Annotated in this window: 53 protein-coding genes and 1 pseudogene; 17 read left to right on the forward strand and 37 right to left on the reverse strand. The window is 53.5% G+C overall.

From position 1 onward, the window contains the following. Nucleotides 1-395: 395 nt before the first annotated feature. From GOV85_RS20775 to GOV85_RS20805, 7 genes are all read right to left on the reverse strand, one after another. Nucleotides 396-1,301: a haloalkane dehalogenase gene (locus GOV85_RS20775; RefSeq protein WP_171181804.1), complete on the reverse strand. Its 906-nt coding sequence runs from the start codon at nt 1,299-1,301 to the stop codon at nt 396-398. Nucleotides 1,302-1,557: 256 nt separating this feature from the next. After that, nucleotides 1,558-3,447, reverse strand: coding sequence for an SLC13 family permease (locus GOV85_RS20780; protein WP_171181807.1), 1,890 nt, complete (start codon nt 3,445-3,447; stop codon nt 1,558-1,560). A gap of 597 nt (nt 3,448-4,044) precedes the next feature. Further along, nucleotides 4,045-4,590 (reverse strand): YdeI family protein, encoded by a 546-nt coding sequence (locus GOV85_RS20785; protein ID WP_171181809.1) that lies wholly within the window; start codon nt 4,588-4,590, stop codon nt 4,045-4,047. Nucleotides 4,591-4,611: 21 nt separating this feature from the next. Then, the gene (locus GOV85_RS20790) at nt 4,612-6,105 is read right to left on the reverse strand and encodes a cryptochrome/photolyase family protein (protein ID WP_171181811.1); all 1,494 of its coding nucleotides are present in this window, start codon (nt 6,103-6,105) and stop codon (nt 4,612-4,614) included. Between the two features lie 3 nt (nt 6,106-6,108). Then, complete coding sequence (locus GOV85_RS20795; RefSeq protein WP_348540156.1) at nt 6,109-7,410, reverse strand: FAD-binding domain-containing protein; 1,302 nt, start codon at nt 7,408-7,410, stop codon at nt 6,109-6,111. Beyond that, nucleotides 7,350-7,490 carry a DUF2256 domain-containing protein gene (locus tag GOV85_RS21825; protein ID WP_170575390.1) on the reverse strand — a complete coding sequence of 47 codons (141 nt, stop codon included), beginning with the start codon at nt 7,488-7,490 and terminating at the stop codon, nt 7,350-7,352. The genes GOV85_RS20795 and GOV85_RS21825 overlap by 61 nt, the downstream gene beginning before the upstream one ends. Beyond that, complete coding sequence (locus tag GOV85_RS20805) at nt 7,487-8,998, reverse strand: FAD-binding domain-containing protein (RefSeq protein ID WP_371810608.1); 1,512 nt, start codon at nt 8,996-8,998, stop codon at nt 7,487-7,489. Before GOV85_RS20805 ends, GOV85_RS21825 begins: the two co-directional genes overlap by 4 nt. Before the next feature lie 567 nt (nt 8,999-9,565). Between GOV85_RS20805 and GOV85_RS20810 the strand changes: the two genes are divergently transcribed. Further along, nucleotides 9,566-10,012 carry a thiol-disulfide oxidoreductase DCC family protein gene (locus GOV85_RS20810; RefSeq protein ID WP_171181817.1) on the forward strand — a complete coding sequence of 149 codons (447 nt, stop codon included), beginning with the start codon at nt 9,566-9,568 and terminating at the stop codon, nt 10,010-10,012. Nucleotides 10,013-10,186: 174 nt separating this feature from the next. Here GOV85_RS20810 and GOV85_RS20815 read toward each other — a convergent pair whose 3' ends face one another. From GOV85_RS20815 to GOV85_RS20825, 3 genes are all read right to left on the reverse strand, one after another. Beyond that, entirely contained in the window at nt 10,187-11,506 is a 1,320-nt protein-coding gene (locus GOV85_RS20815; protein ID WP_171181820.1) for an AarF/ABC1/UbiB kinase family protein, read from the reverse strand. Nucleotides 11,507-11,512: 6 nt separating this feature from the next. Further along, the gene (locus GOV85_RS20820) at nt 11,513-11,986 is read right to left on the reverse strand and encodes a DUF427 domain-containing protein (protein ID WP_171181821.1); all 474 of its coding nucleotides are present in this window, start codon (nt 11,984-11,986) and stop codon (nt 11,513-11,515) included. 188 nt (nt 11,987-12,174) lie between these two features. Continuing rightward, nucleotides 12,175-13,293, reverse strand: a complete 1,119-nt coding sequence (locus GOV85_RS20825) for a pyridoxal phosphate-dependent aminotransferase (RefSeq protein WP_171181823.1) — start codon at nt 13,291-13,293, stop codon at nt 12,175-12,177. A gap of 41 nt (nt 13,294-13,334) precedes the next feature. Here GOV85_RS20825 and GOV85_RS20830 point away from each other — a divergent pair, with 41 nt between their 5' ends. Next, nucleotides 13,335-14,090 carry an N-acyl homoserine lactonase family protein gene (locus tag GOV85_RS20830; protein WP_171181825.1) on the forward strand — a complete coding sequence of 252 codons (756 nt, stop codon included), beginning with the start codon at nt 13,335-13,337 and terminating at the stop codon, nt 14,088-14,090. 48 nt (nt 14,091-14,138) lie between these two features. Here the strand turns inward: GOV85_RS20830 and GOV85_RS20835 are convergent, their stop codons facing one another. Then, nucleotides 14,139-14,867 carry an SDR family NAD(P)-dependent oxidoreductase gene (locus GOV85_RS20835; RefSeq protein ID WP_171181827.1) on the reverse strand — a complete coding sequence of 243 codons (729 nt, stop codon included), beginning with the start codon at nt 14,865-14,867 and terminating at the stop codon, nt 14,139-14,141. 722 nt (nt 14,868-15,589) lie between these two features. On the opposite strand from GOV85_RS20835, the gene GOV85_RS20840 reads away from it, so the two are divergent. Beyond that, a complete protein-coding gene (locus GOV85_RS20840) occupies nt 15,590-16,396 on the forward strand; it encodes an MBL fold metallo-hydrolase (protein WP_245223326.1) in 807 nt (268 codons plus the stop codon). A gap of 2 nt (nt 16,397-16,398) precedes the next feature. Continuing rightward, nucleotides 16,399-17,340 (forward strand): MBL fold metallo-hydrolase, encoded by a 942-nt coding sequence (locus tag GOV85_RS20845; protein WP_171181831.1) that lies wholly within the window; start codon nt 16,399-16,401, stop codon nt 17,338-17,340. Between the two features lies 1 nt (nt 17,341). On the opposite strand, the gene GOV85_RS20850 is transcribed toward GOV85_RS20845, so the two are convergent. The 14 genes from GOV85_RS20850 to GOV85_RS20915 form a co-directional block, all read right to left on the reverse strand. Then, nucleotides 17,342-18,400: a YeeE/YedE family protein gene (locus GOV85_RS20850; RefSeq protein WP_348540158.1), complete on the reverse strand. Its 1,059-nt coding sequence runs from the start codon at nt 18,398-18,400 to the stop codon at nt 17,342-17,344. A 58-nt stretch (nt 18,401-18,458) separates the two neighbouring features. Next, a complete protein-coding gene (hemA, locus tag GOV85_RS20855; protein WP_171181835.1) occupies nt 18,459-19,682 on the reverse strand; it encodes a 5-aminolevulinate synthase in 1,224 nt (407 codons plus the stop codon). Nucleotide 19,683: 1 nt separating this feature from the next. Then, on the reverse strand, nt 19,684-20,118 hold the full coding sequence (locus tag GOV85_RS20860) for a DUF302 domain-containing protein (RefSeq protein ID WP_171181837.1): 435 nt from the start codon (nt 20,116-20,118) through the stop codon (nt 19,684-19,686). 80 nt (nt 20,119-20,198) lie between these two features. Then, entirely contained in the window at nt 20,199-21,461 is a 1,263-nt protein-coding gene (locus GOV85_RS20865; RefSeq protein ID WP_171181839.1) for an NAD(P)/FAD-dependent oxidoreductase, read from the reverse strand. A 24-nt stretch (nt 21,462-21,485) separates the two neighbouring features. After that, nucleotides 21,486-22,193 carry a c-type cytochrome gene (locus GOV85_RS20870; RefSeq protein ID WP_171181841.1) on the reverse strand — a complete coding sequence of 236 codons (708 nt, stop codon included), beginning with the start codon at nt 22,191-22,193 and terminating at the stop codon, nt 21,486-21,488. A 2-nt stretch (nt 22,194-22,195) separates the two neighbouring features. Next, nucleotides 22,196-23,521: a c-type cytochrome gene (locus tag GOV85_RS20875; protein ID WP_171181843.1), complete on the reverse strand. Its 1,326-nt coding sequence runs from the start codon at nt 23,519-23,521 to the stop codon at nt 22,196-22,198. After that, nucleotides 23,505-24,767 (reverse strand): sulfite dehydrogenase, encoded by a 1,263-nt coding sequence (soxC, locus tag GOV85_RS20880; RefSeq protein ID WP_171181845.1) that lies wholly within the window; start codon nt 24,765-24,767, stop codon nt 23,505-23,507. The genes GOV85_RS20875 and soxC overlap by 17 nt, the downstream gene beginning before the upstream one ends. 24 nt (nt 24,768-24,791) lie before the next feature. Continuing rightward, nucleotides 24,792-26,489, reverse strand: coding sequence for a thiosulfohydrolase SoxB (gene soxB / locus GOV85_RS20885; protein ID WP_171181847.1), 1,698 nt, complete (start codon nt 26,487-26,489; stop codon nt 24,792-24,794). An 87-nt stretch (nt 26,490-26,576) separates the two neighbouring features. After that, nucleotides 26,577-27,422 carry a sulfur oxidation c-type cytochrome SoxA gene (gene soxA, locus GOV85_RS20890; RefSeq protein ID WP_171181849.1) on the reverse strand — a complete coding sequence of 282 codons (846 nt, stop codon included), beginning with the start codon at nt 27,420-27,422 and terminating at the stop codon, nt 26,577-26,579. A gap of 70 nt (nt 27,423-27,492) precedes the next feature. Continuing rightward, the gene (gene soxZ, locus GOV85_RS20895) at nt 27,493-27,822 is read right to left on the reverse strand and encodes a thiosulfate oxidation carrier complex protein SoxZ (protein ID WP_170380046.1); all 330 of its coding nucleotides are present in this window, start codon (nt 27,820-27,822) and stop codon (nt 27,493-27,495) included. A 36-nt stretch (nt 27,823-27,858) separates the two neighbouring features. Further along, the gene (gene soxY, locus GOV85_RS20900; RefSeq protein WP_058275041.1) at nt 27,859-28,275 is read right to left on the reverse strand and encodes a thiosulfate oxidation carrier protein SoxY; all 417 of its coding nucleotides are present in this window, start codon (nt 28,273-28,275) and stop codon (nt 27,859-27,861) included. Nucleotides 28,276-28,321: 46 nt separating this feature from the next. Further along, nucleotides 28,322-28,798 carry a sulfur oxidation c-type cytochrome SoxX gene (soxX, locus tag GOV85_RS20905; RefSeq protein WP_171181851.1) on the reverse strand — a complete coding sequence of 159 codons (477 nt, stop codon included), beginning with the start codon at nt 28,796-28,798 and terminating at the stop codon, nt 28,322-28,324. A 130-nt stretch (nt 28,799-28,928) separates the two neighbouring features. Further along, nucleotides 28,929-29,507, reverse strand: a complete 579-nt coding sequence (locus GOV85_RS20910) for a thioredoxin family protein (RefSeq protein ID WP_171181886.1) — start codon at nt 29,505-29,507, stop codon at nt 28,929-28,931. A 14-nt stretch (nt 29,508-29,521) separates the two neighbouring features. Next, a complete protein-coding gene (locus tag GOV85_RS20915) occupies nt 29,522-30,262 on the reverse strand; it encodes a cytochrome c biogenesis CcdA family protein (protein ID WP_171181853.1) in 741 nt (246 codons plus the stop codon). Between the two features lie 80 nt (nt 30,263-30,342). Between GOV85_RS20915 and GOV85_RS20920 the strand changes: the two genes are divergently transcribed. The 4 genes from GOV85_RS20920 (at nt 30,343) to mgrA (ending at nt 33,487) form a co-directional block, all read left to right on the forward strand. Continuing rightward, on the forward strand, nt 30,343-30,717 hold the full coding sequence (locus GOV85_RS20920) for a hypothetical protein (protein ID WP_171181856.1): 375 nt from the start codon (nt 30,343-30,345) through the stop codon (nt 30,715-30,717). A 100-nt stretch (nt 30,718-30,817) separates the two neighbouring features. Next, nucleotides 30,818-31,126, forward strand: a complete 309-nt coding sequence (locus GOV85_RS20925; protein WP_170514663.1) for a metalloregulator ArsR/SmtB family transcription factor — start codon at nt 30,818-30,820, stop codon at nt 31,124-31,126. A gap of 41 nt (nt 31,127-31,167) precedes the next feature. After that, nucleotides 31,168-32,229: a YeeE/YedE family protein gene (locus GOV85_RS20930; protein ID WP_171181858.1), complete on the forward strand. Its 1,062-nt coding sequence runs from the start codon at nt 31,168-31,170 to the stop codon at nt 32,227-32,229. Nucleotides 32,230-32,455: 226 nt separating this feature from the next. Continuing rightward, nucleotides 32,456-33,487: an L-glyceraldehyde 3-phosphate reductase gene (gene mgrA / locus GOV85_RS20935; protein WP_371809127.1), complete on the forward strand. Its 1,032-nt coding sequence runs from the start codon at nt 32,456-32,458 to the stop codon at nt 33,485-33,487. Nucleotides 33,488-33,701: 214 nt separating this feature from the next. Here the strand turns inward: mgrA and GOV85_RS20940 are convergent, their stop codons facing one another. The 3 genes from GOV85_RS20940 to GOV85_RS20950 form a co-directional block, all read right to left on the reverse strand. Beyond that, nucleotides 33,702-34,472, reverse strand: a complete 771-nt coding sequence (locus GOV85_RS20940) for a VOC family protein (RefSeq protein WP_254443008.1) — start codon at nt 34,470-34,472, stop codon at nt 33,702-33,704. 4 nt (nt 34,473-34,476) lie between these two features. Next, the gene (gene rsgA / locus GOV85_RS20945) at nt 34,477-35,559 is read right to left on the reverse strand and encodes a ribosome small subunit-dependent GTPase A (RefSeq protein WP_171181864.1); all 1,083 of its coding nucleotides are present in this window, start codon (nt 35,557-35,559) and stop codon (nt 34,477-34,479) included. 390 nt (nt 35,560-35,949) lie between these two features. After that, a complete protein-coding gene (locus GOV85_RS20950; RefSeq protein ID WP_170459099.1) occupies nt 35,950-36,585 on the reverse strand; it encodes a cation transporter in 636 nt (211 codons plus the stop codon). Between the two features lie 72 nt (nt 36,586-36,657). Between GOV85_RS20950 and GOV85_RS20955 the strand changes: the two genes are divergently transcribed. Next, nucleotides 36,658-37,074, forward strand: a complete 417-nt coding sequence (locus GOV85_RS20955; protein WP_170459097.1) for a helix-turn-helix domain-containing protein — start codon at nt 36,658-36,660, stop codon at nt 37,072-37,074. A 187-nt stretch (nt 37,075-37,261) separates the two neighbouring features. Here the strand turns inward: GOV85_RS20955 and GOV85_RS20960 are convergent, their stop codons facing one another. Continuing rightward, a complete protein-coding gene (locus GOV85_RS20960) occupies nt 37,262-37,759 on the reverse strand; it encodes a lactoylglutathione lyase family protein (protein WP_170412909.1) in 498 nt (165 codons plus the stop codon). A 576-nt stretch (nt 37,760-38,335) separates the two neighbouring features. Here GOV85_RS20960 and GOV85_RS20965 point away from each other — a divergent pair. Together GOV85_RS20965 and GOV85_RS20970 are read left to right on the forward strand one after the other, a co-directional pair. Further along, nucleotides 38,336-38,857, forward strand: a complete 522-nt coding sequence (locus GOV85_RS20965) for a glutathione peroxidase (RefSeq protein ID WP_171181866.1) — start codon at nt 38,336-38,338, stop codon at nt 38,855-38,857. Between the two features lie 138 nt (nt 38,858-38,995). Continuing rightward, on the forward strand, nt 38,996-39,895 hold the full coding sequence (locus GOV85_RS20970) for a hypothetical protein (protein WP_253282851.1): 900 nt from the start codon (nt 38,996-38,998) through the stop codon (nt 39,893-39,895). A 160-nt stretch (nt 39,896-40,055) separates the two neighbouring features. Here the strand turns inward: GOV85_RS20970 and GOV85_RS20975 are convergent, their stop codons facing one another. Next, nucleotides 40,056-40,955, reverse strand: coding sequence for a LysR family transcriptional regulator (locus GOV85_RS20975; protein ID WP_171181868.1), 900 nt, complete (start codon nt 40,953-40,955; stop codon nt 40,056-40,058). A gap of 69 nt (nt 40,956-41,024) precedes the next feature. Between GOV85_RS20975 and GOV85_RS20980 the strand changes: the two genes are divergently transcribed. Continuing rightward, nucleotides 41,025-41,699: a class I SAM-dependent methyltransferase gene (locus GOV85_RS20980; RefSeq protein WP_371813624.1), complete on the forward strand. Its 675-nt coding sequence runs from the start codon at nt 41,025-41,027 to the stop codon at nt 41,697-41,699. A gap of 54 nt (nt 41,700-41,753) precedes the next feature. Beyond that, entirely contained in the window at nt 41,754-42,239 is a 486-nt protein-coding gene (locus GOV85_RS20985) for a GNAT family N-acetyltransferase (RefSeq protein ID WP_216598975.1), read from the forward strand. On the opposite strand, the gene GOV85_RS20990 is transcribed toward GOV85_RS20985, so the two are convergent. After that, nucleotides 42,206-43,213: an AraC family transcriptional regulator gene (locus GOV85_RS20990; protein ID WP_170620607.1), complete on the reverse strand. Its 1,008-nt coding sequence runs from the start codon at nt 43,211-43,213 to the stop codon at nt 42,206-42,208. The two genes, GOV85_RS20985 and GOV85_RS20990, sit on opposite strands and share 34 nt — an antisense overlap. Before the next feature lie 137 nt (nt 43,214-43,350). On the opposite strand from GOV85_RS20990, the gene GOV85_RS20995 reads away from it, so the two are divergent. From GOV85_RS20995 to GOV85_RS21005, 3 genes are all read left to right on the forward strand, one after another. After that, nucleotides 43,351-44,178: an NmrA family NAD(P)-binding protein gene (locus GOV85_RS20995; RefSeq protein WP_171181870.1), complete on the forward strand. Its 828-nt coding sequence runs from the start codon at nt 43,351-43,353 to the stop codon at nt 44,176-44,178. 28 nt (nt 44,179-44,206) lie between these two features. Beyond that, on the forward strand, nt 44,207-44,611 hold the full coding sequence (locus GOV85_RS21000; protein WP_171181872.1) for a DUF4345 domain-containing protein: 405 nt from the start codon (nt 44,207-44,209) through the stop codon (nt 44,609-44,611). A 377-nt stretch (nt 44,612-44,988) separates the two neighbouring features. After that, the gene (locus tag GOV85_RS21005; protein WP_245223071.1) at nt 44,989-46,332 is read left to right on the forward strand and encodes a phospholipase D family protein; all 1,344 of its coding nucleotides are present in this window, start codon (nt 44,989-44,991) and stop codon (nt 46,330-46,332) included. A 59-nt stretch (nt 46,333-46,391) separates the two neighbouring features. Here the strand turns inward: GOV85_RS21005 and GOV85_RS21010 are convergent, their stop codons facing one another. Then, a complete protein-coding gene (locus GOV85_RS21010) occupies nt 46,392-47,732 on the reverse strand; it encodes a serine hydrolase (RefSeq protein WP_171181876.1) in 1,341 nt (446 codons plus the stop codon). 363 nt (nt 47,733-48,095) lie between these two features. Between GOV85_RS21010 and GOV85_RS21015 the strand changes: the two genes are divergently transcribed. After that, entirely contained in the window at nt 48,096-50,057 is a 1,962-nt protein-coding gene (locus GOV85_RS21015; RefSeq protein WP_171181878.1) for an amidohydrolase, read from the forward strand. Here the strand turns inward: GOV85_RS21015 and GOV85_RS21660 are convergent. The 5 genes and pseudogenes from GOV85_RS21660 to GOV85_RS21035 form a co-directional block, all read right to left on the reverse strand. Then, on the reverse strand, nt 50,011-50,562 hold the full coding sequence (locus GOV85_RS21660; RefSeq protein ID WP_371813625.1) for an META domain-containing protein: 552 nt from the start codon (nt 50,560-50,562) through the stop codon (nt 50,011-50,013). The genes GOV85_RS21015 and GOV85_RS21660 overlap by 47 nt on opposite strands. Beyond that, nucleotides 50,554-50,798: pseudogene (locus tag GOV85_RS21020) on the reverse strand (YbaY family lipoprotein); the annotation flags it as partial. The gene GOV85_RS21660 and the pseudogene GOV85_RS21020, both read right to left, overlap by 9 nt. Before the next feature lie 117 nt (nt 50,799-50,915). Further along, entirely contained in the window at nt 50,916-51,773 is an 858-nt protein-coding gene (locus GOV85_RS21025; RefSeq protein WP_171181880.1) for a DUF302 domain-containing protein, read from the reverse strand. Continuing rightward, on the reverse strand, nt 51,767-52,165 hold the full coding sequence (locus GOV85_RS21030) for a DUF4345 domain-containing protein (RefSeq protein ID WP_171181882.1): 399 nt from the start codon (nt 52,163-52,165) through the stop codon (nt 51,767-51,769). The genes GOV85_RS21025 and GOV85_RS21030 overlap by 7 nt, the downstream gene beginning before the upstream one ends. Before the next feature lie 182 nt (nt 52,166-52,347). After that, on the reverse strand, nt 52,348-52,635 hold the full coding sequence (locus tag GOV85_RS21035; RefSeq protein ID WP_171181884.1) for a hypothetical protein: 288 nt from the start codon (nt 52,633-52,635) through the stop codon (nt 52,348-52,350). Nucleotides 52,636-52,637 lie beyond the last annotated feature (2 nt).

Here is a 52,637-nt window from a genome sequence, read left to right on the forward strand (position 1 = left end):
ACTTTTGGACGCCGATTACCCTAATACAGGGGTCAATTTTGCATGCCGGTTCACAATCTGGCAGACTTGTTTCTGTCTTGCGCGACTTCCTCCCGCCGCCGAAACCTTTGCAAATGATGTTCCCGCCTAGCCGAGCCCAACCACGTCGCGTAACGGCCTTAGCTGAGCATATGCGCCGCAAATTTGGTGTGAGTTGAGGCCGCAAGGGAAGACATAAAATCGCTTCTGCGATTGGCTGCGCTGTTCAAGCCTGTCCTATCAAATTATTCGAAGAGGAACCTCTAAGGCGTGGTTCAGAAGAACCATCAGCAGCAGCCTTTTTGGACGGGAACTGTTGCAAAGTCGAACATCTTTCAAAGGCGACCATTCCGACGGATTGCAGCAACTGATAGCCGCTAGGTTTGCTCAATGAATCTCAAGGTCGCGTGTGCTAGCTCTGTGCCAGCATCTTCTTGAATGAAATGCCCCGCTTTAGGCACAACGATATGATTTTGACCAGATGCCCCAGGGATCGACTTTTGGAACATTTTGTCTACTCCTGCCATGACCCTATCGTCTTCTCCAAAAACAGTCAGAAACGGAGTGTTCAGAGTCTTGAGGGTTTCCCATGCGGCTCGGTTGGCTTCAGAAGCTGGGTTGTCGGGTTTGTCGGGCACCAACATTGGAAACTGCCGAGCGCCTGCCAAATAGCGTGAATCCGGGAACGGTGCGTTGTAGGCTGCAACCTCTTCGTCGGAAATCTTGGATGTTGTGCCGCCGAATACGATCCGGCCCGAATTAAATTCAGGCACAGATTGTGAGTATTCCCGCCATGAAAGAAATGCCTCGCCCAAGGGTGTGTCACCAGTGGGCAAGGCCGTGTTCGCCACAACCACACGTGAGAACCGCTCGGGCATACGCGCAACCAACCGCAAGCCTATGAGGCCGCCCCAGTCCTGGCAAACCAATGTGATGCCCGTCAGGTCAACTTTCCGCAACCACTCGGACATCCAGTCTACGTGGCGTTGGTAGGTGTAATCGGATCGCTCAGTTGGCTTGTCCGACCGTCCAAACCCAATCAAATCAGGAGCCAGAACTCGATGGCCCGCATCTTTGAATAACGGAATCATGCGCCGATACAAGAAGCACCAGGTTGGCTCTCCATGCATCAACAATACTGGCGGTGCCTGTGTCGGCCCCTCGTCCAAATAGTGCATTCGGAGACGACCGTCTTCGGTATCATCCACATCAAGATAGTGTGGGCCAAATGTGAAATCTGGCAACCCGTCAAACCGATGGCCCGGTGTACGAAGGAACTTCATAGTGAACTCTCCAAGAATGTCGACGGTCTTGGCAAAGTAACAATGATCGATAAAACAAAATCGGTCCAGTTCCCGCGTATATCGACTTCATGATTGTATGAGTTCGACGCTTTTCTTCGCTCCATCGCAGCAAACGTACTCATTGCGAAGGTCTCGTATCTTCTGCTCCAACACTAAAGTTTGGTCTCAAAAACCTCATTTATGAGTTCGCCTGAGTTGAAGCAGAGCAGATCTGTTCGGACCGCCGAGAGGCGGCTCAGAAGAAAAGGGCAAGCCCGGTCATTGAGACAACCAAGAAAAGGAGAGTCATGATTCCACCTGAGCGAACGAAATCGACCACCCGGTAGCCTGCTGGACCCATGATCAACGCGTTCACTTGGTGTGTTGGGATCAAAAACGAGTTGGACGTTGAAATTGCCACGGTGAGAGCAAATACAGCCGGGTTACCACCCGCCGATACGGCAATAGAAACTGCTAGCGGCACCAGCAGAACAGTTGCACCTACGTTGGACATGACCAGCGTAAACGCCGTTGCCAAAACGGCGATTCCTGCTTGCAGCGACCATATCGGCCACCCTTGAAGGAGGGCCAACACATGCGCTGCAATCCAATCCGCTGTGCCGGTGTTTTGAACTGCCTGGCCCAACGGGATCAGCGAAGCGAGTAGAAAAACTGTACTCCAACTAATCGACTCGTAGGCTTCGTCAATCGAGAGCACCCGGCTCAATACCATCCCAATAGCGCCGATCAACAGGCACAATGACAAGCGCAGATCAGAGAACAGAATTAAGCTTAACGCTATTAGGAAGAAGGCGAGCGCCCATCCGACCTTGTGTGGCCGTAGCTCTTCCTGGGGAAAATCCGAAGTTACAACGACAAAATCCCTGTCCGACTTCAACCGTGTCAGGCGGTCCCACTGCACGTGAACCACACACGTATCACCGGACTGCAAAGGGACTTGCCCGATATGCGTTGCAGCATGATCTTCGGTTTCAACGTGGCTCAGTGTTTCTTCACCACGCTGAATGGCTAACAAAGACAAACCGTGTGTCTGACGCAGGCGCAGATCAATCGGAGTTTGGCCAATAACCGATGAACCGGGCGGGATAACAACCTCAGCCACGCCCGATTGGGTCGCGGCGAAATCATCCGCAAAGACATCTAGTTGGGGAAGTATCTCTAAGCCGTAAGGCTCAGCGAACTGTTGCGCAACCACCCGGCGCAGGCCAAGTACTGCAAGCCGCGCTGGCGCTTCGATCTTGGTATCAGCCATCGGCGCGATGACCTTGTGGCCGCGATAGGATGTGCCAAGAATGTACATGTTATGGGCGACCATTAAATCCGCAAGCGTTTGCCCGATGATGATCGAGCCTTCAGGGACACGTATTTCGAACATATCGGCCCTAAGCCCGTAGGTGTTTTCGACATAGGTCTGCATGGACCGAGCCGAGCTTGCGTCTTCTCCACGCTCCCGCTGCGCTGGAAGGACCCAACGACCAAAAAGCACAAAGTAAAGCACCCCCGTCAGCACCAGCATCACACCGATAGGCGTGACTGAAAACAACCCAAATGTCTCCATTTGTTGGTCAGCCGGAAGGGATGAATTTGCCGATACAATCAGGTCATTCAACAGGATAAGAGGCGACGACCCGACTAAGGTGATCGTACCACCCAGTATTGCGCAAAACCCCATGGGCATCAGCAACCTACTCATCGGGATTTCCGTACGTGCCGAGATGCGGCTAACAACAGGCAGAAAAAGCGCAGCAGCTCCAACGTTCTGCATGAAGGAGCTTATGACACCAACCGTTGTTGATGTTATGGGAATTATCCGAGCCTCAGTCGTGCCACCATTCTTGAGGATCAAGGCCGCGACCTTTGACATCAGTCCAGTCTTATCAAGCCCAGCCCCAATTACCATTACTGCGATGATGGACATCACGGCGTTCGAGGAAAAACCTTCAAAGAGCTTGGAGATATCGGCTAGATTACCTAGCCCCGGCAGATAGCTCAGTGCGCCAAGCAGTACCATTACAAGAATTGCTGCAACATCGATCCGTATAATCTCGGTAACAAAAAGAAAGACCGTAAAAGACAATAGACTCAGTACGGCTATCATTTCGTAGGTCAGTGTTGGTAATTCCATGTCGTACCCTCCAACCTGAAATTACCTGACTAGCAGTGAATACGAAGGACCAGCTCCGCGCAGCAGATAAGGCCAAAATCCATCAGGCCGGCTCACGCAGCTCGTTTTTTCGGACGTGGTATCTGGTGAAACCTGGATTTCGCCAACCAAAAGAGACGCTGATGACAAACTCATAAGCCTCTCTTAGACGTCGCAATGCGAAATGAACTTTCACTATTGCTCGATTGTAAACACATAAATTTGCCGTGTCGTCATCATTCATTTTCAATCAATTTTCTTGCTAAATCGGGTAGGCTTTGTGAAAGCCGCCACGAAAACGGGTGCTAGAACAAACGCTGCCAAGACTCAGAAAACATGACGCAAGCCGACGAACGCATCATCGCGACCAAGGTCCACTTCTATGATTGACATCTCCGCCAAGCCTCCAGGTGAGTAGGCTTCGAACTTGGACTGTGGTTCTGCAAATACGAAAGTACATTGCGTAAGCAAACGGCGACTTCCGAGGCGGCTGATCTAAACCATAATTTTGGCTGCATTGCTCCGTTTCGATACGAAAGCTCAAGCTCCGATTGGGAACCCAGAACAGACCTGACGGCGCTACATTTGCTGCATTCTTTCACCAGCGTGCGTGGTTGCGACCGTCTTATTGATCCGCCTTTGGCGCGTTGTTGGGTTCTTTGCGACCTTAATCCACCGCAGGACGTTGCGTCGGTAAGACGGGGGCAATTGCTCCCATTTATCTAGGTCCAATTCAACTGATAAATCATCTGGAACGATCAGGGCATCGACGTCGTCAAAAAAATTCCAAAGCCCGAACGCTTTACTGGCTTGTATAGAAGCCTCTCCCGCGGGGTGCATTAAGCCGTTTTGCCTGAGGCGCTCTGCTCTGTCCTTGTAACTTTTAGACCACGCTTGTTGTTTTCGCGGGCTGATAAGTTGCGCCGTCCGGTCTTTGTCGACTGTAAATCGTCTTCCATCAATCCAACCATGCGCAATAAGCGCATCCAGCACCTCGTCCCGACTGACATATTTCTGTGGATGTGCGGCCTTCCACGTGATCAGTCGGACGCTCTCACGCTGGGCAAAATGCGTGCTTAGCCAGTCCCAAAGCTGATCACTGGATGCGACCTCAATATCCGTCATGCGCCACTATAGAGTTCATGCTCATTCCATCCGTCCCAGAAAGGCTTCAGCCGTCGATACATGCTTGGTTTTGACCTCTGGCGACATGCGCTCAGCCGTACGGCACATCATCGCCCAGCGGGGATTGCCAGCCAGTATATCGCTGTGTTTCAGGATAAAGCGCCAATATAGACCGTCCCATATATCGGCCCAGGGCCCCTTGCCCCAATGGCTCATTTTGCGAACATAGTTTGAACCCGAAAAGTACGGCTTGGTGGTGATCAACCCGCCATCGGCATGCTGGCTCATCGCGTAGGCATTGGGAACCATAACCCAATCATAGCTGTCGACGAACATTTCCATGAACCAGCGATAGACATCGTTGGGATCAATCTCGCACAGAAACATGAAACCGCCCAGAACCATGAGACGTTCAATATGGTGGCAATACCCTGTCCTAAGCACCCTTTTGATTGTGTCGTCTAGCGGATCAATGCCAGTGGTTCCGTCGTAGAATGCGCGGGGTATGGCGCGGTGATGACCCCAATGATTTGTCGTACGCATCGGTACACCCAGGCTTTCATATGTCGCGCGCATAAACTCACGCCAGCCAATGATCTGGCGGATGAAACCTTCTACTGAATTCAGGGGAATGCCCTTGCGATCCGCATGCGCCAAGGCAGCATCCAAAACTTGTCTTGGTGTCAGCAATCCAATGTTCAAAGCAGGCGTGAGAACGGCATGCCACAGCCAGTTTTCGCCCTCAACAATGGCATCTTCATAGTCGCCAAAGTGATTGAACCGCCGTTCCAGAAACTGCGCCAGCCAATCGGACGCAGCTTTGTGCGATGTCGGATAATACAACTTATCCAAGCTGCCCAGTGCATCTGGAAACTCAGCAAGAACACTTGCTTTTGCGGCTTCATCAACGGCGTCATGGGCGGGCCAATCGATCCAAGGCAGGCTGCCCAACAGCGCCTTGGGCACTTTTTTGCGGTTTTCCTCGTCAAAGCTCCATTGTCCGCCAGTTGGTTGATCGCCGTCCATCAAAACATTCAAGCGGCGGCGTTGGCTTTCGTAGAACTCTGCCATGAACCAGCGTTTGCGACTGGCAGACCAATCCAGATTGTCGGCTTGAGTGTTCAAAAAGCCGGGCGATGGCAGGATATCGAGCGTGATATTGGTTTTGCCAGCCGCTGCCCGTAAGCGTTTTTCTGCAATGAAGTCTACCGGATCAGCCATGACTATTCTGCTGACACTGCGGTCACGCAGACTTTGAAACAGGCGCAGGCATGCTCCCGATTGCCGCTCAAAGGGCCAAATCGCTGCATCAAATCCTCTGGCGACCAAGCTATCGCGATAGCGCGCCATAGAGGCACGGTGCAACCACAGCTTTTGCTTGTGCATCTTGGCCGGATAACACGCATCGCCAAAAAACAGCGGGTCTTCAAAAAGAACAACAGTGTCTGGGCGGGCGACCAGACCCGGGTGTTGCGCAAACAATTGATTGGGAAGCAGAAGAGCGGCAGTGGACACGGGCTATGGCCTTAATTGGCTGGCCAGGTTCAATTGGCCCAGAATCGACGGGATCTTCTTTCGAAGACCAAAGAATCCGGCCTTTGCATGAGTCCATGTCACAGCGTCGTAAGGTCGTATTATCCGGTTCAAAGACAGACCAGCGTCCCTCAATAGGGGTTCCGCACGATCCAATCGTGACCGAGTGGGACCGACAGGCGCATAGGCTGTCGCAATGGTTTTGACACCGGCATTCCGTGCTGCCTCGATCAACGGACCACTCCAATCCTCGGCGGATTGCAGGCGCTTTCCGTGAGGTTCCAGGGCGCTGTTCATCGCGCCTTCGGCAAAATCCGTTACGGCGCCTGCAATCGGGTTCGGAGACCGGCCATGCGTCGCCAAAAGTCCAATCGCGGCAGCAGGCGATGCCGGCATTACGCATTCACCTGTCAGATCATCCTCGGTCAAAAGCATAAGGTAAGGGCCCTCTGGGGGCTTTTGCGGCATCAGAAGCGGAATGAACGGGTGTTCTGCTGTCTCGGTCAGAGGTTCCGCGAATTTGGCGAGGCCTTTTGGTTGAAACTGTCCGTCGGTGTATTTGGCAATATTGTCCGGACGCGCGAGGTAGGTTTTGCCTTTCGTGTGCAATCCGCCAACCCATCGCCAACTCAGCGTGTTCGACGCGGGATCGCCATCCAGCAAATGCCGCAAAAAGAAATCCGCGCCAAGCTGCCAGGGTATGCGGAGTGTAAAAATCCAGATGGATGCAAACCACATTCGCGCATGGTTATGAAGGTAGCCGGTCGTCACCAGTTCCCGTGCCCAATGATCGAAACAGTCGATGCCGGTATTGCCATTCACTGCATCGTTGAAACGGTTGTCCAGACCCGCATCATTTGCCAGCCTCTCACAAGCGTTCAACAGATCCCGCTGATACTGTGCCCAGACGCTGGGCCGCTGTTCCAGCCAGCCCTTGAAGTATGTGCGCCAGAACACTTCTTGTACGAACTTCTCCGCCGCGTCGGAATTACGGGACGCTAGTACAGTTGCCAGTAGCTCTTGTTCCGTTATCAAACGGTGGCGCAGCCAAGGTGACAAACCCGATACATTGCTGCGCTGATCGGTCCCAAAATCGTAGTTCCGCTTACCCGCATAATGGCGACCGGCGCGTCCCACGAACTGCTTCAACCTTTTAAGGCCATGGGTTCGTGTGGGCTTGAAACTGAACGTCTCTTTCGCTTCTGCAAGTTCGGGAAAAATCTCGGTCATGCGGCCGACCTGCATTTCTTCGAGCAGTATTTCACTTGATCCCAAACGTTTTCCCATTTCTTGCGCCAGGTGAAAGGGCGCTGGCAGACCGGGCAGATTTTCTGGGGCAAATCGGCTTTCTTCCGCATCCTCATCATTTGTCCCCCAAAGGCAGGCCGAGTTGCTCTTGATCTTGAGACGACCGCGCATCTTTGCGCGCAGTCCGTCTGGTCTTTCGGCTCGCGTGTTTTGTCGCGATGTCGCGCGCTTCCGAGCGAAACACCGCACTCCGGCGGACGCCCCACACCCGCTCGCGCGCGGCTTTGGCTGCTGCGAGATGGTCAAAAATACGCTCTGGATAATGCGCTCCGATGACGTGTTTCCCGTCCGGGGCTTTCCAGGGTTCGTGGATGTGCCGATCCGAAATATCGGCCAGTTCCGGCACCCATGTCCGAATGAACACCCCTTCTGGATCCTGATCATATCCCTGCTTAACTGGATTATAGATGCGCACGGTATTGATGCCGGTGGTGCCTGATTGCATTTGCACCTGGTTCCAGTGAATGCCCGGCTCATAGTCGGTAAACATGCGCGCCAAATGCTGACCAGGGGCTCTCCAATCCAGCCAAAGATGATAGCTCGCAGTCGCCATCACCATTGCGCGCATCCGAAAATTGAGCCACCCCGTTGCTTGCAACGACCGCATGCATGCGTCCAAAAACGGATATCCCGTTTCGCCTTTGGACCAAGCAGCCAAAAGCGCGCCATCTGGCGCTTTTGGTCGAAGCCCGTCGTAGAGCCGATGCAGATTTTCAAACTCAATTCGAGGCTCATCCTCGAGTTTCTGAATGAAATGGCAATGCCAATGCAATCGGCCCGAGAACGAGCGAAGCGATTTGCGCCAGTCCTTTGCTTGCGGCGGCAATCTGCGTCTTTGCCTTTCAGTCGCTTGCGATACCTCGCGCATCGAAAGCGCGCCCCAAGCCAAGTGGGGCGACAGCCGCGAACACGCGACGGCCCCCGCCAAGGGGCTGGACATTTGGCGTTGGTATCTTTTGCCACGGCGGGTCAGAAAACTGTTCAGCCGTTCCAAACCCGCAGCTCGTCCCCCGACCTGACGACCAACGCACAGATCATCCCGCAAGCCGAGATCGCGCGCCGTGGGAATATACCCCGGTTCTATGTCGATAGGCTCTAGCGCAACTGGTGACGAAACGGGCAATGCCATAAACTTGTCCCAACCTTCCGCCCAGCCGTCGCGAGACTTGAGCCTGCGAAAAACGCCGTGGTTCTGCACTTCGTGCCACTGCACACCATGATCCCTGCACCATGCCGCGACCTGACGGTCCCGCTGATACGTCCAGTTATTTCCTGTTTCCTCGTGTGACCAAAGTACGTCGACTAGACCACGATCCTTCAACTCGGATAGGACCGACACAATTTGCCCGGTGCGCACAACAAGAGGCTGGCCAAGTTCCCCAAGGTCTTTTCGCAGTCCCGCGATTGTCTCAGCAACAAAGTTCCAATGCCGTGTTGACGCGTCGGGTTGCTGCCAAAGCTCAGGCTCAACCACATAGAGTGGTAGAACTGTTCCGACCTCGGACGCTTGCGCCAGTGCCGGGTGATCATTTACCCGTAAATCCCGTTTGAACCAAACGACCTGCACGATACCTCCGTTTTTCAAATATTGTACGCATGGCCGCAAACAATGGATCTTTGTTCCAATCTCCTCCGCATTTCGCTGTTGACGTGGCATTTGCACAGACGCAATTGGCCTTAGGCACTTGAAGGTCGGAAGTTGCCGCGAACTCACTGATGAGAGCTTGGCCAGGAGTACGGGACCTAGGCAAACGTGAAATCGAATAGTGACGGCTCCGAGCTCTAAAACACCAAGCAAAGAAACGGGTTAGCCAAACTCTACTTTGTTCGAACGTCTGATTTCTGAGCACACGTTAAAGAGACCACCCCGACGAACTTTACGCTGCAAAGCAGCGTCGGCATTCTTGGCAGTGCACCCCAAACCATTCACCCCCAGATCACTGCAAACGAGAGAAAGCAATATTCAAACAGAACCATCTTGTTTGCGCGTCCAAAGCGTTAAGTTTGGCTGACAGCATCCTTAGTTGCGGCTTCATAACGCACCTGAGTGCAGCTGGTGACCCCTCGTTTCTTCGGTTTTTGCGCTAGCTCTTGCGAACGTATGGGCGAAACCCAAGAGACAAGGCCAAACAAAATGTACAATTCGGATAATGATGAGGTTGCGCTCACATCTGATGATGCCGGTCAATCTCTTACTACGGTGTACTACGACGGATCTTGCCCACTTTGCTCCGTTGAGATCAGGCACTATGCTTCTTGCGAGGGCGCTGAACGTGTGCGGTTCGTTGACGTTTCAAAATCCAATGCTCTTATTGATGCAAATCTAACGCGGCAAGAAGCAATGGATCGATTCACTGTGCGTCGACCAGATGGAGAACTTGTATCCGGTGCGCGCGGGTTCACGGAACTCTGGGGCACTTTACCCAAATGGCGTTGGCTAGCACGTGTGGCAAGCATTCCGGGGGTAACGCCTCTGCTAGAGCTTGCATACCGGATTTTCCTGCCCCTAAGGCCGACGTTTTCGAGGATCGCGTATCGGGTCGGAGCGGAGCCGGTTAACAGGACGGGTTCGTCGACGTGATCAACTTACACGATGGTCATTTCTAAAGCCGGGTTTGGTTCGTCAAAGGGGTTCTCGAACCCGAGCCTGGCAACATTCGCATCGCACTTGCGCATTGTTTTGGGTTGGTCGCGCATATCGGTGACACTGGTTTGTAATTGTTCGGCTTGCTGGTTTGGAGTAAATTGTGGTCGTTCAGATGACGTACTTTTCAAGAAGCGTCTTCACGGGAAGCGAGGCGTTTAATCGCGTGGCTAATAAGAACATACCCCCAATCTTTCGCTGAAGGTAAAGAATGTCCATTGGCAGCTGGGGCGGGATATACCCGGCCGCGGCCAGGGCCATACTTTCTTTGTTCAGGTGGTTGGAGAGCGTTCGATCAGAAAAATCAAATTCATTCTCGGATAGGATTGCGTCAAAAACGCTGCGGATCATTCCAAGGATTCGGTCGTCAAATGGGCCATCACCTTCAATAAGCTTCAGTTGTATAGCAGCCTTACGAAGCGCCGCACCGTCTTCAAGCAAACCGGCGCGCAACAGATCCACATATCCATCTATTGCAGATGGTTGCAGTGCGCGTGCCGCGCCAAAATCCAAGAGACTGATTTTTCCATTGGATGGGTTGTATCGGTAGTTGGCAAAATTCGGATCGCTTTGCATGATCCCGAACTCGAAAACCTCGCGCAGCGTGAGCTGGACCAAGGCTTCTGAGACTCGATTGCGGTCCTCGCTGGTCGCATCACCCACGGCTTCGATAGGGCGACCTTCCAGAAAGGACATCGTTAGAACTTCTGGCGTACTCCAATCTGGATAGAACTCCGGGATTTCAAACGCTTCATCATTCTGCAAGAGGTCAGCAAAGTGGCGCAGGTGCTGTCCCTCGCGTTCATAATCGGTTTCTTCATGCAGTTGACTTCGCGCCTCTTGGATATACGGATCCAGATCAAAGCTCTTGGGAAGCAAACCTGACATGCGAACCAGAGTCGCGACATTGGCCACATCGCTGTCGATACTACGAGCTATTCCCGGATACTGCACTTTGATCGCCACATCGCGCCCGTCTTTCAATGTCGCACGATGTACTTGCCCGATACTCGCTGCCGCCATGGGCCTTACATCGAAGGCTTGGAAGGATTTTCGCCAATCTGGACCCCAGGCTCGGTTCAGGACGTCACGCAATTGTTTCGGCGGCATGAAATGCGCCTGATCTCGCAGTCGCGCCATGATGTCAGCCAGTTCAGACGGCAAGACCTCACCTGCATCCATCGAAATCAACTGACCCACCTTCATCGCGGCCCCACGCATACGCGCAAGCTGATCCGCAACGCGTGTCACGTTGCCGGGTGTCATCAGCAAACCACGCATATCGGGTCGCGCACCGCGACCGATCTCTCTTAGCGCGCGGACTGCCACGTTCCCCGCAATGCCTGCCGTCATGCCGCTCAAACCGGCAACACGGACCAAACGGCTTGTAGGAACAGCCAAAGGGGAAGGCGAGGTTTTAGGGTCGGTCATCAATACTCACCAAAATTCCGTTCCCGGAGCACCTTTGATGCGACCCTTCAAGTTTTCGGTGACCCAGCCTCCATAGAAGTCCCCGGGTTGCGGGATCACCCGGTACTCACCAACAAAACAAGCGTCCATAAGTCCGGCGTAAAAGGCGAGATAGCCCTTAATCTGTTCAAATCTGGTGGTTGGTGCAGCATAACTCCACGCAGCTTTCTTTGCCGCGGCCGCCCCGCTCTGAACGTCCCAGTAGCTCGCAACACCCTTCCACTCGCAGTACGATTTACCCGAGGTCTTTGTCAGAACGGCATCAATGTCTTGCGGCGGGATATAATACGTAGGGGCGTGATGGGTTTCGAGAACCTGAAACGCCTGATCGGTCTCCACGATGGTTTGACCGCCGAGTTCGATCCGCATCCGATGGGGTACAGCCCGTAGCGCAGGTGGTCGCGGATAGTCTTGGACGTTTTCAGTTGTCCAACCTGTCATTTCGAACCTTGGTTATGAATCGGTTGTTCCATCTTCGAACTAGCGCGCGACCAACGCTATTCTAGCAGAAAAGCTGTCAGCACATGGCGGGTGAACTTGCACCACAATTGAGCTTAGTATCAGCTTTGAGCGGACGGCATTTTTTGACCGGCGTTGCAGACCGAGAAACCGAAATGTGTGTCTTATGTCTACCAGTTCGCCAACAGTTCGCCCATGCGCTCTAGGCCAAGGTCAAGGTTGGCAGCAGCCCCTCCCCCCACACCCAGTCGGATGTGGTTTTGCATCCCGTAAGACGAGCCCGGCAAAAGAAATGTCCGATAGGGATCGGCGAGCAAGCGTTTGGCAAAAACATCGCCATCAATCCCGTCGAGCCGTGCCAATCCAATCAATCCAGCCTGAGGTTTGACCCAATTCAGGCGGGGCTGATCGGCAACATACCGATCAAGGCTTTCCAGTGTCTCAATCCCTGCTGCCCGCGCAGTTTTAATAGCCTGATTGTATCGGTCAGGCCGCAGGGCAATTTCGGCAATAACTTCGCCGAGAATATTCATAATCTCGCTAGAGTTTTCCCGCAGAACAATAGCGTCCCAAATCAGATCAGGATCACGGCATATCATCCAGCCGGTGCGCAGCCCTTGAAGACCCAATGCCTTGGAAACGCTGCCCGTCGTGATACCCCTAGGATACAAACCGGCGATCGAAGGGGCGCGAGACCCGTCCCACTCCAATCCCGCGTAAACCTCGTCAACAACCAGCCAAGCGCCGACGCGATCTGCAATTTGGACAAGCCTTTCCAGCTCTGCTTGTGTCATCAACTGCCCGGTGGGGTTATTGGGGTTGGTTATAAAGATGAGCCGCGTGCGCGCTGTTACTGCGGACTCAACTTCGTCTAGCGGCAATACCCAACCAGAGCTTTCTTCTCGGTCGACAACTTTTAGCGTCGCGCCAACTGCCTCTGCCAATACGCCCGCTTGTGGCCAGCCCGGGCGTTCCGTTACGACTTCGTCGCCCGGTTGGACCAATTGCATGAATGCAAGATAATTGGCTTCTGCTGCGCCAGCGGTGATCAGGACGTCGTCTGGCTTGCAAACATCAGACAAGCCAGCGCGGTCCAAGACATGTCGTCGTAAAGCAGGCAGACCCCGAAAGCTCTTTTGGTTCCAATCCAACGGCAGCGCTGGATCCAGCGCATCCATGAACTCACCCAAAAGCGGCGACGCGGACAAGGAAAACCCAATGAAGGCATCTGGATCCGCTTCTGTGGTATCCAGTAGGTATTGAAAAAGTGTGTGTATCTTGACTTTCATGCTCTACTCAAAATCCTTTTAGTTAATCCGGGAGAGAGTCTGTGCAAGCAAAGGGATTTGTCAAAGGGCGACCGATTGACCTAGCAGTTTTGGACTACGGTCTGTTCAAGGTCCATTCCACTGGCCGTATCATAGGGATCTGCGGGTTTCTCGTTCGGACAGATTTGGGAGAAGCTATACTCATCGACACTGGATTTCCCGAAAAATACGCGACCGATACCGACGCCGCAGTCAAAGAAGATCGATTGTACGAGTTCGGCGAGGTCTTGAAGTGTGAACCAGACAACCTGCCAAGCGCACAACTGGCAAAACTCGGGCTTACTCCGTCAGACATTACACTACAGATTTGTACGCACACCCACATCGACCACATCGGCGCTTTGGGCGACTTTCCAAGCAGTCCAATTCTTATCTCTGCTGCGGAGCGAGCCTTACCCCGCCCGTTGTACTGGGGCGATATGCGGCCTTTGGAATGGCCCGATCAGGATTACCTGGTTGTTGATGACGACGTAGAGATTGCGCCAGGTATCTTCGTTTTGATGGCACCCGGTCATGCGCCTGGCCAGATCGCGGTAATGGTCGATCTTCCGTCAGGGACGGTTTTACTAACCAGTGATGCGATTTCCCGACCAACAGAAATCGACGAGAAGTTTGCCGGGTCTTGGGACGAGGATTCAGCGATTGCCAGCGCAGACAGGTTGATGCGTCTGGCATCCGAGCGAGATGCATTTGTAATTTACGGGCATTGTCCAAAGCAGTGGCCCGTTCTGAAGAAAGCTCCAGAAGTCTACCGTTGATCCCAAGCTGTGGACCATTTTCCCAAAAAGTGATGTCGCACCTCAGAGTTATCTGACGTCGCGCCCTTGGTTCAGAACAATCACATTTCCACTGGAAACGTCACCAGCCGGCGAAATGAGAAAACCAACCCAAGAGGCGATTTGCTCAGGTAGCATCGCGCGACCATGCGGCATGGCACTAACGGCTTTCTCCAAGACGTCCTTGGTTAAGACATTGAACAACGGTGTCTCAGTCATGGCAGGAGCCAGCGAATTTACGCAGATTTTTTCATGTGCATATCGACGGGCGAGGTCTTTCGTTAGGGTATCCATCGCAGCCTTTGACGCCCGGTAATGGGGAGGGTCGAACACATCGAAATTGTAAGCTCCATTCGATGAGATGTTTACAATCTTCTTGACGCCTTCGCGTTCCAACATCAACTGAACCGCCTGCTGGCAACAATTGAATGCAGAGTTAAAGTTGATTGCCATCTGCTGTTCGAGTTCTTCGGGCAGAATGTGCGGGAAGTCAGACATGAAGCAGGTGCCCGCGTTGTTTACCAAAGCATCTAGACCGCCATACTCTGACCTAATTCCATCAAACGTATGAGCGATAGCAATGGGATCCGTTAAGTCAACGCAGATAGGCGTGAAATCCGAACCTAACTCCGCTGCCATTTCACCTAGGCCCTCCTCGTTGAGGTCCAGTCCAAACACGTGGAACCCATCTGCCCGCAGTTGGCGGCAGATGGCCTGACCCATCCCTCCTGCAGCGCCGGTCACAACCGCTGTTTTCATAGTCAGCACTCCCACATTGGCATGATTTTGGGTACTTCGAATTAAAGAAGGAAACTCACAACCCTTTTATCCGAAAGCCGCAAAAGTCAATTGTACTTGAATTCAGTGCATTTCCGTTTTGGGCTCAAGCTAGACTTCGCAAAGTCCGCTTTCTACGCATCGCAGACCTTCGCGAGAATCCAAGGTTCCTTAAGGAGGCCCTTTGCGGCATCGAGCAACGCACAGGACCATAACCGCAACGACTACGCCAAAACTGATTCAATTCACCGCTAATGCACACAATCACGCAGCGCAAAACTATGGACAAACTACGCAAATTTTTGCGGTGCACGAAATGTTATGTGCAAACCCACAAGCGTGTAGGATGCCGCGTAGGTGTTCGCGTCGCTTCTCAAAATCATTTAGAAATTTTACGCGCAGCAGCCCAAAGAAATTCGCACCGATTGCCCAAAACAATTCGCGATCCAATCTCGCTTGTGAGCTCCTAAGGGAGAGACCAAAAGCTGATCTGCAAATCGCCCCCGCCCGCAGATAGCTTGGCGGAATTCCATCCATCTGCATCTTTACTCATTTACAAATCAAAACATTCATTTTATTGATTGTGTATGAATGGAGATGCATTTTCACGACGCAGATTCTTGTGTAGCGCCGCTTGTATCGCAGCGCTTGGAGTACAATCCAGGTTCGTGAGGGCAGAGTTACAACTCGGTGCTTCGGCTCGCATGACAACCATATCAGACGGGTACCTGTCCTTGCCTCCGGATATGGTCTTTGGCGCCATGCCGCAGGCAGAACTCAGGCAGCTTTTGGACAACTACAAGGTGGACGCGACCAAATACGAGCCAGAGTGCAACGTGGCGCTTTATCGAGATGATCAAAACACGGTGCTGTTCGATGTGGGAGCTGGGCCAGATTTCATGCCCACTTCTGGTAAGCTTCTGGAAGCTCTTGAAACAACCAACCTGTCGCCCGAAGACATCTCGCACGTGATCTTCACCCATGCGCACCCGGATCACATTTGGGGCGTTTTGGATGATTTCGACGACCTTCTGTTCCCGAACGCTACGCATCACTTTGGCCGTAATGAGTGGGATTATTGGTGGAACCCCTCAACAGTGGATACCATTGGAGAAGATCGCGCTGCGTTCGCAGTAGGCGCAAAGCGGCGTATGGCAGCAATTGAGGATCAGGTCGCGTTCTTTGACGACGGGCAAGAGATCCTTCCCGGTATCGCCGCGCGCGCAAGCTATGGACACACGCCCGGTCACATGGCGTTTGAAATTCGCAGCAGCAGTGAATCCGTGATGGTTGTCGGCGACGCGTTGGGAAATCCACACGTAGCTTTTGAACGCCCCGACTGGCCCAGCGGGACGGATCAGGATCCACAGGCGGCCGCAGCAACTCGGAATTCGTTGCTGGATCAGATTTCCCACGGGCAAATGAAAACAATTGGTTTCCACCTGCCGAATGGTGGAATCGGCCGGGTCGAGAAGACTGGGTCTGCCTATAAGTACATTGGAGAGCCATAAAGATGCGATCGCTGGCGATTGTCTTGGCCCTGGGCACACAAGCTTGGGCAAGCGAGGATATTGCAGACCAATACCCTCAAAGTGTGCTGTATTCCAAACCGGTCGAATACATCCCCGGCGTCTATTCCGCCATTGGTGCAACCGCACCGCCGACCTACGAGAACTCTGGTCATAACAACAATCTCAGTTTTATCGTAACCGGGGAGGGCGTGGTCGTTATAAACAGCGGCGCGGCCTATGGGCTTGCTGAAGCGCTTCACCAAGAAATTCAGGCAATCACGGATCAGCCGGTTAAGCTTGTCTTCAACGAGAATGGTCAGGGGCACGCGATGCTTGGCAACGCATACTGGTCAGAGCTCGGTATTCCGATCATCGCCCATTCGGATGCTGCGGCTGAATTCGAGGAATATGGCTCTCAGATCCTTGAAGGAATGCAACGGTACAATCAGGACAAGGCGGAAGGAACCGTCCTGGCAGGCCCAACCGAGACATTCGAGGATGAATACGTTGTTGAAATGGGTGATTTCCGGATTGAGGCCAAATATCTCGGGCCGGCCCATAGCCCCGGTGATATATCGGTTTGGCTGCCGAACCAAAGCCTTGTCATCGCGGGTGACATGGCGTTTCACGAGCGAATGCTACCGATCTTTCAAGAGACCTATACTGCGGATTGGCTTGAGACCTGGGACAACGAGTTCGAAGCTTTGGGAGCCACATACGTCATCCCCGGACATGGTCATCCGACGAACATGGATCAGGTGCGCCGTTATACACGCGACTACCTGATCTATCTGCGCGGCAAGATCAAAGAGCATATGGATGCCGGCGGCGATCTGACCGAGGCTTACTATGTCGATCAATCACCTTTCGCCCATTTGGACACGTTTGAGGAACTGGCGACAAAAAATGCCGGGCGAGTATTTGAACAAATGGAATTCGAATGACTCAGGACGTTTGAGGAACAGGTATTCGCCTCAATAACTTATGCGTGCTGATCGCTCCTACCCACATGAAGAAAACGGCAAGCCACGCCGTCAATGACAGGGCGGACCCTCCCGAAAGCCCTGCGCCCACAGCGCAACCCCCGGCCAGCATGGCTCCAAACCCCATGAGGACAGCTCCAACAAGGTAGCGTTCCATCGGAGTATCCGGGCCAAACCGTTCGATCTTCCACTCCCCTGCAGTTAGGGCTGAGCCTGCGGCACCAATTGCTACGCCTGGAACAAGGCCGATACCAAAAGACAAAACAACGTTCCTCTCCGCAACCAAGCTCATTAGTGTATCCGTGGCCGGTCCGGTAAATGTGACTGACGACACGGGCACGACGTCAAAAGATGCTTGCGCGATCGCAAATGTCATCAACCAGCCAAGCGCCACCGCCAAACCAACGCCGGCGGCTGTTATGATCCTGATAGGCGCAACTCGCCGGTGGAACGCAAATGCAATTGCCGAAACCAACCCCAAAGCTGCAACGGCTGTATAAGCCACTGGTGAAAATCCAAGTATTTCTGAAAGATCTCTCGAGGCGCCTCCTGAGACAGTCCAGATCCCGGAAAGCAATTCGCGGGCAGGACTAAGAACGCCCGTGTAAGCAGCCTGAGCCACTAAGGTTAAAACCAATCCAGTAATCAAGGCGCGCAGATTACCGCAGGAGGCCAATACCAACAGGCGAGATGCACACCCGCGCGCCAGAACCATTCCAACGCCGAACATCGCCCCACCAATTATTGCTCCGCTAAGGCTGCCCGTCGACGCGATCGCGCGTGTCTCGGAAAGGTTCAACCACTTAAACGCGACAAAGGCCTGTACTAAGGTGAGCGCTGCGGTGAAGGCGATCAGCCAAACCGCCAGGCGAGGACCAAGCTCGCCTTCGGCGACTTCGATGGTCGACGCTCGCAAACAAAAGTGAGACTTCTGGGCCATCACGCCGAACAGGATACCAACAAGCGCACCGCCAAATGCCAAAGCGCCAGGGTCTCCCAACAAATCGATGAGCCTTTCCATCAACAGAAACTCTCACTTCGTTGCTTGCGCGTCCTTGTCTTCGGTCAAGCTGTCATTGTCATTGCGCGGCCATTGGCCTGCGGGCCAATTGACATTGCGTCCATAATTCACCCAAAGCAGATACCAGTCGATCCACGTCTTCGGTGGAATGCACTGGGGAAGGTGTAATCCGTAGACGTTCCGTTCCCTTGGGGACGGTTGGATAGTTGATCGGCTGGATGTAGATTCCATAGTCACGCATCAGCACGTCAGAGATGAAGCGGCACTTGACCGGATCGCCGACCATGACCGGAATGATGTGACTTGGGTTCGGTGTATGCGGAATGCCCAAATCGTCCAGCCTGTCTCGTACCTCGCGCACGCGCTGCTGGTGCAAATGTCGTTCCGAATTGCTTTGCTTCAGGTGCCGAACCGAAGCGGCAGCTCCTGCGGCCACGGCGGGAGGCAATGCAGTGGTGAAGATAAAACCACTGGCAAAGGATCGGACAAAATCCACCAGCTCTTTCGACGCCGCGATGTATCCACCAACTACGCCGAACGCCTTGCCCAATGTCCCCTCAATGACGGTTAGCCGATCCATCAGGCCTTCGCGTTCGGCAATGCCTCCGCCGCGCGGTCCATAAAGCCCTACGGCGTGAACCTCATCCAAATAGGTCATCGCGCCATAGCGATCCGCCAGATCACAGATCTCGGCAATTGGTGCAATGTCGCCATCCATGGAATAGACGCTTTCGAACGCAATGAGCTTCGGTGCATTGGCAGGCAATTCAGCAAGGTGCCTTTCAAGGTCCGCCACGTCGTTGTGTTTCCAGATACGCTTCTGGCACCGACTGTGGCGAATGCCCTCGATCATCGAGGCATGGTTCAACTCGTCAGACAGGACTGTGATGCCAGGAATGCGAGACGCCAAGGTTCCCAAAGCAGCCCAGTTCGAGACGTACCCGGAGGTGAACAGCAATGCAGCGTCCTTGCCGTGTAAGTCAGCAAGCTCCTGCTCGAGCAAAACATGCTGGTGGGTGGTTCCAGAGATATTCCGCGTTCCGCCTGCCCCGGCACCACACTCATCGATCACCTTGTGCATTGCTACAATAACACTGGGGTGCTGACCCATCCCCAGATAATCATTAGAGCACCACACAGTGACTTTCTCGGGACCATTTTCCGCGTAGCTACGCGCTGTCGGGAACGCGCCACACTGCCTTTCGAGATCCGCAAAGACCCGGTAGTTCCCTTCCTCTTGAAGCTGGTCGAGTTGACCACGAAAAAACTGCTGGTAGTTCATTTCAGTTCCCAACGGCTTCTTCTACGATCCCGGACAACAGGGTCTGAACCTTTTGCATTGGTCCATCAGGATAGCTTCGGTATCCAACCATCACACCATTGTCGTCTTCGGCTACAAAAATCCCATAGGGGCAGAAGCCAATATTCATTGGGTCGGCTTCCATGACCTCGCGCGAGATTTTTGCCGAGCAGAAAATGAAGATATCCGCGGCCGCAAATATTTGCTTGTCGCTGCCAACATCTGCGCCTGTTCGATTCAGCATTTCCCCAACATGGCTCACATAGTCGATGACCAGTCCCTGTCCCACAATCGCGGACTCGACTGCAAATGTCGCGTCATCAAAACTACCGTCGAAGGGGGTAGTGATGATCTCTTCTGCAAGCCCTTGGCTCGCCAGAACAGTGGAAAACGCGGCCGCGGCGATAAAGTGTTTCATGGTTTTAGTCCTCCTCCTGAACCGCATTTTCTCAGATTGATCATCGGGGTCTTTGACACCGGTCAAAGCCCCCGATTGCCTCAACCAAACATGTCCGACGTGATACCGGCGTACCAACCAAGAGACTCTTCGTAAGTTGCTTTCCTGAGGTCGGCATCTTCTCCGGTCTGGCTAATAAAGCCGTCAACTTTGGCAATCTTCTCAGGTGTCGCCTCGTAGGTTGCGCCAACCTTAACGCCATCATTGGTATCGATCAGCGACCAACATGTGTTCGAGAACTTGGCCGGGAATACTTTAGACCCGGTCAACGCACTTCGCACGGCGTTCGCGCAAACTTTCGCCTGACTGTTTGCCGAAAACCCGGATTTCGGCATGTCACCCTGCTGGCTGGCATCACCAAGAACATATATGTCCGGATCGGCTTTGGAGGACATGTCCGCAGCGTTTACTGGTGCCCAGTTGCCGTCGGTTACTCCTGCCATTTCCGCAATGCGGCCGGCTTTCATCGCTGGGATTACATTGCAGACATCAACCTTTGTCTCTTCGCCGTCGATGGTCACCGTCATTGCATCCGGATTCACGGATACATTGCCACCGCCGAAATCTTCGCCGATCCAGTCAACCATTCCTTCATAGTTGTTTCCCCAGCCTTCTTGGAACAACGCCATTTTCGAGAACTTTGGCTTCGGGTCGGCCACAATGATCTTTGCTGTCGGATTATTCTTCTTCAAAACATGCGCAACCATCGAAGTCCGCTCATATGGCCCAGGCGGGCAACGGAAGGGGTTAGGAGGAGCGACCATCGCGAAGGTACCACCTTCGGGCATTGCCATGATTTGCGCTTTCAAAAGCTCTGTCTGTGAACCAGCTTTATAAGCATGCGGCATCTTATTCTGGGCCGAGACGTCCCAGCCCTCGACCGCTCCATCTACAAAGTCGATACCCGGGCTTAGAATCAGCTTGTCATAGGGAATTGACCCGCCACCCGCCAAGGAAACCGTCTTGGCATCGCGGTCGACCCCAGTGGCCCAATCATGCACGACGTTGATACCGTAGTTCGCGGCAAGCGTGCCATAGCTGTGAGCGATGTCCGATAGCTCCTGAAAACCTCCTAAATAAAGGTTTGAGAAGAAACAGGTGTAATAGGTCCGAGACGGCTCGATCAGCGTCACGTCGACCTCTCCTTTGCTGTCCTTTGCGATGTACCGCGCGGCAGTTGCACCGCCCGCACCGCCACCAACAACCACTACTCGGGGCTTGCCTTGAGCCAGCACCATCGGAGCAGATAGCCCGGCGGCCACGACCCCGGCGGCTCCAAGAAATACTCGTCTATTGAGTGTCATCGCGTTTCCTCCCCTTAGGCACTTTCACTCTGGATTATTGAAGTATGCGGCCAATGCCGCGATCTCGTCATTGCTCAGCCGCCCGGCGATCATTTGCATGACTGGATGTGGCCGCTGTTTGTCCTTGTAAGCGTGCATAGCGACTACGAAGTCTTCGTCAGGCCAATACACAATCGAAGGAATGCCCTCATCGCCTCCTTCGATCTGGTGGCATGTTGTACATTCGCTGCTGAGATATGCGCCGTACTCAGGATCTCCTTGTATCGCCAGAATCGCGGGATCGATCGAATGATCCGTTCCTTTCGCCGTTGGGTCCGCTTCTGGGATGTCCTGAGGATTGTCAGAAAACGCCCGCAAATAGGCGACCACGTTGGCTCGGTCTTCCGGGTCCTTCAAACCGCGAAAACTCATCCTCGTGCCTGACGCAAATGCGCGTGGATTTTCGATGTAGGCGGACAGTGTGTCAGCGTGCCATTCCAGACCCGAGTTGCCCGCGCGCACAAGGCTCTTGGAGTAGTTGAAACCCTCCAGTCCTGCGGCCTTACGCCCAAAAACACCGTTCAAGTGCGGCCCGATTTTGTTTTCGGCTCCTTCGCCGACCTGATGGCAGCCTTGGCATTGGGCGAACACCACTTTCCCTGCTTCCGCGTCGCCAAGGTCTTCTGTTGCGTGGGTCGATGGAGCGATCGAAACCAATACCGTTGCGCAGGTTAAAAGGAACGACCACCGCATGATCAGCTTCCGAACGACTTTAGGTAGACGATCACAGCTTCAATATCGTCTGGTTTCTTAAGCCCGGCGAAAGACATGCGCGTGCCTTTCATATAGTCTTTGGGTTTTGTCAGGAAGGCCGCCATTTCTTCATCAGTCCAAATGAGACCTGTCTCGGCCGCAGCGTTCATAGCTTTGGAGTATTTGAAACCTTCTACCGACCCTGCGTTGGACCCAATAATTCCGTTCAACGCTGGTCCCGTGCTATGCTTTGCACCTTCACCGACCTGATGGCAGGACTTACACTTCTTGAAGACCTTTTCTCCGGCGGCGAGAAGGTCCGCTGATTGGTCAGACTCTTCGATTTCCTGAACAGCCAGTGTTGCGGCGGCCTCTTCCTCAGGCTTTGGCGCTGCGGCTGGAATGAACGAGGGCCCTTCCGCCGTGAACGTCGGCAACCCGTCCGCGCTGGCTTCATTCATGACCGAATTCGAACCGCCTTCTGGTGGCGTCTCAACCAGAAAGACAGAACGCATAGTAACCGATGCCTCTGTTTTGCAGTTCTCCATGCAAGGCTCTTCTCGCCATTCCGCGTATTCCGTCTCGGGTCGAACATCGACAACAAAACCGTCCATATTGTACATCTCGAAATCGGCGAAGTTTTCGTTGCTGAGAACGAAATCGTCATCCACCAGATCATTGGAATAAAGGATGTAGGCGACAATTGCGTATGTCTCGTCCGCTGTCAGCGTGCCCGCTTCACCAAACGGCATCGACCGAGAAATGTAATCCCAGGCGGTGGACAAATGCGGCCAATAGGACCCAACGGTTTTTACAGGATCTTCATCTGCAAGTGTATCGAAACCACCTGCCAGAACAGGCCAATTGTCGGCACCTTCGGCAAACTCGCCGTGACAAGACGCGCAACGGTCGACAAACACTTCTTCTCCGGTCCAGACATCGCCTGATCCAACCGGCAAGCCACGCCCGTCGGGCAAGACGTCAACGTCCCATGCCGCGATCTCTTCCTCCAGAGCAGGACGTCCAAGCCCATAAGTGCCATCCTGGCTGGGCGCGGGTGCGGTCAGGTTCATCCCGGTTGCGACCCGCTCGGCCGCCGCTGTCTGGATTTCTTCAACCTTGGCCACCAGTTCGGCAGCCCGGCTGGCCTCTGCTTGCGCGTTTTCCTGGGCTTTCGCTGCGTGCGCCTCAACCTGGCTGATCCGGGTTTCCAGGGTTTCTATCTGCGATTGGCCGTAATTCCGGTTCGCAATAGCCACAGCCGCCGCAAGCACCAACGCTGTGCCGCCAAATACGGGCAGGAAAACATGACTAAGAGACTTCGACATTCTCAGCGATCCCTTCTGCGCTCACGTACCAAGTCTGGATACAGTTGTTGTGGTAGACCGAGTTCTCTCCGCGCTTTTCGCGCAGTTGGTCTTTGGTCGGCTGAACATAGCCGGTTTCGTCTATCGCCCGGGCCTGCAAAAGCATTGGTGCTCCGTCCCAGTTCGTGTCGAGATAGAAGCGCGTCAAAGCCTTGCTGTCGCCCTGCTTGCCAAGACGCGCTGTCTCCCAGGTAATCCCACCGTCCTTGGACACATCAACCCGCGAAATTTGCCCGTGGCCTGACCAGGCAAGCCCGGAAATGACCAAGGGTCCCGGTCCGTGTTTGATGGGCATTTGCGGGCTGGGTGAAGTAATGACGGATTTTGCATCCATCACCCAAGTCCATTTCTGGGCTGTGCCATCGGCGTAGACATCGGTGTACTTTGATGTTTCTTCACGGCTTTCGACCGCCATATCGACGACTTCGATCCGGCGCAGCCACTTGACCCACATGTTGCCTTCCCAGCCAGGAACAACCAGTCGCACAGGATATCCGTGCTCCATGCGCAGCGCTTCACCATTTGCCTTGAAAGCCACCAACACGTCATCCAGTGCTTTTTCCATCGGGATGGAGCGGCCATTGGATGACGCGTCTGCGCCTTCAACATAGACCCATTTGTCGGGTGAGATATCAGCGCCTGCTTCCTGCAACAGCGTCCGCAGCGGAACGCCGGTGTATTCCATGTTGTGAATCATGCCGTGGGTGAACTGGACGCCATTGAGTTGAGCACCAGCCCACTCCATACCGGTGTTCGCCGCACATTCGCAGAAATACACATGGTTTTCGCGCGGGAACCGCTCGATGTCGTCGTAAGTAAATACAAGCGGGCGATCGACCAGCCCGTTGATCATCAGACGATAATCCTCCTTGCGCAACTCGATCGCGCCCGAGTGATGACGCTCAAATGCGCAACCTTGCGGAGTGATCGTGCCATCAAGCGCGTGGATTGGTGTAAAGTTGATCGACGAAATCGGAGAGGCGGTCAGCCATTCCACGTTGCGGCGCACAACATGGGATTCAAAACTGATCGGCATGCCATAAGGTGACTCATCGACACCGGCACCTGTGTAAGACGCCCAATCCTGCAGCTCTGTTATCAGAGGATCGGGCGTGTCTGCCACTGCCGCACCCGCAACTGATCCTGCGGCGACCGCTGCACTGCCTTTCAGGAAGGCCCGGCGGGACGGTTTGAACGCGTCATCCATATCTCTTAGGTCTCCATCTGTTTCTTAAGCACCGACAACATCGACACTGGTGTTCTCTTGCACCGTTACGGTGCCAAGGTTGCGAATGTGGCTTTCGACGACATCCCAGATCGGCGGGCCTTCAGTGCCTTCGTTGACACTGGCCCAACCAGCCACGACGTAGGTTTTCGACGGATCAATCGCTTCACCCGTTTTGAGCAGGGTCATTTCGCTGATCCGCTGCCCTTGTGGTTTGGTCACATCGATGCGGTAGCCAAGCCCACCGACACGGACCATATCGCCGCCCTGCTGATAGTAGGGATCGGGATTGAACAGGTTGTCACCGACATCCTCAAGGATCACATGGATGAATTCGCCCGTCATTTCTGTGCGATAGGCATTGGGATACGACATCGATGTGACGTTCCAGACGTCTTCACGCGTGATGTCCTGCCCCGGCAGGATTGAGGGTCCCCAACGGACGCCAGGCGACATCGCGATGTCTGCCTCACGCTCTTTGATCAGGGCATCGCAAATCAGGTCATCCCAGGTGCCGTTGAAATTGCCGCGGCGGTAGAGCAACGAATCCGTTTTGCCAATCACCTCACTCAGCGCAGCCTCGTGAGGCGCGCGCTGATCATTTATCAGAGCAGTGATCGCAGGATCAGGAGCGATGACGTCCGAGAAGATCGGGATCAGCTTGTGCTTCAGCCCCATCATCTGCCCGTCCCTCACGTCGAGATCCACGCGGCTGACGAACTTGCCGTTCGAGCCAGACGCGATGATATGCGTTTTACCGACCAGAACCGGCTCGGGCAGGGCGTCATGCGTGTGACCGCTGAGGATCACGTCGATCCCTTGCACGCGGCCTGCCATCTTCTTATCCACGTCAAAACCATTGTGGCTGAGGACGACAACGACATCGGCACCGGCATCGCGAACCTCGTCCACCATGGCCTGCATGTTTTCATCCCGGATACCGAATGAATATTCTGGGAACATCCAGCCTGGGTTCGCGATTGGCATGTAAGGAAACGCTTGCCCGATCACGGCGACCTTTGCACCGCCCCGATCAAAAAACTTATAGGGTTGGAACAATTCTGCAGGTTCGTCCCACTCGGCATCAAAGATGTTCTGACCCAAGGCCGCGAAGGGCAAACCTTCGACGATTTCGTTAACCCTGTCGCTGCCCAACGTGAACTCCCAATGGAAGGTCATAGCATCGGGTTTCAGAGCGTTCATGACATTGACCATGTCCTGACCGGCCGTCTGATAGCAGGTGTAAGAACCGTGCCAGGTATCGCCCCCATCCAATAAAAGGGCATCAGGACGGTCGGCACGAATGGCGTTGATGACAGTTGAGACCCGGTCCAATCCACCGACCCGACCGTAGGTCTTGGCCAGCGCAGAGAAATCATTGTAGGTCAGCGCATAGGCCGACGGGCTTCCATCTTCGATCCCGTAGGCCTTGCGGAACGCCGCCCCTGTGACATGCGGCATCTGCCCTCGCGCATCGCCAATACCCAAGTTTATCTCAGGTTCACGGAAATAGATCGGCTTGAGTTGCGCGTGGATGTCGGTGACATGGATCAGGCTGATATTGCCGAAGGTCTCGAACTCCAGCAGTTGATCCTGCGTGAGGCTTTGCTGCGCAGCAACCTTGGCCCAGTTGCCAAACCCGGACGCCCCATAAAGAGCCGAGGCTGCCATTGAAACCTGCAAGAAGTCACGTCGAGAAATCATCTATCCGCTTTCCTGTAACACATATAAATGTGTGAATGTTATTTTCCTGAAAATCCCGCGCAGGACATTGCCCACGCGGGTCGTTCGTTATTGACGTACTGCTGGAGTTTCGACTGAAAGCCCGTTGCCACGCGAGGCCACATAGAGCTCAAGCGCACGGAACTCGTCCGATCCTTCGGCAAAAGTTTCCGCCCGCGTATCGCGAATACAGCCGCGGAAACGATTGTGGCGCGAGATCAGCTTGGCTTGTTTCAGACGATATGTCGGGAACCCATTGATCATGCCCTGGCTCAGGTGGTCGGCACGGATCATGTTGCCCCAGTTGTCTTCATGACAATTGGCGCAGCTAAGCTCCAGCTGACCATAGCGGGTGTAATACATCTCTTTGCCCTGTTCCCAATACGGGGCGGCATCGCCATCAATCGCGACATTCATTGGCATCCCGCGTGATTGCAGACCGATCAAAGCGACCATGCCCTGCATATCGCCCCCGGACCATTTCCAGGCATCGGCTTCCATGCGGTCCGTGCGGCACTTGTTGATCAGATCTTCCATGACGACCAGCTTACCAGTTTCGGCATCCACTTTCGGCATGGACGCCTGCAATCCCTTGAAGCTTTCCGCCCCATCGTGGCATGAGGCACAGCTCTCGCCAGCGGCGCCATCAACGGTCTCGAAGAGATCGGCGGCCTGATCGACGAAGATCATTGCAGGATTGTCGAAGTCATCAATTTGAAGCGCTTGCGTTTCATCCGTGCGAAAATGCCAACCCGAATAGATCGTGTCCAAATTTTCCAGATGTGCCGGAGCTTCGGTAACCGAAGTCATGTCCAACTCATCATTGATCACCAAATTGTCTTCGTCCGGTCCAGCCATCGCTGCAGCCGGGAAAACCAGAATTGCCGCGATCGCCGTAAGTGCCTTGGTATTCATTGGGTTCCTCCCTTGGTGGATCAGCGCCAGTTCCTCCTACCAGCGCTGATCTGCCTTAGTGGTCGAGCCGTCAGGCGATCTCGATCGTTTTCTTCTCATCGTAGACAGAGCCGTCATCATCGTACCAAGTGAAGACAAACTCACCGGCCTCGGGCACAGTCGCTTCGAACTGGAAATACGGGTTGGTCGAAATCGCCGGCTCCATCGTCACATCAACCACCATTTCTCCATTAAACTCGCAAGTGAAACGGTTGATGATCGAACGCGGGATGACGTTGCCTTCTTTGTCTTTACGCTGGCCGCTTTCCATCTTGTGGCTGATCAATGTCTTGATCGTAACGGTTTCGCCAGCAGCGGCTGTCTTTGGAACCTTGACGCGGGGTTTTACACCGGAAGCCATTGATTAATCTCCTGTTCTTCGAGGCGCGCGTGGCGATCAGCCGCCGCAGCCGCCGATTGTCACTTTTACGGTCGCAGACGCTTTGGCAAAGCTGCCATCTGCCATCTTCGCCACGGCAATGACATCCTGCGTTCCGGCAAGACGGATGCGGGTTGATGCGGCTTGCTCAGCAGCCAACGGACCGAAATTGAAGGTTGCAACGCCCGGTTCGGGGTTACCTGCAGCCACGATGAGAATTGCAGCTGCGCCCGGAGCACTGACTTCGATAGGTACAGTATTACCGTTTTCTGCGATTTCCGGTGCAGTCAATGTAACACCGCCGTCGGCCACATCTGCCCCGCCTGTAAATGCCGCAATGGCATCCTCAGCAGCTGCATTTGCCCGAAGCGGCATAATTGTCAGGAACGCGGCGCCCAGCCCAAGGGCCAGTGTCTCGCGGCGAGAGAGTTCCATTTTCAATCTCCTTTGATTCTTCGAAAATCCGCGCCTGAAAGCGCAGCTATTCTTCTTTCAGGGTCGCTAGAAACGCGACCACATCCTCGATTTCTTGTGCTGTCAGGATCGACGTCAAAGGCGCGGTTGGGGCTTTTCCGGTATAGGCGTCGCCCGGGCGGATATAGCCGTCATCCTTGTAGAACGCAGGCATCACCGTGCCTTCGAACGTCATCTTGGCATTTGCGACCAATCCGCGAAGTTCTGCTTCGGTCCAACGATCACCGGCGCCATCCAGCATTGGACCAACTTCGCCATGGAACGGGATGTCGGCCAAAGCCGAAACCGCGTGGCACGCGACGCAGTTGCCTTTTGACTTGTCCCCAACGATGAGCGCGCCATTAGCCGCGTCGCCAGCAGCACCGGTCAACGAAGCCTCAATGGCACCATAGTCGTCATAGGTTACGTCTTGCGGGTCTGTTTCTGCCGCAAATGCGGCAACGCCTGTCATTGCGCAGACCAATGTTAAGAGTCTCAGCTTCATGATCCCTCCCATTTGCTAACACGCCGACGGCGCCTTGCGACCCAAAGCCTTTGTGTACCGTAGTCGACGAGTACCGGTTGTCGCAACATTAAATTCATAATAATGAATTTTTTATTTATAACGGCAGCACTCAATCCTGAGAAACATTGTTTCGCTCTTGAATGCGCCGCGCATGATAACGTTGGAAATCTTCACCATTATCAAGCTCATATCGTTTTTCCTCGACCCAGGTGAAAAGGTCTAAGGTTGTTCCCTTTGAGAACGCTCCGGGCATAACAGCGACCGCAGCATCGATGGCTGTAGCGTCTTCTGGCACCTCTTCCGGCAGAAATACGAGCGTCGGGGTGAACAGAATCCCCCATTTTCGCATCAGCGCTCTTTGCTCATTTTCTTCCCCGTCAAAGTCGATGGCTGCGGTGCTGCCATGCAAATCCAGTTGGACGACAAAGAAATTCTCTTCGATGAACGCTGCAAGGTCAGGCTGGGGGAACACTTCTTCATGCATTTTCTTGCAATAGATGCAGCCTTGTTGCTCAATGAATAAAACCAACCGCTTGTCTTCGCTTGACGCCTCTTCAAGATCCTCACGAAGGTCTTTGAACGTGTCGCGCATCCACGGCGTTTTATGCAAACCGTCGTCGCCCAGTTCAGCGGCGAAAACTGCCCCGCCGATCAGACAAGCGATCAATACTGACAAAACTCGTTTCATGTCTTCCTCCCGAATTAACCAATGGCTGCCAGCCAAGGCATATGGTCGAGCATCCATTGTGCGACGTGATTGATGGAGTTGGTTGCGATGAGGATGCCGAAGAGCACCAGAAAGCCACCCATTGCCTTTTCGATGAGGGGCAAGTGCTTTCTGAACCGTGCCATCCATTGCATGAAGGGGCGGACCAGGAAGGCTGCCAGAACAAACGGTGCGGTCATTCCAACCCCGTAGACGAATAAAAGCACCGCTCCACGCCAGGCCGTTTCGGTTCCGGCCGCTGTAAACAGGATCGCGGCGAGCACCGGCCCAACACAGGGTGTCCAGCCAAAAGCAAACGCCAATCCAAGAACATATGCCCCAACAAGGCTTACATTTGATGTATCACCAACATCCGCTCGAAATTGGCGATAAAGGAAGCCGATGCGGATAATCCCCAAGAAATGCATGCCCATCACAATGATGATGGCCGCGGCGATCCAACGCAGGATGTCAAAATACTCTCGTACCAATTGCCCGAATATCGAAGCCGTCGCACCCAGCGCCATGAAGATCGTAATGATCCCGGCTGCAAATGCTATCGCAGAAAGCGTTGCCTTGCGACGAACGCCGCTGGGAATTGTAGAACCCGCAGATATCTGATCAATCCCGACGCCGGCCAGATAGCTAAGATAAAACGGCACGATAGGTAGGATGCAGGGCGACAGGAAAGACAACAGTCCTGCGACCAAAGCTCCTGCAAATGTAATGTCGAGCATGGTCAAATCTGTCCTGGCACGCTATCATTCACACATTCAAAATAATAAAAATATGTCGCTGCGGTCAATCGGAGCTTGAGATGCGTCACCTACTTCTGCTTTTGCTTGCAATCACGTTGCTTGTTTCTCCTGTGGTTTTACGGGCAGAAATAACGCTTTTGATGGCCGAGGAAGATGGGTGTATGTGGTGCGCACGTTGGGACGCCGAAATCTCGGAGATTTACCCCAAGACACCAGAAGGACATGCCGCTCCACTTCAGCGCATCGATCTCCACGCGGCTATGCCTGACGGCGTCGCATTGGAGCGCCCTCTCTACTACTCGCCAACCTTTGTTCTGCTGGACAATGGCCAAGAGGTCGGCCGGATCGAAGGCTATCCCGGCGAAGATTTTTTCTGGGGGTTGCTGGGCGTTTTGCTGCGTGACGCGGGGATATCGATTGAGACCTCTGGATAATCTGCGGCGCATTACATAAACTGTTATGAATGCGTGAAGCCAAGAAAGCGAGGCAATCTTGTTGGACAAACCATCGAAACTGCCAGTGTTCACAAAGGACATGTGCGCAGAAGACCTGGACAGAATGATGGAGAATGCTCAGACGGCGTCGAGTTTCCTCAAGGCAATTAGCCATGAAGGGCGCCTTATGATCTTATGCTACCTGTCCTCGGGTGAAAAATCTGTCACGCAGATGGAAGAAATGCTCTCGGCACGCCAGGCCGCCGTTTCTCAGCAACTTTCTCGCTTACGCTTTGAGGGCTTGGTCAAAACACGACGCGAGGGGAAAACGATCTACTACAGATTGGCGGATGATCGATCGACACAGATCCTGGAAGTCGTTTACGATCTATTCTGCAGGGAGAAGTAGAAGCCGCCAAAATACCCGCCAGCTTTGGGAGGAGACTGGCAATGTTTGAAGCATTGGGAGACGCCAACACCGTCGCCCTGATCGGTTTGATCGGTGGTATTGTGTTGGGCTTGGCCGCACGCATTGGCCGTTTTTGCACGTTGGGTGCAATCGAGGACTACCTTTACGCAGATGATGACCGGCGGCTGCGCATGTGGGCAATTGCGATCGGCGTAGCAATTGTCGGCAGCCACTCAGCCATGGCTTTAGGGTGGCTGGACCCTGTTGGAACAAGGTATCTTGCACAGACCTGGAACCCACTTGGGTCGATCGTGGGTGGTCTCATGTTCGGTTACGGAATGGCCATCAGCGGAAACTGTGGCTATGGCGCGCTGGCAAGGCTTGGAGGCGGCGACCTTCGATCATTCGTCATCGTTTTGATTATGGGTCTGTCTGCTTACGTTGTCATGTCCGGGCCCCTTGCATATTTGCGCGTTTGGGTCTTCCCCGAGGAAATGGATCTTGAAGGCCCCCAGAGCATTAGCTTCCTTGCCGAACAACTGACCTCTATCCCAGCTTGGCTCATTGGCGTGGTCATTGGCGTTGCGTTGATGATTTTCGCCTTGGCAAACCAGCGCTTCCGCCGCAATCCCGCACAGGTGTTTTGGGGATCTGTGGTTGGGCTGGCGATCGTATCTGGGTGGCTCGGCACGAATTGGGTTGCGACGCATGGTTTCGATGGTGAGCCAGTTCAAACCCACACCTTCGCTGCGCCCCTTGGCGACACAATATTCTACCTTATGACAGCCTCCGGAAACACTTTGTCCTTTGCGGTCGGATCAGTCTCCGGCGTTCTCATTGGTGCATTTTTGGGGTCCTGGTCCAAAGGTCATTTCCGATGGGAAGCATGCGAGGATCCACGTGAACTCAAGCGCCAGATGCTCGGCGCGGCGATTATGGGGCCAGGCGCGATCATCGCGGTCGGTTGCAGCGTCGGACAAGGTATATCTGCCTTCTCACTTTTGGCTTACAGCGCGCCTGTAACATTCGCTGCCATCTTCGCCGGTGCGGCGCTTGGCTTGAAACAACTCGTGTCTGGACTGTCCTTCATAACCGAGCGTTGAATTCACAGTTCAAATCAGAATTCACGTTTGGAGGACGGTTTCGGCGGTTCTCTATCGTTCAGAATCCGATCACCTTTGAAGGCACATAGTCGGTCAGCCAAGGCTATCCACCAGGACGGCTGGAAACTCACGTCGATATTGCAGGAGGTGATCCGTTTGACAGGCTCAACAATCCATTGATTATGTGCGCATGACCAAAGCTCAACGACCGCCAAAACCAAAACCCATTCCTTACACCCCGGAGCCGAACCGCTATGAGCGGATGGTGTATCGGCGATGTGGGCGGTCTGGTGTGAAGCTTCCTATTGTCAGCCTGGGCCTTTGGCATAATTTTGGCGCAGACTCCACACACGAAATCAAGCGCGCCATGTGTCGGACCGCGTTTGATCATGGGATCACGCACTTTGATCTGGCGAACAACTACGGTCCACCACCCGGTTCAGCCGAAGAGGCATTTGGCGAGATCCTCAAAACGGATTTCGCGGGTTACAGGGATGAGCTGATCATTTCCTCCAAAGCCGGCTACGACATGTGGCCGGGACCCTACGGAGAATGGGGGTCGCGCAAGTACATGATCGCGTCCTGTGACCAATCACTCGCGCGCATGGGGCTTGATTACGTCGACATCTTTTATTCCCACCGCTTTGACCCTGACACCCCGCTCGAAGAGACGATGGGCGCGTTGGATCATATCGTACGGTCGGGTCGCGCGCTGTACGCAGGTATCTCGAGCTACAACTCCCAACGCACGCGCGAGGCGGTAAAAATTCTCAACGACCTTGGGACACCTTGTCTGATTCACCAACCTTCTTACAATCTGCTCAACCGTTGGGTGGAGCGTGACGGTTTACTCGATACTCTGGACGATCTTGGGGTGGGATCGATTGCTTTCACGCCACTGGCACAAGGCATTCTAACGTCAAAATACCTACGCGATATTCCGGATGGCAGCCGTGCTACACAAGGAAAGTCACTGCTTGATGGAATGATCAACGAGCGGTCTCTGGCAAGTGTCCGTGCTCTGAACGAAATGGCTTTGGCACGCGGGCAGACCCTGGCGCAAATGGCCCTGGCCTGGGTGCTCAGAAGTGGGCGCGTGACGACCGCCCTTATTGGTGCGTCCCGCCCGGAACAAATCGTAGATTGCGCAGGCGTTGTTGATAATCTCGACTTCAGCGCTGACGAGTTGAAAAAGATCGATGAAATCAGTTCGGAAGAAGATATCAATTTGTGGGCGCGGTCTTCAGAAACAGAATGATCGTCCTTAGAACGTACGCAATGCCACGGCCTACAGAGCTTTAGACTAACGGCGGGTCCAACTTCTTCAGTTTACCCAAACAACTATCAAGAGCGATCGGCCCAAAGCGGCCATCTGCGACAGCCGCATCGAAGGTCCGCTTTGAGCCCTGAGTCACGGATGCTGCAGAGCGGGCAAATGTCCGCTCTGCAATTCCTGTGAAGAATTTGGCAAGCTAATAGAGATTCGTTGTCTGCTTAACGCCGAGAGCAAACGGCGCACCGTTTGGATCACACAGGATGGGGCTATCGGCTTGAACGGTTTCATTATCATTCACAGAAGCCAGACGCGCCCCTTTGGTTTCGGCAGCACGGGAGGCATCGGAGACTGAAGCAACCTTGATGCAAGGAACCCAAGATGCGTTTGAGGCAGTTGACCAAGTCGCGGCATGCTGGATTGCAACAAGTTGGCCCTGAGGCTCAAGGAGGGTGACGCAATCCTTGCCCCGCTGGGGAGAAACCTGCCATCCGAAGAGTTCGATGTAGAACGCTTGCGGAAAGTCATTCCCGTTGCTGACATACACTTCAGGGCCGAACTGCCTTTGCGGTACGGGGAAAGTGTGCCGAGACAAAGAAATCTCCACTAGAGCACCGAGCGGATCGCGGACGAGCGCATTGCGACCGACACCCGGCACCTCGAATGGCTCCCGAACGATCTTACCTCCGAGTGTACCGACGCGGTTGATCGCTATGTCCACATCGGGAACTTCGATGTAAGAGATCCAGCCATTTTCCTGCTCCAGGGGCGTCTCAATCAATCCCGCACCCGCTTCGTCACCGGAAAGGGCAAGGACGAAATCCTGCTCGCCGCCACCCCATGCAAAATCCGATGCCCGCTCGACTTCATACGTCCAGTTGGCGACGTGCTGGTAGAATGCCATCGAACACGCCCTGTCCGATGTGAAAAGGTCATGCCATACGAATTGACCTGCTTTCGACTGTGTCATCGTCTTACTTCCTGACATCTTTGAGCTTTTTGACACCGCGGACCATCTTCCCGAACGCCTTGTCGCGCGACCTTCGTTCCGCAAGACTCGCGGAATTGAAGGCGTCTTCGGCCATGAGCTTGCGCCATCTGCTAAGACGACCGCCATCAAGAGCACCCTCATCGATAGCCTTCAGAACAGCGCATCCCGGCTCGGATTCGTGCTGGCAGTCCCTGAATCGACACCGCACGGCCAACTCCTGAATGTCGGCAAAGAGATCATCAATGCCGTCAGCTGCATCGGTGAGCTGCAATTCCCGCATACCCGGGGTGTCCAGTATCAGACATCCATTGGGCATTGCATGGAGCTCGCGCCGCGTTGTCGTATGCCGCCCCTTGGCGTCGTCCTCGCGAATAGATTGGGTCTCGATGGATTGGCTCTGGAGCAATGCATTGGCTAACGTCGATTTCCCAACGCCAGATGAGCCGAGAAACGCCACCGTCTTGCCGGGCCTGCACCAAGAAGTCAGTTTTGTCCGGGGCGCGTCTCCGCGGGCGTCAAGTGCGACCACATCGATCATGTCCGACACCGTGCGGGCCGTGTCGATGTAGCTTTGCGAGTCCGTCAGGAGGTCGGTCTTTGTGACGACGATGACAGGCGTGATCCCTGCCTCAAAAGTGAGAGCTGCATAGCGTTCCAGCCGGGCCACTTTGAAATCCTGATTGCAGGACGTGACGATAAAGGCGGTATCAATGTTCGCCGCGATCAGTTGTTCCTGCCGGTCGGTTCCGGGCGCACGCCGTTTGATGAGGCTCGTGCGCTCTAGAACCCGACTGGATCGCGGGCGCAAAGGATCCAGCATCAGCCAGTCCCCTACAGTTACATCGGCTCTGGGAGGAAGTATCGTATCGATGCCGTCACCGAGGGCGTGCAGGCCATTGCGATGCACTTCGACAATTCGAACGGGCGGTGTCACCGACAAATCTTCTACGCTGATCTGCTGGGCGAAAAACGGTTGCCATCCCAATGCCTGAAGAGGGTTGAAGTCGGAGTGTCTTCCGGCGTTGCGTGCGCGAAGCGGAAGGAAGTCTGAGTAATCCCTTATCATAGGGTGTCACTTTCATGTCTCTGGCCCAAGTCTGATCTGGGCGCTGTTGGTGAGAAAAAAGTTTGCACATCAAAACTCACCGTCGGCCATAATGTGACGGTGTTTCTTCAGATGTTGAATGTGCTCCGGGAGGCGCGCTGCCTCCCTTCCTTACCGGGACATGAAATCTCCATTTCAGATTATGTGCACATAGGATGAACGCGTGCACAACACAACAGTTGACGGCTGATTTGGAACTCTTCTTCAGTTACCGTAGCAGCAATTCAACAGGAAAAAGACTATGTCAGCTTTGTCCGCTGAGCAGTCATTTCACGAATAACTACTTCGAGCCTATACCCCCCAAGAAGCCGCGCTATGGCGAAGGTCTGTTTTTGCGCTTGGTCGGCAGCATCATGCTTCCGCGTGCTTATGGTCGGTCATTTCCCGGCGCTCAGCCAAGGCTTGGCGCACAATTTGGAAGGCAGACGACAGAAAGAGCCCGGCCATGACGGTTGCCACGACAAGATCAGGCCAACCTGTTGACGTGCCCCAGACACCAAGTGCTGCAAACATCACTGCCACGTTCCCAATCGCGTCATTGCGCGAACACAGCCAAACCGACCGAACATTGGCATCACCATCTTTGTAGCGGACCAAAAGCAAGACGCTTGCTAGATTGGTAAGCAACGCGAGAAAGCCGACGCCCCCCATTATCTCTGCAGTTGGAACGCCCACAAAGAAGACGCGATAGACAGTCGATCCGAACACCCAAAGGCCCATCATCAGAAGGCTGATGCCTTTGAACAGTGCTGCATTCGTTCTTGCGCGGAGAGAGGCCCCGATAACAGCAAGCGAAATGCCGTAGGTGAGCGCATCGCCTGCGAAGTCGAGTGCGTCTGCCTGCAGCGCTTGGGATTTGGCCAAATGACCCGCTGTCATCTCGACAAAGAACATCGTCGCGTTGAGCGCGATCACGATCCAAAGCCGTCTTTTGTAGTCATCTGAAACACCGTCAAACTTGGCGTCATGTCCGCAGCAACCAGCCATGGGAATCCTCTTTCATCTTTGGTTGTTCATGATGTAATGTCTCTAGCGACTAGAGGTTCAAGAGGTTTCTTCATGTTTTCCATTGGCGAGCTTTCTAAGCGCACAAAGGTCAAAGTTCCGACCATCCGGTATTACGAGGAAATGGGACTACTGCCCGAGGCAGAGCGCACGTCAGGCAACCAAAGACGATACGACCAAGCTGGGTTAGAGCGGCTGAGCTTCATCCGCCATGCGCGTGATCTTGGGTTTTCAATTGAAGCAATTTCTTCGCTGATCGAATTGCAGGAGCACCCCGACCGGTCGTGCGAGGCTGCGACGGATATCGCAACATCTCAACTTGAAGAGGTCCGCACCAAGATCAAACGCCTCCGAACACTTGAAAAGGAACTCAACCGGATATCGAAGGGCTGCAATGGTAAAGGCGTTTCCGAAGACTGCTACGTATTAGCATCGTTGGCCGACCACGGCTTGTGCGACAGAGACCACTAGAACACCGAGGGAAGCGGACATTTGACCGCTAAAAGTTAACGGCAGCTAAGTCCGCAAAGCGGTCGTTGAAGCGAATTGAAACTAGCGATCGCTCAGACCTCAAAGCAGTCGCTCAAAAACTTGAGAGGCGCTGCAACGCAGAGAACGGTTATTTGGAGCCAAAGCAGCCTTCAAATTGAATTGTTTCTCAATTGTAAGCGCCGGACGAATACGTCAATTCATAGGAATGGCTGTATAGTTCGAACACAATACCGAATGGATCTTCAACATAGACCATCCGGTAAGGTTTATCGCCCGGATAATAGTAACGAATGGGCATCCGCTGCTTTCCCCCTGCCGCTACGATTTTTTCCACCAGACCTTCCACGTCGGGATCTTGGATGCAAAAGTGAAATGTCCCATTGCGCCGGTAGTCCATGTTGTTTTCAGGCGCATAATTCCCGTCGAACTCGAAAATCTCAATCCCAACACGATCCGCAGTCGCCATGTGAGCTATGCGCAGTTTTTTCCATTCTGGTCCAAAGACATCCGTGCACATTACACCAATATCGCTATCATCCTCGAGAACGTCTGTCGGCGGCATGATGACGTAGAAGCCAAATACCTCAGAATAAAATTTTACGGCTTCATCAACGTCTGGCACAGAAAGCCCTATGTGAGAAAAGGATCGAGGTGTGTGCGACATTGTAGTTCCTTTCAACTGTTTTGGACCAAGGTTCAGTTTCAATAAAATGATCTGCAAGTAGAAGTCTGCCTAACAAAGGAAAAGTCAAATTGTGATTGCCGAATTCACAGCTGCTGCCAGCAAATTGATTGACCCTTCAGCGTTGATCCACGGGTAGATATCTGCCCGGTATTGAAAGCGACCACGTCAGCAATGCAGGCGTTGTTTAGCCTGCAGAAAACGTCTTCTTCTTTATTGCGTCTAAAGCCCGTCGTAGCGCGGAAGTTCAAAGTACAGAGGTTCAAATTACAGTATTGCGCTTCTCAAAGTGCTGAGTGCATTACTAGTTCTGGTATGATTTTCTGCGTCCCAGCGACGATCGATTTCAAATATATTCGGGTAAAGCCATTTTGACGTTGCCACTGAGGAACAAGATAATTTTTGAAAATGGGCCTGAATTGAGCTTTCGAACTTCCCCAATTTTCTATCTCTGAGTTGCGACCGCCGGCAGTTGCACGCGGCCCGCGCGCTATGTCCACAAAATGAAATCCGTCCGCATTGTTCTTCCGTATCCAACTATGAAAATGGAGGTGTGGAATGTTACGGATAATTGTGCTTTGCGGCTTGCTATTGCTAGGCGAACAAGTGCGCGCCCTTGAACTTGACGCGAAGTTTGACTCGATTGACGGGGGAACCTTGTCTTTGTCAGATTGGAACGGTCAACCGGTTCTAGTTGTCAATACGGCATCCCAATGCGCGTTCACCCGTCAATACCGGGGGCTTCAAGACCTTTATGATCGGTATCGCAACCGCGGATTGGTTGTTGTCGCGGTCCCTTCGGATGACTTCAAGCAAGAACTGGCCACCAACGACGAAGTGCGCGATTTCTGCGAACTGCAATACGGAATCGATTTGCCGATGGGCGTGATAACACACGTGACCGGCCCTGACGCTCACCCTTTCTTCCGGTCCTTGAAAGAGGAGGAAGGATTCGTGCCAAGGTGGAATTTCAACAAGGTCTTGATCGGTCCCGATGGCACAGTCGCAGAAACCTACAGGTCGACCGTTGATCCGCTTTCGGCGTCCATTACGAACAAGATCGAGGAACTCCTGCCATGAAAAACCGCTCCAGCCGGATCACTCTACCCATTCATCACAAAACGCAAGCACTCAGATGATTGTGCGGGTATAGGACTTGAACCGCTCGTCCAGCAATGGCATCCCAAAAGGAAACCAATCTCACGTGGAAAATGTCAGATGAAAAATCTTCTTCTAACGTGCTGCTTTGGATTTGTTTTTCTTGGGTTCACTGCGTTTCCGTCGGCTGCCCAGCCTCGGTTAGGATGGGCGTATCAGGTTGATGGGCTTGCCGCGTTTCAAGGGGATGCGGATTTGAGTGGCGGTGGGAAGTTCTCTGCAAGTCGAGCGTTTCTACGTGCTACCGCACTTTACAATCTAGAAGGCGGAAGCAGCGTTGGGCTTTCCACCAGCTTTGGCAAGCTGGATTATAATTTCAGCCAATCTAACAACCAGCCTTGGGAAAACATCCGGGACCTTCGCGTAGCTGTTCCTGTCCGGTTTCGTGTGGGGGATACAACAACGGTTTTTGTTTCGCCACAGATTAGGTGGGACTACCAAAGCGGGGCCTCCTCATCTGACGGTAGAACCTACGGTGTTTTTGCAGGTATTGCATGGCAACTGAACGAGCGCCTAACGATAGGTCCGGCCTTTGGCGCGTTTTCTGAATTTGACGAAAGCGGTACTGATTTTTTTCCGGCTCTGCTTATCGACTGGGACATAAATGACCGCTGGAATTTGAACACTGGCTCTGGTGTCGGAGCAACGCAAGGCCCCGGGTTGTCGCTGAGCTACGCTCTAAATGAGGCTATCGACCTTTCGTTGACCGCACGCTCAGAGAGAATTCGTTTCAGGTTAGATGGGGATGGCCTCGCCCCGGATGGGGTGGGTGAAGATAAGAGTATCCCTGTAGTTCTTTCTCTTGGGTACAATCCGAATCCTGGGGTTTCAATGAGCGTGTTTGCGGGCGCAGAATTTGATGGCCGCCTGACTTTAGATGATGCGAACGGAGTAGAAATCAGTCGGCAAAGGTATGACACTGCACCATTGGTTGGGCTGGCGTTTAGGGTCAGGTTCTGATCACGGCATCGAGCCAGTTTGCCATATGTGTGGGGAGGTTTTCTCGCGTCTGAGTTGAACCACTGCTTTGTCCGCAAAGAGGTCAGTTAGACGGAACATAGCGAATGGCTGCTCTGAGCCCGAAGCAGACTCCGGTTCACGACACCAGACCAACGCACGTTCAATAATTTGTCCGCGAGCCGAGATGGTCTGCAAGCTGATCAAAAACCAACCTGATCCTTCGCGCTGTTTGTAACTCAGAGTGTGTGGCCAACCAGATAGGAAATTTGAATGGTTCGCGTTCGGGCAGAACACGCTCCACACCGGGTGTAAGGGCCGCCACATCGTCTGACATAACACTAATGCCGAAGCCTTGGCGCACAAGCTCCCATGACACTATCCCGCTCTGCGATCCAATCCGAAAATTCTTGCGGGTTACTTCGATGTCAGCCGGATTGAGAAATCCAATCATCGTGTCAACATCGCCAAAGCCGACGAAATCCAACTTAGCAAGTTCGTCTTCATTTCGTGGTCGCCCAACCTGTTCGAGGTATGAAGGGGCAGCGTAAAAATGTGCCGTCGCTTCTGCCACGAGCTTTGCAATCAGATCCGGCTGTGTCGGGCGCACATGCCGAATTGCGATATCTGCCTCGCGCCGCTGTATGTCTCGTATGTCATTTGCTGCGACAACGTCGATCTCAAGCCGCGGTGCCGCGAGCCTGATCTGTTTGAGAATAGGCGGTAGCTGATAGGCTGACATCACGTCGGACGCAGTGATCCTGACTTGCCCTTCAACTGCTTGTGACTGGCTTGTTGCGGTCAGAGAAATTCTGTTAGCGACATTTGCCATTTCACTGACATGCACCAAAAGCTCAGCACCGGCTGTTGTCAGATTAAGCGACTTGCCAACCCTTTCAAACAAGGTGACGCCTAGCACCTGTTCCAGCGCGGCGACCTGACGACCCACGGTTGGCTGGGTCTGCTCAAGCACGCGCGCCGCGGCGGAAAACGAGCCTTCTTCTGCCGTTGCAAGAAAAGACCGAGCCTGGTTCCAATCGAAATTGATTGCCTTCCAATTCATGCATTAATGCATAACAGTTCTGCAATATCTGGCAATTTAATAAATTGGCGTTTTAAGATATTGGCTGCGGTGACGCCAAAGGAAAAGAGAAACGATATGGCTACATTATCCAAAGATGCCGCATTTTGGAGCAAGATTTCGCGCAAATATGCGGCTGATCCTATCCGAAATATGGAAGGGTATCTGAACACGCTCGAACGTACAAAGTCCTACCTGAAAGCCGAAGACAGCGTGCTGGAAATCGGGTGTGGGACGGGGTCAACCGCGTTGCTACTGGCACCACATGTGGCTCAAGTCACTGCCACCGATCTCGCACCGGGGATGATCGAAATCGCCAACGAAAAACTCGCTGAAGAAGAGCTGGAGAATGTAACGTTCAAAGTGGCCGAGGTTCTGCAGCACGATCCTAACGACGGTTCTTACGACGCTGTCCTCGCACATAATCTACTGCACCTTGTGCCCGATATGGGCCATGCACTCGAACACATTGCGACCCTTACAAAACCCGGTGGGGTATTCATTTCCAAGACCGTTTGCGCTCCAGAGAGTGGAGGGTTCAAATATGGCATAATCAGCCGAATAGCGATCCCGATTATGCAGGTGCTCGGGAAAGCTCCGTTCGTAAATTTTGTATCCGTAGCTGAACTCCAGCTCGCCATTGAACTTGCGGGCTTCGATATCGTCGAGACAGCGGATCAAGCCGGGTTATTGCCGAGCCGGTACATTGTCGCGAGAAAGCTGTGAAACAGTATTCGCGCCATAATTACTTTGCATGCAAGGGACAGCTCGGGCCATCAAATGAGTATAATGATAAAAGATGGGATTTCATTTGCACGCCTTTCGGAAATCGATCCGAATGACATTGCGGTTCATATGTCCGACCCCCGGGTAGCAGAGCATATGCCGCTTTTGACGTTCAAATGGAATGTTGACGTCGCAAGAGAGTTTATCGCCAAGAAGGAAGGCTACTGGGCACGGGACGGTCTTGGACATTGGGCATTTTTGTCAGGCGGTCGGTATGTTGGTTGGGGGGGCTTTCAAAAAGAAGATGACGAATGGGATTTTGGGTTGGTTTTGCGGCCCGACGCCTTTGGCCTTGGGAAACGGATTTCCAAAATGGCAATCGACTTTGCGATTGCTGACAAACGTATCCCCTTTGTCACGTTTCTGCTGCCACCAAGTAGAAAAAATCTGGGTGCGCTCCGGAAACTCGGTGCCAAACACATCGGCGAGATCGAATACGAAGATGCTCAGTTTCTCAAGTTTCGCCTGGATACGGAATGAACTCCGTTCTTTCTGATTTTTCCCGGTGGTGCGCCAAATACCCGTTTAAAGGCTTTGTTGAACGCAGGCTCTGACAAGTATCCGATGTCAGCGGCAATCTGCGAGATTGGTTGATCGGTGGACACCAACCTTTCGCTGGCAAGGTGCATACGCCACGTTGCAAGATACTGGATTGCTGGAACGCCTACCAACTCAGTAAACCGTGCCGCGAAAGCGGATCTGGACATACCAGCAACCTCCGCGAGAGACTCGACTGTCCAACCCGCAGCAGGCGCACGGTGAATCGCGACTATCGTGCGCCCGATCTGCGGGTCTCGCGCAGCTTTTAACCAGCCTCGATCTGCATCGGGTGCGCTGTTCAGCCAACGACGAATGGCCTCAATGACAACCACATCGGCCAGTCGCGTGATCACGGTTTCGCCGCCCGGTCTCAATTCCCGCGCCTCTTTTGCGATGAATTGCAAAGTTGCCTGTAACCAGCTTCCGGCGTCCTCCTCCCACGGGTCGATTTTGAGTACATCCGGAAGCAAACGCATCAACATATCACTGGCGGCGTGATCTATTCGGACCAAGCCGTACATGATGCCCGTCTCCGCGCCGCCGCCGCCGTATTCCAGTGTTTCATAAAGCTCGGTTACCTTGCGAATGGGCAACTCCTCCAGCGTCAAAAGCGGCGTGTCATCTGAGCTAAAGAAACCGACCGGAGCTCCGTTGGTCATCAAGACCAGATCGCCTTTTTCGACCTCGAACGGGTCATCGTCACCGACCTTCATCAAGCACCGCCCGTGTGTGATGACCGCAAAACTCAGTACGCCGGGAAATCCCGGTATCGATACGCCCCATGGTGCAGTCATGCGGGACTGGCAATAGAATGTACCTGTCAATTTCAGCAAATGGAGGATTTCCCCCAGCGGATCGCCGATCGGCTGTGCCAGTGCATCTGGGTCAGGGACATGCGGTTCAACCTTGTTCATGTGGGGACCTTGGCTGAAATTTAGCTCTTCGTCTATCGAATTTGGACGATCGAATAAGAATATCGGATTCTGAAGAATAGAACATCTCTATTGACTGTCTAATTTCGGGTCATCAACTGAACTCATGGAGATGACCAATGACACAGCAAACCATTCTTGTACTTGGCGCAACAGGCAAAACCGGATCGCGGATCGCGACACGTCTGGAAGAAAAAGGGCAGACAGTCCGGCGCGCATCGCGGAGCAGTGAAACGCCATTTGACTGGGAACAACCGCAGACCTGGCCCGCAATCCTGGAAGGCGTCTCGTCTGCCTATATTTCTTACTTTCCTGACATCGCTTTTCCAGGTGCGGTTGAGCAAGTCGAAGCCTTCACAGCATTGGCTCGTGAAAAGGGATTACGGCGTTTTGTGCTGCTAACCGGGCGTGGCGAGTTTCATGCGCAACGAGCGGAAGCAGTCGTACGCAATTCCGGAGTTCCGTTCACTATCGTTCGTGCAGCATGGTTTGCCCAAAACTTCTCTGAAGGGGCATTGCTTGGTCCGGTCATGGCAGGTGTCTTACCAATGCCCGCCGGCGATGTACGCGAACCAATCATCGACGTGGACGACATCGCCGATGTTGCCGTAGCTGCTTTGACAGAAGAAGGACACGACGGCGAACTGTACGAAGTCACGGGACCACGTCTCATGACGTTTGCCGACATGGCTGCAGAGCTTTCGCGCGCAATAGGCAAGACTGTGCAATACCTGCCCATTTCATTCGAAGACTTCCACGCGGAAATCGCGCACGCGAATGGCGAGATGATTGCTGATGTGATTACGGACATCGCGCGTGAAACGCTGGACGGGCGCAATGCGAACCTCGCGGACGGGGTCCAGCGTGCGCTTGGACGCGCGCCACGCGACTTCGCCGACTTCGCAAACAAAGCTGAAATGTCTGGCGCGTGGACCAGACCCGCTTGAGCCAGGCCAAAGGACATTGGAGACAATCATGAAACTTGAACTTAAACCCAGACTTATCTTGGGCATGTCCGGTTTAACGGCATTCGCCATAGGTCTGGCCATCACACTGGACCCACAGTCTTTCTACGCCAACTACGGCATCGTACTCTCGCCGCAGCCAAACCTGATGAGCGAGTTGCGTGCACCTGCTGCCAATCTCGCGGTACTTGGCCTGATCATTTTGTGCGGAGCATTTTACCAAAAGTTGATCCAGGCCTCAGCCTTGCTTGGGGCTACGGTTTTCTCAGCTTTCGCCGTGGGCAGGACAATCAGTTTCGTCCTCGATGGTTGGCCATCCGAAAACATTCTTGCCGCATTTGCGATTGAGGTTTTGCTTGCGGTGTTGTGTTTGTGGGTTGTCGGTGGAAATGCGAAATCTGCAGCGCCGGCCTGAGACGGCTTTGTCCGCATTGCAGTCATTGAGCGGAATTGAGCGAACGTCTGCCTTGAGCCCAAAGCGAACAAACTTTGGTGCTCAGTCGGTTGCTCTGACCCAAACTCTTGAAAAACAATCTGTAGATAGGCCAATCTCAGCTGCAAGGATAATCCGAAGCGCCATTTATGGAACCCTGAATGCGGCTAATCAGAATATGTTTGATTTTGGTGGCGATGATGGCAGTGGCCATAGTCGGGTTAAGGTGGACTTTTCCGCTTCCTAGTGAAAATTTTTCTGAGCCAACGTTTAAGAAAGATGCTGATTGGGACGGGCCATTAGGTGCAACAATAAAAAACGCACTTGAACGTAACCCTGGGCTCGACGGTGTAAGGCCTTTGGGAAATGGACGCGCAGCCTTTGCGGCCCGGGCGATCCTCGCCCGAGAAGCGACATCCTCAATCGATGCTCAGTACTACATCTGGCAAGATGACGTTACCGGCCTAATGCTTCTTGAAGAGCTTAGGGCAGCAGCAGAGCGTGGTGTGCGCGTCAGATTGCTGGTCGATGATAACGGTATCTCCGGATTGGATGATTTGCTCGCCGAACTGAACGCTCTGCCGCATGCAAATGTACGCATTTTCAATCCGTTCACTTTGAGGAACCCAAAACTTCTGTCCTATGCATTTGACTTTGGACGCCTGAACCGGCGGATGCACAATAAATCAATGACTGTGGACGGGGTCGCCACGATAGTTGGGGGACGCAACATCGGTGACATCTATTTCGACTACGGGGTGGGAACGCACTACCTGGATGTAGATGCGATAGCCATCGGCCCGATTGTAGATGAGGTGTCGCAATCATTCGACGCATATTGGAATAGTGCCTCCGCGTACGACGCTGGGCTCTTTTTGGAAACTTTGGCGGAAAAAAGCCTTAAAGCAAAGGCAGACACCGCGCGCCAGACTGCGGTTGGCGCAGGCTATCAAAGGGCAATTCAGGATAATGAACTGGCCGACCGGATAGCGGCACATGATCTGAAGTTCGAATGGAGTGAAGTCACACTTTTTGTCGACGATCCGTCAAAAGGGTTGGGCGAAGTCGAGAGTGAAGACCTGATTGTCGAGCAACTTATCGAGTTTGCCAAAACCTCTGAAACCTCGCTAGACCTTGTTTCAGCGTATTTCATTCCGGGGGAACGAGGGGCGGAGGTTCTGGAAGGGTTGGCAAAGTCCGGAGTGAAGGTCCGCGTCTTAACCAATTCACTGGATGCCACGGATGTCATGCCCGTTCATGCGGCCTATATGCGTTACAGGGAAGACTTGCTCAACAGTGGTGTAGAACTACTTGAGCTTCGAGCTTTGCGGCGCGAACATCGCGAGCGCAGCCTGCCCGAGATGCTGGCAGGATCGGCCTCCGGTCTACACGCAAAAGTCTTTGGATCGGATGGAGAACGGATCTTCATAGGCTCTTACAACCTTGATCCCAGGTCCGCGCGGCTGAATACAGAAATGGGCCTTATGATCGAAAGCCCAACGATTGCTGGGTCGCTTGCGGAGCAATTGAACCGGCCTGAGTTTTCTTATCGCGTCGAACTTAACGACAGCGGCGAGATCATCTGGCGGCAAGAAGATCAGGATGGAACAGTCACCATTCACACTGTGGACCCGGAAACCAACGGTTTACAGCGTGCCCTTACGGCCGTGGTCAGGTGGCTGCCGATTGAATGGATGCTCTAGTCACCATATGACCGACAATTCATTGACCTGCGGCCAGAGACGCAAGTGAGTGATCTGACCTACAGTGAAGTCACAATGGCCCTGGCGTAGGCTTCCATATCGATACTCGCGCCTCCAGTTGCGTACCAAACGACAACGGCGTCCTTTCCTGGCGAGACATAGATTCCTTGGCCATTCATTCCACTTTTGTAGAAATCGCCATCGGCAAAAACGGCATCCCATTGGTATGCGTTTGCCATCGGTTGTTCACGGAATGCTTCAGAAAGGTGTGGGCCGAGTGTTCCCTTCATGTAGTTTTCGGCAACGCCCGCTGTTTGGATCGTGTCGATCATCTTTTCAGATACAATGCGGTCTGACGCTGTCTTGTCCCAGCTTGGCGTGTAGAGCAGACCAATCTTTGCCATGTCGATCAATCGGCTGCTGATCAGGCCGTGTATTATGCCGTTTCCTTGAGGTGACAGCGCCAGGGTGGCATCGCCAGTCATTCCAGCTTTGCTCCAGACCCGCTCCGTGATCGCTTCACCAAGTCTCTGGTTCGTAACGGCTTCAATGACGAGACCAAGCATTTGTGTGTTTGCAGAGGAGTATTCGAAAGCCTCAGCCGGTTCCCGCAGTTTGGGTATAGCAAACAGGGCTTCGTTATGCGTTTGCAGAACGCCTTCTTCGTTCGGAACACCAACCTCAGCCCTGACAAAGCGCCCATATGGTGTATCGCCTTTGCGTGAGAGGGGGTTCTCTTCCAAATCCAAACCAGACTGCATGTTCAGGACGTCGATGACCTTTATGTTCTCCCAAGCTGTTCCCTTGGTGCCATCTACATAATCGCCAACCGTTTTCTGAACGTCGATTTTACCCTCATCTTCCAATTGACCGATCAGCAAGCTCGAAAGGATTTTTGCATTGGACATCCAGACGTGGTTGTCCGTTCGACGCATTCCTGGGTAGGCCTCATAAGCGATTTCGCCGTTGTGAAGAACCATAACGCCCTGCACTGTGGAATCATCAGCATTAATCATCTCGTCGAGCGAGACAGCATTGCCGTCAGCGCCTGGGACGCTCGTCGCTCCTATGGCATCGTTAAAGTTTGTCGCAAGCATCGCGACGGCCCCGTCGCGACGAATGACAGAACTCGGCAAGAACTCGGCGAGGTTCATGTACGAAAACGCCCCGGCTTCGGTGATGTCGAGAAACTTCTGTAAATTCCATTCAGAGCTCAGGTCGTAGGCTTGCTTGGCTGAGTAACCATTCCTCAGGTCACGGATGGAAAAGTCTTCTCGCGGCGTCGCGTATGGGTCGTCCTCAGCATGTACAGGAGAGGTTCCAAGGCTTTGCATAATCAAACCTCCAATAAGCGCAAAAACTGGAAAATTGGACTTTGAAAGTAACGAAGTGTTTGGCATGGCAGTATCGCTCCAAATGAATTGCAACTGAAGTATGGCCGCGGCCAGCGTGTTGAAATCTGGTTTTCGAAGAACTGAACAACGTACTTTTACTCGTCAAAGCATAGTCCGTTCTCTAGGAAATTCGAGAATTACTGCCGCTCGCCCTTACCTGGTGAAATATCCATTTTGTTCGCATTGCAGTCATTCCGTGAATTTGGGCGAATGTCTGCCACGAGACCACGGCGGGCAACGAAAGTGGCTTTCAAGTTTATGTTGCTCAGTCAGTATTGAGTGGCTGGCGACTTAGGTTGACACATCGCCGACCAGCCTGCTCTGATCGAAGCAATTTATTCATGTCCGTAATCCCATTCGGAGGCATCAATGAAGTTCTTTAAGTCTCTCACAGTATTCGCTTTCGCATTCATGCCGCTTCACAGCGCTGCACAGTCCCCCTCATTGCAAGACGCTTTCGAGCGTTTCCCTGAGTTTCCCGGCACAACTGTCTACGTCGGTGGAGAAGTTCTCACCATGAACCCGGACGCCCCGCTGGCTGAGGCAGTGGCGGTCAGAAACGGTCGAATTACTGACGTCGGAACCCTGGAGGAAATCGAGGGTCGCCTGCCCGATAGAAGCTATTCAATTGACCGCAGCTTTGAAGACAAGATTATTGTGCCGGGGTTCATTGAACAGCATTTGCACCCGCTTCTGGGCGCACTTGCGATGATGTCTGATGCCATCATTTCCATCGAGGACTGGCAATCGCCAGCGGGATTTGCACCTCTTGCCAATAGCGAGGAGGAGTTTCGCCAACGTCTGTCCGAGGTAATCAACACTTATGATCCAAGCAGCGGGCGACCGCTGATGGTCTGGGGGTATCATGCGTCATGGCACGGCAGCATGAGTCGTGCGATTTTGGACGAACTGGCCCCCGACATTCCGCTGGCTGTATGGCAACGCTCCACCCATGAGATGTACTTCAACTCGGTTGCCCTGGAACAACTTGAAATCACGGAAGAATACATTGCCAGCTGGTCAAGTGAACTGGCTAGGTCTCAAGCCAATCTGGAAAAAGGCCTCTTCCTTGAAGCTGCTTTCTGGGAGCACGTGTTCTTTGAGAAATTTGCTCCGGTCTATGCATCCATCGACAGGGTTATGGAGGCGCTAGAGTTCACAGAAGATTACTATCACCGCAGCGGGATTACGACCCTTGCAGAGCCTGCTGGTCCTGTTGATCAGAACGCCCAAGCTCTTGTAGCGAAATCGTTCGGGCCAGACGACACGCCGTTCAACTTTTATTTTATTCCGGACGGTCGGACGCTTGGCGGTTTGTTTCTGAACACAGAGGGCCCCGAAAAAGTACTGACCGAGACCGAAGCCATGCTGGCGTGGAGCGAAGGCCGAACCCAGTTCCTGCCCAAGCAGGTCAAGCTGCTGTTGGATGGAGCGATCTTCAGTGAATTAATGATCATGCGCGACGGCTACTTGGACGGGCATGAAGGTCAATGGATCATGACGCCCGATTTCTTCAAACAGGTGTTCGACCTTTATTGGGACGCGGGCTTTCAGGTCCATGTTCATAATCTTGGAGACGGCGGTCTGGACATTCTTCTTGATGCCCTTGAGGCCGCCATGCAACGCAATCCGAGATATGACCATCGCACCGTCGTTGTACACTTTGGCTACGCTCAACCAGATCAGATCGCACGCATTAAACGTCTTGGTGCCATTGTCAGTGGTAATTCTGTCTACACGCCGACGCTCGCAGATCGGTATGCCGCAGGCAGCGTTGGTAGCGAGCGCACAGAGCGCATGGTGCCTTTAGGCGATGCCGTTCGAGCAGGTATCCCCTTTTCGATGCACTCGGACATGCCGATGGCTCCCGCAGAGCCGCTGAAGTACATGTGGGCTGCTGTCAATCGGATTTCCACAAGTGGTCGTGTCGTTGGTCCGGACCAACGCATCAGTGCAGAATATGCCCTGAAAGGTATTACCATCGGCGCAGCCTATTCCCTGCAACTGGAGGATGAAATCGGTTCTATCGAGCCGGGCAAACTGGCCAACTTCACAATCCTCGAAGAAAATCCGCTAACTGTAGATCCTTTGACGCTGGCCGATATCAAAGTGTGGGGTACTGTCCTTGAAGGCCGTCTTCAGCCCGCTCCTCCCGCAGCAGATGGAGAACATGACGAAGCCGATGCAAGCCAGCTCATCTATAATCCGGAACGTGTGCTGATGGCGTCGCTACGCCACGCACGCAGTAAGGCCCACTATCACGATCACTCGCAATCCACACAGCCTAACGTCTTTGATCCACTCGGAATTTCGACCTTTGGTTCTCGTTGATTGTCGCTCGAACAAGTCGGATGATTGCACCAACTCGCTTCGAAACGCGCGGTGACAATTCTGGCGTTTTGCGCAGGCGCAGAACCGTCGCTCCCGCTGCGTTCTTGAGTGCCAAGTTTGCTCCGTTTGTCACGTAGCCCACTGCTGCGGACAAGGCTTTGATCGTATCCTGCTCAAGCTTTTCCCGCTCCTCAGGACACGCCATCTTTGTTCCTGCGAAGTTGCCCAGCATACTGAACTCACCCTTGGCTGCGTCAAGGGTTCCTGTAAACCGGTTACGTCCTCCGTACAGGCCAAACTGGCCATCTTGATCAATTGTCAAGGAAGGAGGGTTCTCAGCAATGAGCATACACCCTGCGATCTCGTAAACTTCCCAAGCGGTATCGTAGATCGATTGTTCTGGGTCGTTGCCCCCGGCTCTCCTTGGCATCATCTCTAAAACGAGTTCAGCAGAATTTGGTGCGCCACGGGTGAGTACAGGTGTCGCTGTCGTTGAACGAAACATCACGTGATCGTCGGAAATGATCCTGGCAGCCACCGTGTAGGTATGCGCTCATCGATGAGATCTGTGTCGAAGGCAATTTCAACTGTTCTGGGGACACCCGCAAGTTTGAACCTCTGGGAAGACAGCCGAACAGAAGGTGTATCTGCACGCGAAGTATCCAGGAGTTCAACTTCCAATACGGCATTAGGTGGAAGAGCGATCCGCTCCCGGTAGGTCACAGTGGTTTTCACATGCATTGTCTCAGCGACTCCGGACGCAGCGATATAGAGCAGGACAGCTGCTCCGAGCCCAAAGCGGACGACGAAAAGATGGCCAATCGATAATTGGTATCTATTGCGTTTTCCAAACAGCGGCTACTCAATTGCCGTGTGAAATGTTGCGGTCAGCCGTTTGTTCAAACCGTGATGAGGTTCGGCTGAAGAACCGTAGTGCAACTCCGCCAAAGCGGCGATGTCATTGAAAATGACTACCGAGCCACCTTCTTCATGCGCGTAAACCAATAGTTTTTGGCAAAAGGCATCCAAACCAATTGCCGGAAACCCCGCCATTGCTACGCCACCGGGCGCTGGGCCTCCGAACAGCAAGAGAACCGTATCCGGCAGCTCCACCCCTAGTAGGGACGCTTCGGTCGCAAAATCAATCTCCCCAAACCAGACCGTATCGTTCTGCTCCATCACAGTCGCCCTGAGACGTTTCACTGCCTCTGTTACGCTGAGCTGAGATCGCAGATCGATGATGCCATAGTTAGTATTCAATCCGTTGGTCGGCGCTGGTGCTGCATCTAAGTCCTTAAGAACTTCGAGCAACTTGCTCTGAAACGAATTCAACGCCTGGGTGTTATTCAGATCATGCCTAACTTTTAGAAATTGAGAGTCTGTGTAGACGATCTGCGGGCGACCATCCTGATCGAATGAAAGAACGCGAAACGGAAGGTCCAGACCTGCTCGTACGTTCTCTTCCAGTACAGGTGTGTTTATCTCCGGATCAGAGAAAATGAGTACACGAGACGCTGGCATTTCTACGCCTTCGGCTTTGGCCAGACGCGAATGATCTATCGATGCGATTGGAGTAGCTCCCGCTTCGTCAACGGCAGTCTCAAGCTCTAAGAGGTTGTCGTCCACCGCGGTCTGGACAGATGACGATTGTGCCAGAGCGAATGTCGAAACTGTTAAAGTCGCAATCATCGAGAAAACAAAGCCTAACCTCACCATTTTACCACTTCCGTTTTTATCGTACTTTTTTTCAGGGAAACCGCGGCCAGAGCCGCAAAAGCTATCTCGGCCGCTAGGTAAAACAGAAGTAGCTCGTTCGGAACTCCATCGATAAGAATGCTTAGTATGCGTCCAACGGCCAGTCCCGACATAAATAAAAAAAGAACCCACAGCGCGGGACGTTGTAATTCTGGTTTCGAAGCGGCCGCCAACCAAAACAACGCGTTTGCCAGGTAAAGACCCATAATTGCTCGGAACACGTGGGTTTGGTTCGTCCCTTCCACCGGAAATCCTAACAAAACTGGGATCGAACTGCCGGGCATCAGGCCATATGATAACGCAATTGGCACGAGGCCGACGGCAGCAAGCAGAAGGACTAGTCTAGCACTCATGGGGGACTCCTTCTCGTAGAGGTTTCGCTTTTTTCGCAAATCCTAATCGGTTTTTTGGGCATCCGGTGATCCGAGGCGGATGCCCACGCTGCGCTCTGAAAGGCGTATACGACAGGCCAAGTCGAGTTTTCTGAAGAGCAAGCCGGTGCTGCGCAGCCGATTTCGGCTACGCGACAGACTACTCACAGTGCGCCTTCGTCGCCCAGAAACTCGATACCAGCTGTCGCGCCATCAGTGTAAGCAATGCAATTCCAAGGAGCACGGTCCTCACCAACACCGACAGTAACTTGTGTTCCAGCTTCGCTAAACGCGGATGAGAGCACAACGACTTGCGAATTGTTCGTTGTCTTGGCCACATCTCGCAAACACGCCTGTTGAGCGGGTGTGAGTTCGGCGGACGCATTGGATGTACCCGTGTCGTCGCAGGCCGCGAGCAGTGCAAAACAAGTTGCGCCCGCAATCATCACCATCT

The organism is Ruegeria sp. HKCCA4633, from assembly GCF_013034605.1.
GTDB lineage: Bacteria > Pseudomonadota > Alphaproteobacteria > Rhodobacterales > Rhodobacteraceae > Ruegeria.

Coding starts and splice junctions, on each gene's coding strand:
- soxY (WP_058275041.1), bottom strand. CDS start 28,275: ATGGAACTCTCTCGCCGCGAGACACTGGCCCTTGGGCTGGGCGCCGCG.
- GOV85_RS20840 (WP_245223326.1), top strand. CDS start 15,590: ATGACAACCATATCAGACGGGTACCTGTCCTTGCCTCCGGATATGGTC.
- soxZ (WP_170380046.1), bottom strand. CDS start 27,822: ATGGCTTCCGGTGTAAAACCCCGCGTCAAGGTTCCAAAGACAGCCGCT.
- GOV85_RS20820 (WP_171181821.1), bottom strand. CDS start 11,986: ATGACAGGTTGGACAACTGAAAACGTCCAAGACTATCCGCGACCACCT.
- GOV85_RS20975 (WP_171181868.1), bottom strand. CDS start 40,955: ATGAATTGGAAGGCAATCAATTTCGATTGGAACCAGGCTCGGTCTTTT.
- soxX (WP_171181851.1), bottom strand. CDS start 28,798: ATGAAGCTGAGACTCTTAACATTGGTCTGCGCAATGACAGGCGTTGCC.
- soxA (WP_171181849.1), bottom strand. CDS start 27,422: ATGAATACCAAGGCACTTACGGCGATCGCGGCAATTCTGGTTTTCCCG.
- GOV85_RS20835 (WP_171181827.1), bottom strand. CDS start 14,867: ATGAAAACAGCGGTTGTGACCGGCGCTGCAGGAGGGATGGGTCAGGCC.
- GOV85_RS20845 (WP_171181831.1), top strand. CDS start 16,399: ATGCGATCGCTGGCGATTGTCTTGGCCCTGGGCACACAAGCTTGGGCA.
- GOV85_RS20910 (WP_171181886.1), bottom strand. CDS start 29,507: ATGAAACGAGTTTTGTCAGTATTGATCGCTTGTCTGATCGGCGGGGCA.
- GOV85_RS21825 (WP_170575390.1), bottom strand. CDS start 7,490: ATGATGAGGATGCGGAAGAAAGCCGATTTGCCCCAGAAAATCTGCCCG.
- GOV85_RS20970 (WP_253282851.1), top strand. CDS start 38,996: ATGAAAAATCTTCTTCTAACGTGCTGCTTTGGATTTGTTTTTCTTGGG.
- GOV85_RS20930 (WP_171181858.1), top strand. CDS start 31,168: ATGTTTGAAGCATTGGGAGACGCCAACACCGTCGCCCTGATCGGTTTG.
- GOV85_RS21660 (WP_371813625.1), bottom strand. CDS start 50,562: ATGTTTCGTTCAACGACAGCGACACCTGTACTCACCCGTGGCGCACCA.
- GOV85_RS20990 (WP_170620607.1), bottom strand. CDS start 43,213: ATGAACAAGGTTGAACCGCATGTCCCTGACCCAGATGCACTGGCACAG.
- GOV85_RS21000 (WP_171181872.1), top strand. CDS start 44,207: ATGAAACTTGAACTTAAACCCAGACTTATCTTGGGCATGTCCGGTTTA.
- GOV85_RS20960 (WP_170412909.1), bottom strand. CDS start 37,759: ATGTCGCACACACCTCGATCCTTTTCTCACATAGGGCTTTCTGTGCCA.
- GOV85_RS20775 (WP_171181804.1), bottom strand. CDS start 1,301: ATGAAGTTCCTTCGTACACCGGGCCATCGGTTTGACGGGTTGCCAGAT.
- rsgA (WP_171181864.1), bottom strand. CDS start 35,559: ATGATAAGGGATTACTCAGACTTCCTTCCGCTTCGCGCACGCAACGCC.
- GOV85_RS21025 (WP_171181880.1), bottom strand. CDS start 51,773: ATGGTGAGGTTAGGCTTTGTTTTCTCGATGATTGCGACTTTAACAGTT.
- GOV85_RS20965 (WP_171181866.1), top strand. CDS start 38,336: ATGTTACGGATAATTGTGCTTTGCGGCTTGCTATTGCTAGGCGAACAA.
- GOV85_RS21010 (WP_171181876.1), bottom strand. CDS start 47,732: ATGCCAAACACTTCGTTACTTTCAAAGTCCAATTTTCCAGTTTTTGCG.
- soxB (WP_171181847.1), bottom strand. CDS start 26,489: ATGATTTCTCGACGTGACTTCTTGCAGGTTTCAATGGCAGCCTCGGCT.
- GOV85_RS20785 (WP_171181809.1), bottom strand. CDS start 4,590: ATGACGGATATTGAGGTCGCATCCAGTGATCAGCTTTGGGACTGGCTA.
- GOV85_RS21015 (WP_171181878.1), top strand. CDS start 48,096: ATGAAGTTCTTTAAGTCTCTCACAGTATTCGCTTTCGCATTCATGCCG.
- GOV85_RS20950 (WP_170459099.1), bottom strand. CDS start 36,585: ATGGCTGGTTGCTGCGGACATGACGCCAAGTTTGACGGTGTTTCAGAT.
- GOV85_RS20795 (WP_348540156.1), bottom strand. CDS start 7,410: ATGGGAAAACGTTTGGGATCAAGTGAAATACTGCTCGAAGAAATGCAG.
- GOV85_RS20875 (WP_171181843.1), bottom strand. CDS start 23,521: ATGTCGAAGTCTCTTAGTCATGTTTTCCTGCCCGTATTTGGCGGCACA.
- GOV85_RS20825 (WP_171181823.1), bottom strand. CDS start 13,293: ATGAAAGTCAAGATACACACACTTTTTCAATACCTACTGGATACCACA.
- GOV85_RS20810 (WP_171181817.1), top strand. CDS start 9,566: ATGTACAATTCGGATAATGATGAGGTTGCGCTCACATCTGATGATGCC.
- GOV85_RS20940 (WP_254443008.1), bottom strand. CDS start 34,472: ATGACACAGTCGAAAGCAGGTCAATTCGTATGGCATGACCTTTTCACA.
- GOV85_RS20995 (WP_171181870.1), top strand. CDS start 43,351: ATGACACAGCAAACCATTCTTGTACTTGGCGCAACAGGCAAAACCGGA.
- GOV85_RS21035 (WP_171181884.1), bottom strand. CDS start 52,635: ATGGTGATGATTGCGGGCGCAACTTGTTTTGCACTGCTCGCGGCCTGC.
- GOV85_RS20920 (WP_171181856.1), top strand. CDS start 30,343: ATGCGTCACCTACTTCTGCTTTTGCTTGCAATCACGTTGCTTGTTTCT.
- GOV85_RS21030 (WP_171181882.1), bottom strand. CDS start 52,165: ATGAGTGCTAGACTAGTCCTTCTGCTTGCTGCCGTCGGCCTCGTGCCA.
- GOV85_RS20860 (WP_171181837.1), bottom strand. CDS start 20,118: ATGAAACACTTTATCGCCGCGGCCGCGTTTTCCACTGTTCTGGCGAGC.
- GOV85_RS20915 (WP_171181853.1), bottom strand. CDS start 30,262: ATGCTCGACATTACATTTGCAGGAGCTTTGGTCGCAGGACTGTTGTCT.
- GOV85_RS20870 (WP_171181841.1), bottom strand. CDS start 22,193: ATGCGGTGGTCGTTCCTTTTAACCTGCGCAACGGTATTGGTTTCGATC.
- GOV85_RS20985 (WP_216598975.1), top strand. CDS start 41,754: ATGAGTATAATGATAAAAGATGGGATTTCATTTGCACGCCTTTCGGAA.
- hemA (WP_171181835.1), bottom strand. CDS start 19,682: ATGAACTACCAGCAGTTTTTTCGTGGTCAACTCGACCAGCTTCAAGAG.
- GOV85_RS20955 (WP_170459097.1), top strand. CDS start 36,658: ATGTTTTCCATTGGCGAGCTTTCTAAGCGCACAAAGGTCAAAGTTCCG.
- GOV85_RS20815 (WP_171181820.1), bottom strand. CDS start 11,506: ATGACCGACCCTAAAACCTCGCCTTCCCCTTTGGCTGTTCCTACAAGC.
- GOV85_RS20865 (WP_171181839.1), bottom strand. CDS start 21,461: ATGACACTCAATAGACGAGTATTTCTTGGAGCCGCCGGGGTCGTGGCC.
- GOV85_RS20780 (WP_171181807.1), bottom strand. CDS start 3,447: ATGGAATTACCAACACTGACCTACGAAATGATAGCCGTACTGAGTCTA.
- GOV85_RS20925 (WP_170514663.1), top strand. CDS start 30,818: ATGTGCGCAGAAGACCTGGACAGAATGATGGAGAATGCTCAGACGGCG.
- GOV85_RS20850 (WP_348540158.1), bottom strand. CDS start 18,400: ATGGAAAGGCTCATCGATTTGTTGGGAGACCCTGGCGCTTTGGCATTT.
- soxC (WP_171181845.1), bottom strand. CDS start 24,767: ATGGATGACGCGTTCAAACCGTCCCGCCGGGCCTTCCTGAAAGGCAGT.